Below are 57671 nucleotides of genomic sequence, written 5' to 3' on the forward strand. Positions count from 1 at the left end.
TGTCCGGCAACGCCCGGCCGCTCTATATCTATTCCGAGCAGAAGGAAAAGAAGGGCAACGTCAGCGCCTGACGTAAGCCGGCATTGGAATTTTCTTGAAAACGGCGCCCGTGAGGCGCCGTTTTGCTGTAGCGGTCGTTTTGTTGTGTGCTGCCTTATGACGGAGTGGATGAACGGACAGTGTTTGCCCTTGATCTTTGGCTCTCGTGCATCCAACTAACACGAGAAGGCCGTGGTGCCGAATTCTGTGCTGTAAAACTCCCGTCACAAACGGTGGTAGGCGGAACGATCCTCGGTCGTTAATATAAGATTCGCGGTTGGCCGAATGGCAGCTGCGACATGAAAGGTTGGACAATGGCCAAAGTATCAAAGGCTCCCAGCAACGGCGTCTTCGCAGTCCTCCCGTTGCGCGACATCGTGGTGTTCCCGCACATGATCGTTCCGCTCTTCGTCGGGCGTGAAAAATCGATCAAGGCGCTGGAAGAGGTGATGGGTCAGGAAAAGCAGATCCTGCTCGCGACCCAGATGAATGCCGCCGATGACGATCCCGAGCCCGATGCCATCTTCGACATCGGTACGCTCGCCAACGTGCTGCAATTGCTGAAGCTGCCGGACGGCACCGTCAAGGTGCTTGTCGAAGGTGCTTCGCGTGCGAAAATCGTCTCCTTCACCGACCGTCCCGACTTCCACGAGGCCCGCGCCTCGGCGCTGGTCGAGCCGGAGGAGGAAGAGGTCGAGGTCGAGGCGCTGGCCCGCTCGGTCGTCACCGACTTCGAGAATTATGTCAAGCTGAACAAGAAGATCTCGCCCGAAGTGGTGGGTGCCGCCAGCCAGATCGACGACTATTCCAAGCTCGCCGACACGGTTGCCTCGCATCTCGCCATCAAGATCCCCGAGAAGCAGGAGATGCTGGCCACGCTCTCGGTCAAGGAGCGGCTGGAAAAGGCGATGGGCTTCATGGAAGCCGAGATCTCCGTCCTGCAGGTGGAGAAGCGCATCCGTTCGCGCGTCAAGCGCCAGATGGAGAAGACGCAGCGCGAATACTACCTCAACGAGCAGATGAAGGCGATCCAGAAGGAGCTCGGCGAGGGCGAGGACGGCCGCGACGAGGCCGCCGAGATAGAGGCGCGCATCAAGAAGACCAAGCTCTCCAAGGAGGCTCGCGAAAAGGCGGAAGCCGAACTGAAGAAGCTGCGGACGATGTCGCCGATGTCGGCCGAATCGACCGTCGTGCGCAACTATCTCGACTGGATCCTGTCGATACCGTGGGGCAAGAACTCCAAGGTCAAGCAGGACCTGGCCTTCGCGCAGAACGTGCTCGACACCGACCATTTCGGCCTCGACAAGGTTAAGGACCGCATCGTCGAATACCTCGCCGTGCAGAGCCGCCAGAAGAAGCTGAAGGGGCCGATCCTGTGCCTCGTCGGCCCTCCCGGCGTCGGCAAGACCTCGCTCGGCAAGTCGATCGCCAAGGCGACCGGCCGCGAGTTCATCCGCATGGCGCTGGGCGGCGTGCGCGACGAGGCCGAGATTCGTGGTCACCGGCGCACCTATATCGGCTCGATGCCCGGCAAGGTCATCCAGTCGATGAAGAAGGCGAAGAAATCCAACCCGCTCTTCCTGCTCGACGAGATCGACAAGATGGGTCAGGATTTCCGTGGCGATCCGTCGTCGGCCTTGCTCGAGGTGCTCGATCCCGAGCAGAACTCGACGTTTATGGACCATTATCTCGAGGTCGAGTACGACCTGTCGAGCGTGATGTTCGTGACGACGGCGAACACGCTGAACATCCCTGCGCCCTTGATGGACCGCATGGAGATCATCCGTATCGCCGGCTATACCGAGGACGAGAAGATCGAGATCGCCAAGCGCCATTTGATGCCCAAGGTGATCCGCGATCACGCGCTGCAGCCGAAGGAGTTTTCCGTCGGCGAGGACGCGATCCGCGGCATCATCCAGACCTACACCCGTGAAGCGGGTGTGCGGAGCCTGGAGCGCGAGCTGATGAAGCTCGGCCGCAAGGCAGTGACCGAGATCCTGAAGACGAAGAAGAAGACGATCAACATCACGGCGGACAATCTCGCCGATTACCTCGGTGTTCCGCGCTTCCGCTTCGGTCAGGTCGAGGCCGACGATCAGGTCGGCGTCGTCACCGGACTTGCCTGGACGGAAGTCGGCGGCGAACTGCTGACGGTCGAAGGCGTCATGATGCCCGGCAAGGGCCGCATGACGGTGACCGGCAATTTGCGCGACGTGATGAAGGAATCGATCTCGGCGGCGGCCTCCTATGTCCGCTCCCGTGCCATCGATTTCGGCATCGAGCCGCCGCTGTTCGATAAGCGTGACATCCACGTCCACGTGCCGGAGGGTGCTACGCCCAAGGACGGACCGTCGGCGGGCGTGGCTATGGCCACCGCGATCGTCTCGGTGCTGACCGGCATTCCGGTCAAGGCCGACGTGGCGATGACCGGTGAGATCACGCTGCGCGGCAGGATACTGCCGATCGGCGGCCTGAAGGAGAAGCTGCTGGCTGCCTTGCGCGGCGGCATCAAGAAGGTGCTGATCCCGGAAGACAACGCCAAGGACCTGGCGGAGATTCCGGACAACGTGAAGAACGGAATGGAGATCATTCCGGTCTCGCGGGTCGGCGAGGTGCTGCGTCATGCGCTGGTGCGCATGCCGGAGCCGATTGAATGGGTCGAGCCGGTCAATCCGCCGGCCGCAGTGGACGCCGGCGACGACGCCAGCAAGTCGCTCGCCCATTAGAGCGCCCGCGTGTCCTATTGGACGCGCAAAGGAGGCTCTAACACCTTTGAGTCTGGATGCATGAACCTCGAAACCGAAATCGGTTTTCGGGGTTCATGCATTAGAATAAGCTAAAGTTGCATCGCACTTGCCAAAGTTGCAGTGCACAATGAGAGAGCCGGGCCTTGAGCCCGGCTTTTTCATGTGAAAAACCCCGGATTTCCGGGCTTTTTCCGCTTTATTTGACGCTTTTCGACTTGGTTGCAGGAACGCTTCTTTCTAAAGTCCGTTTCCTGCCGGATGAGTCGAGTGGTTCCGGTTTTCTCATGGAAGGGAATTTTTATGAACAAGAACGAACTGGTGTCCGCTGTCGCCGATGCCGCGAGTATTTCGAAGGGTGACGCGCAGTCGGCGGTCGATGCGGTGTTTTCCGTGATCACCGGCGAACTGAAGAAGGGCGGCGATGTCCGGCTTGTCGGCTTCGGAAATTTCACCGTGTCAAAACGCGCTGCGTCGACCGGCCGCAACCCGCAGACCGGCGCCGAAGTGAAGATTCCGGCGCGCACCGTGCCGAAGTTTTCGGCCGGCAAGGGTCTCAAGGACGCGGTCAATTAAGACCACTTTTTCTTTCTTCAGAGATCAGAAAAGCCGGGCTCGCCCGGCTTTTCTTTGCATTCTTTTGATGGGACCGGCTTTCAACTCGTCGGCGCGTCGGCGCGCATCAGCCCTCCCTGCTTGAGATCGGCCCAGAGTGCCTTGGGCAGCTTGGCGTCGAGCAGCGAGCGGTTGCTTTCGACTTCGCTCGGCCGCTGGCCGCCGGGGATCACCGACACGACCGAAGGGTGCAGCAGCGGAAATTGCAGTGCCGCCTCGATCAGCCGCACGCCATGGCGCTTGCAGACGGCCTCGATGCGCGTGACGCGCTCGAGTATGTCCTGCGGCGCTTCGGAATAGTTGTAGAAGGCGCCGGGCTTCGGCCCGCTCGCCAGGATGCCTGAATTGTACGGGCCGCCGAGAACGATGCCGATGCCGCGCTTCTGGCAGAGCGGCAGGAAGGATTGCAGCGCCTCCTGCTCCAGCAGCGTATAGCGCCCGGCGAGCAGGAACAGGTCGAAGTCGCCGCGCTCGGCCAGCGTCTGGGCGACCGGCCATTCGTTGATGCCGCCGCCGAACGCCTTGATCACGCCCTGGTCGCGCAGCGAAAGCAGCCCGTAATAGCCCGAGCGCATGAACTCCTCGATGCGCTGGTCGGAGGCCTCCTTGCTGCCATGGGTGAAGATGTCGACGTCATGCACGAACAGGATGTCGATGCGGTCGACGCCGAGACGTTCCAGCGAGGCTTCGAAGGAGCGCATGACTCCGTCATAGCTGTAGTCGTAGACCTCGCGGCGCGACGGCGTGTCGAAGAACTTGCCGATGCCGGTGCGTTGCTCGGGCGGGCAGGCGCGCATGATGCGCCCGACCTTGCTCGACAGCACATAGTCGTCGCGCTTTTTCCAGCGCAGGAATGGATTGAGCCGCGTTTCCGACAGGCCGAGCCCGTAGAGCGGCGCGGTGTCGTAGTAGCGGCAGCCGACCTTCCACGCGGCCTCCAGCGTGGCGTTGGCGTCCTCATCGGAAACGGCGCGGTAGAGATTGCCGAGCGGCGCCGTGCCGAAGCCGAGCTCCGTGAAGTCGATGCCGCCATTGCCGATGCGGTCGAAATGCCGTGTCTTCATGTTCCGCCGTTCCCTGGAATGATTTGTCTGACATGACACTATCACGCCCGTGGCACAGCAAAAGCGCGCAGCGCTGTTGGATACGGATTTTCGCGGTGATAGCATGAATGAAAACAAGCTGTTCGGGGAAGATGTGATCAGTCAATCCAGACCTTTTTCGGCCTTCGCCAGACTGCCGGAACCGTTATGACCGGTGCCGGCACTGATCTGTTCGCGATCGCGCTGGACGAGCTTGGCAATGTGCTGGCGCGAGTGGACGAAAGCAGCATCGACGCCGCCTGCGCCATGCTCGCTGACGCTAACAGGATCGCCGTCTATGGCTGCGGCCGCGAGGCTTTGCAGGTCAAGGGCTTCGCCATGCGGCTCTACCATCTCGGCCTGCCGGTTTCGGTGGTCGGTGACATGACAACGCCGCCATTGGGGCAGGGCGATGTCTTTCTGGCGAGCTCTGGTCCAGGAGAGACCTCGACTGTACTCACGCTGATGCGGGTGGCGCAGGATGCCGGCGCGACGGTCGTGTTGCTCACCGCTCAGGCAGATGCCAGCGCGGCAAAACTTGCCGACTTCACCCTGCTCATTCCGGCGCAGACCATGGCCGACGATCAGGGTCCGGAAAAGACATCCGTGCTGCCGATGGGCTCGGTCTTCGAAGGCGCGTTGTTCCTGCTGTTCGAGGTGATGGTGCTGAAGCTCAGGACCATCACCGGCATGGCGCCCGAAGCGATGCGCGCCCGTCACACCAATATGGAATAGATCATGCGCTACGAGCTGATGCTGCCGCACCAGATCCGCAAGGCGATCGCCGAGAACTGGCCGGTCGCCCTGCCGCTCGGCGTGCTCGAATACCACGGCGAGCACATGGCCGTCGGCATGGACACGCTTGCCGTCGTCAAGACGCTGGAGCTGTTCGAGAAGGAAGCCGACATCGTCATCCTGCCACCCTTTTATTACGGCGCCGCGAGCTATGCAGTGGCGCCGCCTGAAGGCAACGGCTCGGTGCAGGTCGGCGGCAACGCGCTGGCGCCGTTCGCGGAGGAATTGTTCTACAGCCTGTTGCGCATCGGCTTTCGCAACGTCCATGCCATCATCCACCACCAGACTGAGAATTTCGCCGCCGGCATGCCGACCGATCTCGCCTTCAAGAGTGCCGGCCGGCAAGCGATCTTCCGCTTCCTTGAAAAGGAGCGCGGCGAGGGCTGGTGGGGGGCGCAGGCGATGGCCGACTACTATGCCGGGCATGCCGCGGGTGAAAATTTCTTCAACTGGGTACAGGTGCATCCGCTGATGCCGGCCACGATGAACGGCCAGTATCCGTTCGACCATGCCGGCATCGGTGAGACGTCGCTGATGCTGGCGCTATGCCCGGAAGCGGTGAACGCCGGCCATTTCGCCGACAATACGGGCTGGTACACGGCGAGCGCGCCGGAAGCCTCGGCGGAACTTGGGCAAAAGGGCGTTGCGATGATCCTCGAGAATTTGCGCACAATACTGTCACGCTAACGGAGCGCTATGCTCCCTTCGCCTACTTCACCGCTCCCGCCGTCATGCCCATGATCAGATAGCGTTCCAGCGCGATGCCGATGACGGCGAGCGGCGTGATGGCGGCGGTGGCGAGCGCCGCCATCGACCACCAGTTGATGCCTTGCGAGCCGGTCTGGCTCGCCACCATGACGGGAATGGTCTTGGCGTCGGTCGAGGTCAGCAGCGCGGCGAAGAAATACTCGTTCCAGCACAGCACCATCGCCAGGATGAAGGCGGCAACCATGCCGGGCAGCGCGATCGGCATGACGATGCGGAAGAAGGCGCCCCAGATCGACAGGCCGTCGACAAGGGCTGCCTCCTCGAGCTCGACCGGGATCGAGTTGAACTGGTCGCGCATGATCCAGATGACGATCGGCAGCACCATCAGCGTGTAGAGCAGGATCAGCCCGATGCGCGTATCGAGCAGGCCGACTTCCCGGTAGAGCACGAGAAAGGGCAGCGCCAGAACCACCGGCGGCAGGATCAACTGCGACAGGAAGAAGAAGGAGATGTCCTCGTTCTTGAACCAGGCGAAGTGATAGCGATAGCGGGTCAGCCCGTAGGCGGCGAGGCTGCCGATGACGATGGCGAGGCTCGACGCGCCGACCGAAGTGATGACCGAATTCATGAAGCGCTTGAGGAATTCCTCGCGCACCGTCGAGGTCTGGAAGATCGAATCCGGCGACAGGCCGAGCGAGCGCCAGCCCTTCCAGTCCGGCTTGAAGTCGACAAAGGGAATGAGATGGCCCTGGGTGACGTCGACCGCGGTCTTGAACGAGGTGGTAATCGTCCAGTAGATCGGGAACAGGCAGATGAACGCCCAGAAGATAAGCGCGCCGTAGATGAAGACGCGGTTGGCCAAGAAGCTCGCCGGCGAGCGGATTTCGGAGGCGCTGTAGTCGGTTGTCTGAACGCTCATAACCTGGCTCTAATTGACGTTGCGCACGAAGCGGCTGGCGAATTTCAGCAGCCACGTCACGAACACGACGATGATGATGAGATAGGCCATCGCCAGCATGGTGCCGTAGCCGACATTCGAGCGGTCGCGGTACTCGCGATAGATGAAGCTCGATACCGAATCGGTCGCACCGCCCGGGCCGCCCGAGGTGACGGTGATGATGATGTCGGCAAGCTTCAGCTTGAAGATGATGCGCAGGATCACCGCCGTCACCGACACCGGCAGCATCAGCGGGAAGGTGACCTGCCAGAAGGTCTGCCATGGAGTGGCGCCGTCGACGCGCGCGGCCTCCAGCACCTCGCGCGACATCGCCTGCAGGCCGGCGAGCAGCATGATCATCATGAACGGAATGAAGGTCCAGGCGTCGAGCACCATGATCGAGATGCGAGCGGTGATCGGGTTGGAGAAGAAAGCCGGGTTTTCCCAGCCGAGATGGCGCGCCAGCGTCGCGGCCGGGCCGAAGCGGTATTCCATCAGCGACTTGCCGATCATCCACGACACCGCCACCGGTGACAGCATCAAGGGCATCAGGAAGACGACGCGGAAGAATTTTCGCGCCCGGATCTGCGCGTTGAGCAGCAGAGCGAGGCCGAAGGCGATGACATATTCTACAAACACGGCGAGCACATAGAGCACCATGTTGAACAGCGCGTTGCGATAGTAAGGGTCGCCGAGCATCTGCCAGAAATTGTCGAGCCCGTTGAACTTGCGGCCGGAGAAGGAAGATAGGTTCCAGTCGGTCAGCGCGATGTAGAAGCCGAACAGCGTCGGAAAGATCACCATGGCGATGGTGAACAGCAGCGCCGGCAACAGGAACAACGCGCGTTGGCCGTCCTCGCCGCGCGTCAGCACCTGGCCGACGCCGAGCGCCACGCCCCACAATATGTAAGCATAGACGACCGGTCGCCAGGTCTCGAAGCCGATCGTGCCGACCTCGCTCTTGTAAAGGATCTGAACCAGGATCGTTGCCAGGAGGCCAAGTGTCGCCGCGGCCATCAGGGCCCAACCGAGGCGCTTGCGGCCAGGCGGGATCAGATCGGTGGGAACGGAATTTGCCGGCCACGCATTCGTGGTCGAAGTCTGGTCAGCCACGCCTCTCGCCTCTTTTGCACAAATGACCAGCCGGAGACCGGTCACGATACGGCCCGGCGACAGGAGCCGCCGGGCCGCGATCTTATCATAGCTGCTGGCTACATGCCGAGCGAGGCCTTGTAGAGCTTGACCTGGTTGTCGCGGCCGATCTGGTCGGTCAGCTTCTCCCAGGCGGCGGCAATCGCATCGGCGCCTTCCTGCGCCTTCATCTTGCCGGCGAAGGTGTTGGCCAGGATGTCCTCGGCGGCGCTGTAATACTGGAAGATGCCGGGGATGCGCGGTTCGATCGCCGCGTTCGGATGGTTGTAGCTGTCGGCTTCCGACTTGAGATACGAGGTGATGAATGCCTCGTCGTAACCGGCCGCCACCCATTCGGGAATGTCGAAATGGGAGTTGCGGTAGGGCTGGAAGCCGGACGGATACATCGCGGTCCAGATCGAAAGGTCCTTGCCGCCGAGATGGGCGGCGGCGGACCATGCCGCCTTCTTCTTCTTTTCGTCGCTATCGACACGGGCCATGACATAGACACCCCAGCCGAGATAGGCGCAGTTCGGCGCATAGTTCGGGCCGCTGGCGAGCTTGTCCCACTGGCCGGTCTTGGAATTATAGACATCGTCCGAGCCCGGCAGGATCGAGAAGCCGGTGACGTCGCCGACGACCGAGGAGTCGTTGGTCTTGACGTTGGAGCCGACATCGCCCCACCAGGTGACCATCGAACCGGTGCCGGCCAGGAACTGCTGGAAGGCTGTGGTGTTCGGATCGGCGTTGATCTGGTCGGCCGGTTCCGACGGCAGCGCGTCGATGACGTCCTGGATCGCCCGTACCCAGGCCGGATTGTTGACGCGCGGCTTCATCGTGTCGGCGTCGAACAGCCAAGCCTTGTCGTCGGGATGCTTGGCATAGGCGCTGGCGCGGCTGCCGAGGAAGTAGAAGCCGAAACCGCCCCAGGCCTTGGGCGCGTCGAGATAGCCAAAGACGTCCTGGCCCTGGAACTGCTTGCCCTTGAGGAACTTGGTTACCGCCTGGACTTCCTGCCAGGTCTTCGGCACGCCCCATTCCCCTGCGCCGCCGCCGTCCTTCCAGGCCTTGGCGAGGTCGGCATCGGCGAAGACGTCGGTGCGGTAATTGAAGTTGTGCGCATCGCCGTCGACGGTAATGCGGTACTGCTTGCCGTCCCAGGTGCCGACCGGCGGCTGCAGATAGGCCACGACATCCTTCATGTCGATCTGGTCCTTGACCCAGTCCGGCATTTCGGAGGTCAGGCCCTTGCCGCAGACGTCGCCCTCGAATGGCGCGCCCATCTCGATGATGTCGAAATCGACGGTGCCGGTGGCGATCGACTGCTGCAAGCGGGCATTGTAGTCGGCCTGCGCCAGGTCGATCCAGCTGATCTTGGCGCCGGTATAGGCCTCCCACGGCTTCAGGAAGCCACGGAACAGCACATTGTGCAGGTTCTGGTTGTTAAGGCCCATGAAGGTGAGTTCGACGCCGGCGAATTCGCCTTCCTTGACGTTGGCCTTGGTCGCTTCCAGGCAGAGCTCGCCGACCTTCTGGAAGTCCGCATCGGTCGGCTGACCCTTGCCGACGCCGGGAATTTGCAGGATTTGCGCACGCAACTCGCTGGCTGCGGAAGCCGGGCGCGTCAGCGCGCCGAGCCCGGCGCCGGATGCCGCGGCGATCGCGGCCATGGAGGCCGCGCCCTTGAGGACGTCACGACGGGTAGCGCCCGCACGCACCAATTTTTCGTAAAGACCGACTCTCATCTACCATTCCTCCCAGAACAACAGTGGTGATTTGATATGCCAATCTGTCGGACGCCGGAACGCCGACGGTTCTCCTTGATCAAACGGGGACGTGGGACCCCACCCTGCGTCGCCTCGATTTCCGATTTTCGGACGGATGACCGGCAGTCGGATTGGCATTTGCCACTATTCTCGCAACCAGGTGCCGTGTCAACGAGCATGGGTTTTTTATCTATAAGAGACCGACTTGCCCTTGCCGTTCGCGTTGGTTAGCTTCACGGCAATTAAAGGGCCGGTGGGTCCAAAACCAAGGGGAGAGAATGGCTCAAGTCGCGATCAGCAATGTGGCCAAGGCGTTCGGAACCGTCAAGGTCCTGCACGATGTCAGCGTCGACATTCCCGACGGACAGTTCGTGGTGCTGGTTGGCCCTTCCGGATGCGGCAAGTCCACCTTGCTCAGGATGGTCGCGGGGCTGGAGACCATTTCCGGCGGCACGATCGCCATCGGCGAGCGTGTCGTCAACCATCTGCCGCCGGCCAAGCGCGACATCGCCATGGTGTTCCAGAACTACGCGCTTTATCCGCACAAGACGGTCGAGCAGAACATGGCCTTCGCGCTCAAGCTGCGCAAAACCGATCCGGCGGTGATCGCTGAACGGGTCAAGCGCGCCGCCGATATCCTCGACCTCAACCCTTATCTGAAACGTTATCCGCGCCAGCTTTCGGGCGGGCAGCGCCAGCGCGTCGCCATGGGCCGCGCCATCGTGCGCAACCCGCAAGTGTTCCTGTTCGACGAGCCGCTCTCCAATCTCGACGCCAAGCTGCGCGTCCAGATGCGCACCGAGATCAAGGAACTGCACCAGCGGCTGAAGACCACCACCATCTATGTCACGCACGACCAGATCGAGGCCATGACCATGGCCGACAAGATCGTGGTGATGCGCGACGGCCGCATCGAACAGGTCGGCGCGCCGCTGGAACTGTTCGACCGACCGGCCAATCTGTTCGTTGCCGGCTTCATAGGCTCGCCATCGATGAACCTGCTCAAGGGCGTGGTGCGCAAAGGCGACAAGCCCATCGTCGAAATATCCGGAACGCCGTTCCCGATATCAGCGAAAAACACCGTCGAGGACGGCCGTAATGTCGTCTACGGCGTGCGGCCCGAACATCTCGAGATCCACCCGGACGGTGTGCCCGCCAAGATTTCGGTGGTCGAGCCGACCGGTTCCGAAACGCTGGTCTTCCTGCGCTTCGGCGAAGGCGAGATGGTGGCGCTGTTTCGCGAGCGCCACGACTTCAAGCCGGGCGACACGCTGCACCTCAAACCCCGGCTTGACCAGGTCCATCTCTTCGATGCAGAGACCGGCCGCCGTATCTGACTTCACATGAAAAGCCCGTTCGGGAGGACTGCCATGCTCAAAGGGATCAACCCGCTGCTCAATGCCGACGTGCTCCAGGCGCTGAGGGCAATGGGGCATGGCGACGATTTGATCATCGTCGACACAAATTTCCCGTCCGATTCGACCGCGCGCCAGACAGTGCTCGGCAAGCTGCTGCGCATCGACGCGCCGGCGGCCGACGTCGTCAAGGCGGTGCTGTCGCTCTATCCGCTCGACACATTCGTCGACGATGCGGCCGCCCGCATGGAGATCGTCGGCAAGCCGGACGAGATTCCTCCCGTGCAGAAGGAAGTGCAAAGAGAGATCGATGCGGCGGAAGGCCAGGCCTGGCCGATGATCCCGGTCGAGCGCTATGCCTTCTACGAACGCGCCAAGCAGGCCTACTGCGTCATCCAGACCGGCGAGCGCCGCTTCTACGGTTGCTTCGCTTTCCGCAAGGGCGTCGTGCCGCCGGACGCGGAGTAGGCGCATGGCGTCCGGCAAGCCCGTCGTCATATTGGGCGTCTTCGTCGCCGACACCGCCTATCGCGCGGCCCGGCAACCGCGCATGGGCGAGACGATCCTTGGCACGTCCTTCACGCTCGGCCCTGGCGGCAAGGGCTCGAACCAGGCGGTCGCGGCCGGCCGGCTCGGCGCCGACATCACCTTCCTCACGCGCCTCGGCCTCGATCCGTTTGCCGATATGGCGAGGCAGACATGGAAGCAGGCCGGTGTCAAAAGCGCCGTCATCGACACACCGGAGAGCTACACCGGTGCAGCCTATATCTTCGTCGAGGAGGCGAGCGGCAACAATGCCATCATCGTCAGCCCGGGCGCCGCCATGCTGATTTCGCCTGCCGATATCGAGGCTCATGCCGGCCTGATCGGATCGGCTGGCGTCTTCGTCACCCAGCTCGAACAGCCGGTCGAGGCGGCGCTGCGGGCGCTGGAGATCGCGCGCGGGGCAGGGGTGACGACCATCCTCAACCCGGCGCCGGCCGCAAGCCTGCCCGAGCGCATCTACACACTTTGCGACTACATCACGCCGAACGAGACCGAAGCCGAGGAACTGACCGGCATCAAGGTTTCCACCATCGGCGATGCCCGGCGCGCCGCCGACAGCCTGCTCGGCAAGGGCGTCGGCGCGGTGATCATCACGCTTGGCGAAAAAGGCGCGCTGCTGCATGACGCCAGCCGCTCCGACCATGTTCCCGTGGTCAATGCCGGCCCGGTGGTCGAGACGACGGGGGCGGGCGATGCCTTCAATGGCGGCCTGGCGGCGGCACTCGCCAAAGGCGTGGAGCCGCTGCAGGCGGTCCGCTTCGCCTGCGCCGTCGCCGGCATTTCGGTGACGCGGCCCGGCACCGCGCCGTCGATGCCGTCACTGCAAGAGGTCGAGGCGCTGCTCGCCGATTAGCACTGTCGCACCGGATGAGGCGATCTAGCCGCGAGCGCTGGACAATTCCCGGACTTCTGCCCGCAGCGCCTGTATCTCCGCGAGGATGGTGGCCTGATCGCTGTGCAGCGTTGCCCTGTCGGCCGACTCCACCGCTTCATGCTCGGCCTCCATCGCAGAAACGATCACGCCGATGAACAGATTGAGCACGGTGAAAGAGGTCGCAATGATGAACGGGATGAAGAACAGCCAGGCGGTCGGATAGACCTCCATGACCGGGCGCACCACGCCGTCCGACCAGCCTTCGAGGGTCATGACCTGGAAAAGCGTGAACAGCGATTGCGGTATGCCGCCGAACAGTTCGGGAAAGGACGAGCCGTAGAGCTTCGTCGCCATCACCGCAAAGACATAGAACACCAGCCCGAGCAACAGCATGATCGAGCCCATGCCGGGCAGAGCGGTGATGAAGCCGGTGACGACACGGCGCAGCGACGGAACGATGCTGATCAGCCGCAGGACCCGCAGGATGCGCAACGCCCGCAGTACGGAGAGCGAACCGGTCGCGGGAATAAGCGCGAATCCGACGACGAAGAGGTCGAAGATGCGCCATGGATCGCGGAAGAAATGCGTCCTGTAAACGACCAACCGGACTGCGAGTTCGAGCACGAAGACGCCGAGGATCACGCGGTCGATGGCCGTCAGAAGCGGACCAAAGGCAGCAATCGCGTCGGACGAGGTTTCGAGGCCGAGCGTGACCGCGTTGATGAGAATCAGGACCATGATCGCAAGGTCGAAGCGGCGCGATTCGATGAGCGATTTCAAAGCGTCCAAGGCCTTTTCTCCGGCAGAGCATCGGACCCAAAAGTGGGAACCGGTTTTGGGAAAATCCGATGCTCGAACAAAAATAGGGCGGCGGCACGGTTCGACTTGAGAGCCCGCCGCTCCAATACGTTCGAGGCTGAAATACATATGACCGGCTTGCGACGCAACGAATACAAAAAGTCGAAACTCTCAGAAAACTGAAAGTCGAAACTTTTTGTATGAAGGAAACCTAGGCCATTCAAAAGAATGGCGCGAGTGACGGGGCTCGAACCCGCGACCTCCGGCGTGACAGGCCGGCACTCTAACCAACTGAGCTACACCCGCGCATTTAACGAGCACGTGTCAGCCGTGTTCGTCGTTGGGCCGCTGGATAAGGGGTAAGCCAGCGGGTGTCAAGCGGAGCGCGACAGCATAACAGCAAACAGGAGAAGGTTTTTTGACAGGGCGAACTTTGTCGCCGAAACCGGCTTGCGGTTGGGGCATTGCCCGCTCATTTGGCCTTGCGAAGCCGGTCATGACCGCTTAAAGGTCCGCGCCGGAGCGGGCGATTAGCTCAGTTGGTAGAGCGCTTCGTTTACACCGAAGATGTCGGCGGTTCGAGCCCGTCATCGCCCACCATTCAAGCCATTCATTGTGCAGCATTTTATAGTGCGCGTTTCAGCTGGCCGCTGTCTTAGAGTGGGGAAGCGTCCCGCACATTCTGGCGCGCCCGCCAGTGGGTGGCTGGCCACGCTTTGCGTGCCATCCTGTGGGCTTTGCGTGCCATTCCCATGGAGCGGCCTGACTCGTTCTTCCCGAAATCCTGAAGAGAAGCATCATGCCTTTGAGGGATTTCAGAGATTAAAATGCAAGATAGCTTTCGCGCGCGGGAGAACGGGTGCGATTGCGATCATGAAAACAAGCAACCAACAAACTCCCGCTCTGCAAGCGGTGATGAAAGAGGCCAAGCGCGCAATCAAACCGCTTATCTGGTTCAGCGCCGGCATCAACGTACTGATGCTCACCAGCTCGCTCTACATGCTCCAAGTCTACCACCGCGTGCTGTCCAGCCACAGCGTGGAAACGTTGGTAGCGTTGTCGTTAATGGCCGGCGCGGCCATCCTGACAATGGCCGGGCTCGAAGTGGTACGCGCCCGCCTGCTATCAACCGTCGGCGCGTGGATGAACTCGAGGCTGGCCCCAGTCCTGTTGGCCGCGTCGGTAGAGCAGGCGGCCGCCGCACCGGGTCAAGGTACCGCGCGATCTCTCCGCGATCTCGATCAAGTGCGGAGTTTCTTCACCAGCCCGAGCATCTACCCGATCCTCGACGCACCGTGGGCACCAATCTTCTTCATCGCCATCTTCTTGATGCACCCGTGGCTCGGTTGGTTGGCACTGGCCGGCGGGTCTGTGTTGTTTGCGCTGGCATTGCTCAACGAAGTCGCAACCCGCAAGCCTTTGATGGAGGCCGGTAACGCACAGGCACGGATTTTCACCCAAGCTGAGGCGGCAGTCCGCAACGCCGAAGTCGTCCAGGCCATGGGTATGCTGCGGCCATTGCTCGACCGTTGGCAAGAGCAGCAAGATGAAGCGAGCGCCGGACAAGCCACCGCCGGCAACCGCGCCAGCGCCATCGCTTCTGTCGCCCGTTTCTGGCGGATGGCCTTGCAAATGGCAGTTCTCGGCCTCGGCTCTTATCTGGTGTTGCAGAACGAGGCCTCTCCCGGCGTCATGATCGCATCCTCAATCTTGATGGGTCGCGCGTTGGCCCCGGTGGAGCAAGCAATCAGCACATGGAAAGCGACACTCGGGGCACGTAGCGCCTACAAGCGTCTCACAGCGTTCGTCGGCCAGCGACCCGAGGCCAAGGCGGTATTGTCGTTGCCACGCCCACAAGGAAAGTTTGAGGCAGAGAGTATCATCCTCGCCCGGCAGGGTGGCGGCGAACATGTTTTGAAAGGAGTGAGTTTCCAACTCAAGCCCGGTGAAGTGATGGCACTAATCGGCCCGAGCGCATCCGGTAAGACAAGTCTGGCACGTGTGCTCGTCGGCGCTTGGCGCCCATCAGCCGGTCGCGCTTTGCTCGACGGTATGGACGTCGCCGAGTGGGCCGCCGAAGACCGTGGTCGGCACGTCGGGTATTTGCCGCAGGATATCGAGTTGTTCGCCGGCACAATCGCCGAGAATATCGCTCGCTTCACGAAGCTCGGCCCCGCAGTCTTCAACAGCGTAGTCAGGGCCGCGCAACTGGCGGGCGTTCACGAATTGATCAAAGGCCTGCCGAAAGGTTACGAAACTCAAGTCGGTGAGTCAGGCGCATCGTTATCAGGCGGACAGCGCCAACGAATCGGGTTGGCGCGGGCACTCTACGGCGACCCGACACTCATCATCTTGGACGAACCGAACTCCAACCTCGACCGTGAGGGCGAAGACGCCCTGATAGCCGTCATTGGCGCAGTCAAGGCAACGGGCGCTACAATTGTCCTGATCGCACACCGCCCGGGTATTATGGAGAAAGTCGACAAGGTGCTGGTCCTCAACGGGGGTAGACAAGAATTATTCGGGGCGCGTGACACAGTCTTCAACGAACTCACCGCCCGCGCCAGGAGAGTGGCCCAACTGCCCAACACCAATCACGTCACGGCGGTCACGTCATGACCCGCAAAACTCGGGAGACAAAGATATGAACATCGTCTCTTTCCCCGTGCCACTTCCACCCACGCTGAAATTGCAACCGCTCCGTCTCAGAGCCGTCACGTACACCGGTTTCTCGATCATGTTCCTGTTCTTCGGCGTCGCCGGCGGGTGGGCGGCCTTGGCACCGCTCGACAGCGCCGCAGTGACGATCGGGGTGGTCAAGGTGGACGGTGACCGCAAACTCGTCCAGCACCTCGAAGGCGGCATTATCGTCGAACTGGACGCCGTCAACGGCGATATTGTCAAGAGGGGCAAAGTACTCATCCGCCTCGACAACACGCAAGCCAAGGCTCAACTCGACTCGATCCAAAACAAAATCGCCACACGCGAGGCACTTGTCGCCCGTCTACGGGCCGAACGCGACGGTAAGGACACAATCGAGTTCGATCAAGAATTGCTCGACAACCCGGACCCGGCCGTCAAGGACGCGGTAGCCACCCAACGTGACGTCTTCAACGCGAAGCACCGTAACCTGCAAGACGAAAAGGCGATCCTCGACGAACGCCGTCGACAGACGGCCGAGCAAATCATCGGACTGCAGCAGCTCATCGCCACTGAGGCCAAACAGATCGCGGCATTCGAGAATGAGAACAAAGACCTCGAGACGTTGCTCAGCAAGGGGCTCACCACCCGCGAACGAAGCTTGGCCCTCACCCAGCAACAACGAGAGACCGAGGGAGAACGCGCCACTAATGTTGCGTTGATCGCGCGCGCCCGCAGCTCTATCGCCGAAGTCGACATGCAAATCCTCAACTTAACAACTCAACAATTGAACGAGTCAGTTGACGAATTGAGCAAGGTCGAGGCGGAGCTGTTCGACTTCCGACAGCAAGCGCGCGCGGCTGGGGATATTCTCAAGCGCACCGACATCACCGCCCCCGTCGACGGAATCGTGATGGACGTGAAAGTTCACACGGCGGGCGGTGTGGTGAAACCCGGGGACACGCTGATGACCGTCGTGCCGCTCGGCCAGAAGCTGGTCATCGAAACCATGATCAAGCCCGAAGACGTCGAGACGATCGCCCCCGGCCAGACTGCGTATGTAAGCTTCCCGGCCTTCGCCAAATACAACCTGCCGCAGCTCGACGGAGTCGTGGAAACGGTGTCGGCCGACCGATTGGTGGACGAGCGCACCAACGCTCCTTACTTCTCCGCGACAGTGGTAATCAACAAGAGCGAACTAGCTAAACTCGACGGTCGCAAACTGCTGCCTGGTATGTCGAGCGAGGCCATGATCAAGACCGGTACCCGCACTGTCCTGGCTTATCTCGCCGAACCGCTCACGCAGAACATCCGTCGCTCCTTGCGCGAGAAATAGTGTAAACTAGTGTAAAAACATCTGTAATCGAGCGCGTATCCTTCTCGCAACAAGGGAGGACTTAAGATTAAGTATGCTTGTATATACCATAACTCACATGTCTATACCACGCCATAGAGCTATAACGTGCACAATTGTGTGCACAGTAGGGAGGTTAATACCATGACTAAAAAGCCAGTATTGGTTTCGGTCGGCCCGGATTTCTCGCTTTCGGCGGCAAGCGTCGACCTGAACCTGCGCGCCCGCACAGTCCAATTCGAAGAGAACGTCCCGCCGAGTGCGACAGTCACCGACGAGGCCGCTTATTTCGCCGGCGGGACCGCGGTGACGACAGATTTCACCTACACCGGTGTCTACACCGGTTCGGCTTTCTCGGACCGAATGATCGGTGACGATCTCGGCAACCGCTTTGACGGCGGCGCGGGGAACGATTTCCTGCGCGGCGGCGCCGGTGTCGATATTCTCTCCGGTGATGACGGCAACGACTTTATCACCGGCGGGGTTGGGGACGACCGTCTCTACGGCGGGCTCGGCAATGACATCATCAACGGCGGAGACGGCAACGACGGCCTCTCCGGCGATCTCGGCGATGACACCCTCAACGGTGGGGCCGGCAACGACAGTATCACCGGCGGCGACGGCAACGACATCATAAACGGTGGGGCCGGAGATGACTCTATCCGCGCCATGGGCATTGACAACGGAGCCCACGCTTCCCCCGGTTTTGACATTGTCAACGGCGGCGACGGTAACGACAGCATCGCCGCGGGTCGCGGCAGCGGCATCTTCAACGGCGACGCAGGCAATGACACCATCCGAGGCAGCGAGGGCAACGACATCATCAACGGCGGAGACGGCAACGACACCCTCTACGGCGATCGCGACGGCTTTAACAGCAACAGCATCGACACCATTCACGGTGGGGCCGGTGATGACATAATCTACGGTGACTCCATGGTGCTGCCATCCGGCAGGGATAATATCCTTTACGGCGACGCCGGTAGCGACACCATCACCGGTTACCTCGGGAACGACACCATCAACGGCGGGGCCGGTGACGACTTTGTCACCGGCGGTGGGGGCAACGACACCATCGACGGAGGTGCTGATAACGACACACTCCGAGGTGGGATCGACAGTGACGTGATTCACGGCGGCACCGGGAACGACCTCATCTACGGCGGTAGCGGTATCAGCCAGAGCAACGGTCACGACAACACTCCTGGCGACACGAACGACGCGCTCTACGGCGGTGCCGGCAACGACGAGATGTACGGTAACGCCGGCGACGATTATCTCGAGGGTGGCGCCGGCAACGATCGTCTCTTCGGCGACGACGCCGCTACCTCCATCATTGGCGGCAATGACACCATCCACGGCGGCGCCGGCGACGACCTGGTAGAGGGTAGCGGCGGCATCAACACCCTGTACGGCGACGCCGGGAATGACCTCATATTGGGTGGAGACCAGAACGACACCATCTACGGCGGTAGGGGTGCTGACATTATCCTCGCCAGCACAGGTGCGGACTGGATGTCGGCGAACAACGGTATCACTACCGGGGACGGCGCCCGAGATACCTTCGTCTTCTTCTCGGGTCACTCATCGGCGAGCGTGCAGGACACCATCCAGGGGTTCAAGCATGGCGAGGATATAATCGATCTACAGGAATCGCAGCACGTCGCATTGATCCTCAACGACGCTCCCGGCAGTAGCGGAACTTTCGTTTCGGCTGACGCAGCTCTCGACTATCTTAACGCCCACAGCATATCCGCTGAAGGAGCAGTGGTGAAGGTTGACACCGGTAGCAGCGGGCTCATTGTCGGCTTCAGCGACGCCGCCGGCACAATTGACCTCAACGTGTCAGTAGGTGAGACGGCGGCGGCTCAAATGACCCAATCAGACTTCCTCTTCTAACCAAGACGAGGGGCGGCGGACAAAGTCGCCCCTCACAATATAATGAGACACACGGAATGCGGACACGGTGCGCCGGTTCGAGGTGTTACCGGCCGCAATGGCGGCCGTTCATCGTTGTTGCCGAATGAGTCGGCCTGCCGCCGCGTCAATGACGAAGCGCACGATATGTCGTGATCAGTCGCCCTTTGTCAGCAGCCTCACAGACGCGGCGCAGATCGGCGCGGATGTTGTCGGAGTTCAACAATTCGGCCGCTTCCGGATAGCCCTCTGCCAGCAACATGGCGACGACCTCTGCTGGACAGCTATGGACGCCGCTCTCGGCCAGTACATGAGCCCGCCGATAAATGTGATCGGTTCTGATTTCGTCAGCCATTTTCCAACCCTCCGTCCGTTGGCGTGCCGACAACAACCTTTGAGGGGGTCTTTGGTTCCGCGCAACCTGGGAGTGCGGCGGTTTCGTCGCCGGTGCTGAGACCGATCAGGGCAAGGTCAGCATGATCGCCGGCTTGCTGGCGGAAGAGAAAGCCCTCGCCGAAAATCGAGGATCACGGCGGCAGCAGCCGAAAATCCTTGCCTTCAGGCAGCAACTGCCCGCCATCGACGACGATGGTCGTGCCGGTGATGTAGCTGGCATCGTCCGAGGCGAGGAACAGGAAGGCGTTGGCCACTTCACGGGGGCTGCCGAGCCGGCCGAGTGGAATGGAGTCTTCCATATTCTTGATATAGGCCGCGCCGCGATGCATCTGGATCGCTTCGGTCAGGATGTTGCCGGGTTCGACGCCGTTGACCGTGATGCCGTAGCCGGAGAATTCCAACGCCGCCGAGCGGATGAAGCCGTTGATGCCGGCCTTGGTCGCGGCGTAGTGGCCATGACCGGGGCTGGTGACGTGCGGGCCGGTGATGGACGAGGTGTAGAGCATGCGCCCGAAACGCTGCGCCTTCATCGGCACGAGCGATGCACGGGTGGCATTGAAGGTGCCGCGCAGATTGACGGCCATGACCCTGTCCCAGTCGTCCGGGCTGGTGTTCTCGATGAGCTGCCAGGGATAGATGCCGGCATTCTGGACCAGGATGTCGAGCCGGCCGTGACGGTCGAGCGCCAGCGCCACGGCGGCTTCCGCATCGGCCATCTGCGAGATGTCGGTGCGGATGAAGGCGGCGCCGATCTCGTCCGCGGCCGCTTGCCCCGCCTCGATCTCGGTGTCGGCCAGCACCAGCCTGGCGCCTTCCTCGGCAAAACGCAGGGCGGTTGCCTTGCCGATGCCGCGGGCCGCGCCGATAACCAGCGCCACCTTTCCGTCAAGTCGCCCTCTCATGCCAGTCCCCCCTCTCATGCCAGTCTTTGCCGGATGGTCTGCTTGAAAGCGTCGAGCAGCACGGCGGCAAGCACCAGCAGGCCGTGGATCACCTGGGTGAAATTGGCCGGCAGACCCATCAGGTTGATCGCCGTGTTGATGGCCGACAGCAAAAGCACGCCGGCATAGACGCCGGGCAGGGTGCCGACGCCACCCTTGAGGCTGACACCGCCGATGACGACGGCGGCAAAGGCGTTGAACAGCAGGCCGACGCCAAGGTTGGCGGTGGCGCCGGAGGTGCGGATCGCCAGCAGCCAGCCGGCAAGGCCGGCGATGGCGCCGGCGAGGATGAACGCAATAACCAGGTTGCGGTTGACGCGGATGCCTGCACGGAAGGTCGCGGTCTCATTGCCGCCGATCATGACGAGGTGCCTGCCGAACGGCGTCTTGGCCATGATCAGCGAGAAGACGACGAAACAGGCGATGGCGATCCAGGCGGTGAGCGGCAGGCCAAGCAGGCGCTGGATGCCGAACCAGCGGATCGCCGGCGCCAGATCCTGCGCCGAGCGGCCGCCGGAAATGACCAGCACGAGGCCGCGCACCCAGATATAGGACGCCAGCGTTATGATGAAGGCGCTCATCTTCACCTTCACGACGAGATAGCCATTGAAGGCGCCGATAGTCCCGCCGACGATCAGAGCTATGAGCAGCGATACCGGGACCATCAGCCATTCGGGATGCAGTTGAATGCCGAGGCCGATACCCGCCGAGCAGAACAGGATGCCGACCGCCATGGCGCTGAGCGCAGCGACCGATTCGACCGACAGGTCCATGTGCCCGGCGATGATGACCAGCGCCAGGCCGATCGACATCACGCCAAGCACGCTCGACGCCTCGATGATGTTGGCGAATATACCGAGCTGGAAATAGTTCGGAATGAAGATGGAGAAGACCACCAGCACGAAGACCAGCATGAACCAGACGAGATTGTCGAGGATGAACTCGAGGACTTGGCGTGTGCGGGGATTCATGGGGCCGATCCGGTTGGCGCTCGGGTTCAAGGTGATGCAATGTCCCACGCCCGTCCTAACGGACGCGCGGCGCTTTGGAGGGCGCTCCGGGCCGTGAGGCCCGGAGCGCTACGAAGTTGTTATTCGACCGGCTTCACCGTATCCGATGGCGGCTTCAGATTGCCCCAGAAGGCCGGATTGTCGACGTTTTCCTTGGTGATGGCGGCGCCCGGGATCTTGATGTTGGGTCCCCAGGCTTCCTTGGTCACGGTCGACTTCAGGCCGAGCACTTCGTACTCTCCCGGCTTGATCTCCTGCTTGTTGATGATCTTGTCCATGAACATGGCGACCGCCGCGGCCTGCGCGTAGAGCGGCTGCTCGACTTCGACGTTGAGCCAGCCCTTGCGGATCAGGTCGAGGCCGACCGGCGCGCCGTTCGAACTCATCATCATGACATCGCCCGGTTTCTTGCCGGCTGCCTCGAGCGAGGCGACGGCGGCGACCGAGAGATGCGCGGCGTGGCTGAAGATCAGGTCGATATCAGGGTTGGCGAGCAGTTGGTCGTTGACGATGGTCCCGGCTGCATCCGCCGCCCATTGCATGGCCGGCAGCGAAATGATCTTGACGTCCGGGAACGCCTTCATCTTCTCCTCGAAACCCTTCTGGATGTCGAGCGTGTAGGGGTCGCCGGGATCGCCGAGCACCTGCAGGATTTTGCCCTTCACCGAGCCGTTCTTGGCGGTCAGCAGTTTCTCGGCCTGGTCGGCGGCGACGTAGCCGATTTCGACGGTTCCGGCCACCGAGGTGAAGTCGGAAGGGGTGGAGGTGATCTGGCGGTCGAATTCGACCACCGGGATGCCGGCGGCGCGGGCGGCTTCGATGGACGGTTTCAACGCATTGAAATCGACGGCGGCGAGAATGATCGCCGACGGCTTCAGCGCGATGACGTCGTTCATCTGCGATTGCTGGGCGTCGGTCTTGTTGTCGGCGTTCAGCGTCTTCATCTCATAGCCGGTCTGCTTCAGGAAGAGTTCCAGCGCGCTCACCGAGCCGGTCTGGAACTCATCAAGCAGTGTCGGCACCATGTAGTAGACGGTACCCTTGGACTGGGCGAATGCCGGCATGAGCGTGGCAAAGGCCAGTGCCAGGATACCGAAGACGGAAAGAAGTACTTTCTTCATGTCGTTCGCTCCTCTTGCGCCGGACCCCTCATTTGTCCCTCAGCCAGCCGGTCCGGCACCGGCAAGCGTCTCACCGGTGATCATGTTGATCACCGCGTCGGGACTTGTTTTATTGCGTGCGACATCGCCCGCCACGACGCCTTGCCGGATCACCACGATCCGGTCGGCGACCTGGAAGGCCTGCTGCATGATATGGGTGATGATGACGACGCCGATGCCCTGGCTCGCCACCTGGCGGATCATGTCGAGGCCGCGCCGCGTCTGCTCGACGCCAAGTGCTGCGAATGGCTCGTCGAGAAGCACGAGCTTGCCGCCAAAATGCACGAAGCGGTTGAGTTCGATGGCTTGCCGCTGGCCGCCCGAAAGATGCTCGACATTGGTGCGCAGCGAAGGGATGCGGGTTCCGGCGCTGGCCAGCGCCTTTTGCACGACCTGCTCCATGGCGCGTTCGTCGAGCACGGGAACACCGAGGACCTTCCTGGTGATCTCGCGGCCCATGAAGAAATTGGCCACCACGTCGACATTGGTGCAGAGCGACAGGTCCTGGTAGACGGTTTCGATCCCCGCGGCCTTGGCCTCGGCGGGAGATTTGGCCAGGAATTCCCGTCCCTCGAACAGCATGCGGCCGGAAGTCGGCTCCAGGCCGCCGGCTATGATCTTGACCAGTGTCGACTTGCCGGCGCCGTTGTCGCCCAGAAGCGCCACGACCTCGCCCTTGCCGATCGAGAAACTGATGCCTTTCAGCGCTTCGATGGCGCCATAGTTCTTGGCGACATTGTCGAGCACCAGCAGAGGTTCGCTCATCAGGCCGCCATCCCCTTGCCTTGCAGGAGGTCCCGTCCGCGCTCGCGCTCGGCGGTGAACATCTGGCCGAAGCGCGGCGAGAGCACCCCGGAAACGGCAAGTGCGGCGGCGCCGCGCAACACCGCATGTTGCCCGCCGCGCCCGACGATGATGCGGGGGCTGGTGCGGTCCCTTCGGGCCGAGACCGAGTTGGGGAGCTGCGTTGCCGAGCCGGCCAGCCTTTCAAGCAAATCGGTGGACGCAAGTCCGCCCAGGATGACGGTTTCGGGATCGAACAGGTTCTCGACGACGGCGATGGCGTTGCGGAAGACCGGGCCGACATCGGTAACCCAGTCGGCGTCGCTGCCGGCCCAGCGTCCCCGCGCTTCGAGCGAAAGATAGCGTTCGAGGCAGCCTCGGTTGCCGCAGGGACAGGCCTCGCCGCCCGGGACGACAGGAATGTGGCCGATCTCGCCGGCATTTCCCCAGGCGCCGCGCAATGCGCTTCCGTCATGCACCATGACGCCGCCAAGACCGACGCCGAAATAGAGATAGTAGTATTCGGAATATCCCGTCCCGAGGCCATAGAGGCGCTCGCCCATTGCCGCGGCGACCATGTCTGTCTCGAAAAAGGCCGGCAATCCCGTCGACTCCGCCAGCCGTTCCCGGAGCGCCACGTCCTTCCAGCCGGCCATTGTCGTCGGCCCGACAAAGCTCATGGATTCCACCCCGAACGGGCCGGGCAACGCCATGCCGATGCCCAGAACACGGCCGCCGGGGCGCAAGCCGGTCAAATCGTTCACCATCGCCCCGATCAGGTCGAAGGCAAGATCGGGCGTGGCATTCGGCGCTTCACGGTGCGCGCTCTCGATCACGTCGCCGCTGAGATTGGTCAGGGCCGCGTCGATCCCGAGGGGGGTGATGTGGATGCCGACGGCGTAGCCGCCTTCCGGATTGATCCTGAGCGTTGCCGGAGGCAGGCCGCGTCCCCGCGGCTCCTCGCGCACGGACAGGACATAGCCGTGCTCCTCCAGTTCGCGAACGATGGTTGAAACCGTCTGGACGGTGAGCCCGACCCGCCTTGCAATGTCGCCGCGGGCGATGGGACCATGCAGGCGGATGGACTCGAGTACGATGCGCCTGTTGTAAGGCCGCCCGAATTCCTGATTGGTCCCCCGCAGTGCCATGCCTTGCGTTCCCTAGGAGAACGCAGGTTCGCACCAAAGATTTATTCAGTCAAATGGAATTCAAAAATAAGATGACTGTTGCTCGTGCCGGCGCTTCGAGCCGTCGGCAACCTGCCTCCGACACGGAATAGTCGCTCGCGGCCTTTACAAAAGGCGGGGCCTACGGGGAGCGGCGACTTCGCACGCTCGCCTGAGATCCGCGCGGATATTGTCGGTGTTCAACAAATCGACCGCTTCCGGATAGCCCTCGGTGACCAGCATGGCGACGATTTCCGCGGCGCGGTCATGGGCGCCGCTCTCGGCCAGTAGATATGCCCGCTGATAGATGTGATCGGCTCTGCGTGCTGCCGTCATTCCAGCCTCATCAGTCAGTTGGTGATGACCAACAACGTACGAGGGAGAGCTATGTTCCATGCAACCTATGGGCGATGATTTCCTGCTCGAACGTAAATCGCGTTGCAGCAATCGTTCAGAGGTACTGCGCGACCTTCTTGCCGACCTTCAGGAAGCGCAAGGGGTCGATCGCCTCGCCATTGTGGCGGACCTCGTAATGCAGATGCGGGCCGGTCGAGCGGCCACTGCTGCCGGTCTTGCCGATGACATCGCCGGCATCGAGCTTCTGGCCGACCTTCACGTCGATTTCGCTGAGATGGCCATAGCGCGTCGCAAAGCCCTGGCCGTGGTCGACCTCGACCATGCGGCCATAGCCGCCGTTCCAGCCGGCCTTGACGACAACGCCCGGTGCGGTGACCTTGGCGGGCATGCCGAGCGGCGCCCTGAAATCCATGCCTGAATGGAGCGCCGCGGTGCCGAGGATCGGATCGGTGCGCACGCCGAACGGGCTGGTAACGGAACGGCCGGGGGCGGGGTTGGCGAGCGGCAGGCGGCGCGCTTCCTTTTTGAGGTGGTCGAGCGCGTCGAGCGCTTCGTCGAGCTCCTTGACCTTGCTGTCGAACATCATCGAGCTGTCGACCGGGATTAACGGGCCGCCGACGTCGCGTTCGTCGCCGAAATCGCTGTCGACCGGCAGGCCAGCCGCTTCGAGCGCCTGCGAAATCGCATCGGCGTTCTTGTAGGCGTTGTCGGCAAGCGTGGCGATGCGGGTGAGTTGCTGGCTTTCGATGGCCTTGAGCGATTCGTTGATCGAAACGAAGAGCTTGTCGGCACGGTCGGCGGCCGTGTCGCTGGGCAGCGGATCGGAGCGGGTCGACCATAGGGAGAACGGCCTGCTATCGCCGGCGCCGGGGCTGGCAGCCAAACTGGCAACCGAATAGGCCTGTGGCTCGGCAACGGTGGCGTCGGCGCGTTGGTCCGGCTTTGCGGCTGCCGCGGTGCTTGCCGCGGGCGGCGTTCCAACTTCGCTCTCGGCGCGGTCGAGGATCGGTCCGAGGCGGCCATGGCGCTGGCTGAGCTGGCTCTGGCGTTGCAGCAGCTCGCTCACCTTGGTTTCCATGAGCTGCTGGTCGAGAAGCTGACGGCTGGTGATCCGGTCGACCTGGGCGCGCAGCGCCGAGATGCGATCCTCGTAGGCCTGCTGCATGCGCGCCTGCCGTGCGGTGGTGGCGCCGATCAGGTCGTCGCGCAGCACAAGGTAGGAGGTCGCCAGCAGGTAGCCTATGACGATTGCCGCCATCGCGGAGCCGCAAAATGCGGCTACCCATGGCCGTATGGTGAAGTGCCTTATCTCGTCGCCCCGGGCGATGATGACCGTGTGGGGTTCCTTGCGCCTGCCGAAGACCGCTGACTGACCGGTTACATTCACGGGACCAAGCTTTCGTTACGACACCAACGACGAGCCCTGATTACACATCATTAAGGTTAACGGTCGGTTGCTTCGGCGCTACCGTTTGCAATTCATGGATGCAGTCAAATTTGGAATAGGTTGTCAGGCGCAGGCTCGCGTCGCGGCAGGCTTAAATGCCAGGCCACCGCGTTACATCAAAGCGCGCGCACCGCTTCCAGCACCGCCTCGGCATGGCCCTTGACCCGGACTTGCCGCCAGATTTTGGCGATCCGTCCATCGCGGCCGATCAGGAAGGTGGCGCGCTCGACACCCATATATTTGCGGCCATACATCGTCTTCTCGACCCACAGATGGTAGGCTTCGATCACCTTGCGCTCCTCATCGGCGACCAGATCGACGGTCAGATCGTATTTTGACTTGAACTTGTCGTGCTTCTTGACGCTGTCCGGCGACAGGCCGATCACGACGGCGCCGGCCTTCTCGAACTCCGGCTTCAATTGCGAAAAGCTGATCGCCTCGGTCGTGCAGCCCGTGGTGTCGTCCTGCGGATAGAAGTAGAGTACGACCGGCTTGCCCAGCAACGCCGCGAGGCTGAGCGAGCCGCCGCCGTCGCGGGGAAGGTCGAACGGAGGCGCAAGATCGCCCACTTTGAGATCGGCCATATCGATGCCCTTGTTTGTGGTTACGCGCGCAGCCTCATCGATATAATGTCGAGCGGGGATTCGTCCACGATCGAGTTCGTAGAACGGAAAATTGCGTGGATCAGGAGCAACCGCAGCACGAGAAGATCAGATTCAGGCGTGATGAGATCACCGACCTGGGGGCGCTCCCGTCCGCGTGCCGGGTGCCGCCGCTCGGCCAGGCGTCGATAGGCCGCGGCGTTCGCGTTCTGGCGAGGCTGTTCGCCGGCTTTGTCGCCCTTGTGCTGTTGGCCGCCGCCGCGGTGTATGTGGTCGGCGTATCGGGCATCGGCTCCGAACGGTTGCGGGCGGAAGCCGAAACGGCCATCGAGAAACTGGCCGGGGTCGACGTCAATGTCGAAGCCGGGCCGGCTCGCCTCACGCTCGACGGGTCGAGCTTCATTGCGCTTCAGGTCAACGATGTCAGCCTCAAGACCGCCGACGGCAAACCGATGGCCGATGCCGGGCGAGTCCGCTTCGGCATCAGGCTGATACCGCTGCTTTCGGGCAAGGTGCGGCTCACCAGCGCCAGGATTTCCGATGCGCGTATCGTGATGGCGGCGATGCCGTCGGGCGGCGACTGGTCGGCGGCGCTGCGCAATCAGGATGGCCTCATCGATCCGGAAAAACTGTCCGAAGCGGTCTTCTCCAACATCAACCACGCGCTCGACGCGGTGCGGGAGGATTCGATGCGCCGGATCGACCTCAGCAATGTCGACCTCGTGCTGCCGGAGGCCGGATCGGTCAGACTGGTCAGGATCACTGATGCCTCGGTGTCGCAGGCGGGGCCGGGCGGCATGGAGCTTTCATCCGACGCCGAGGTCGACGGCAGAACGCTCGCCATCGCCGCCTCCGCCACCCGCGACATCACGACCCGCCGTGTGACCGCGCTGGACGCCAGCGTGAAGATGGCGGAGGCCGCCGTGGCGGCAGGCGCATCAGGCGGGAAGCTGGGCGCGGTCGCCCTGAAGCTGGCGGGATCGCAAGGTGGCGGCGAGAATGCATCGCGGTTGACGGCCTCATTGGCGCTCACCGGGTCCGTGCTCGACCTCGGCCCGCGCGGCTTGCTTCCGGCTGATGTCGACCTCGATGCGACGCTTGTCGCCGGTTCGAACAAGATCCAGGTCGACAAGCTGCTGTTGAAGACCGGCCGTTCGACATTCGATTTCGCCGGTTCGATCGGCCCGAAGCCTGCCACCGGAACAGCGGGCGAGGAACCATCCTACCGCTACGATCTGACCAGCGACGGTTCGACGCTGGCGCCCTCGGAATCGCCCGAGCCTGCGCTCAATTTCTTTGCCCGCGTCGCCGGCGTCTACCAGCCCGAGAGCCAAAAGCTCGTCGCCGAGCAGATCGGGATCAGGTCGGGATCCGCGAGTGAGGTGCTGGGCACGGCGGCGGTGATGTTCGTCGACGGCAAGGCCCCGGGTATATCCGTGGGCCTCAACATCCACGACATGCCGGTCTCGCATGTCAAGCAGCTGTGGCCTTGGTTTTCCGCGCGCAACGCCCGCCTCTGGGTGCTGAAGAACCTGTTCGGCGGCCGCGTCGTCGACGCCAATCTCCAGTTCCAGGTCGTGCCGGGGCGGCTCGGCAACGGCGTTCCGCTTTCATCGGATGAAGTGTTCGGCCGGTTCCAGGTAGAAGGATCGCGCTTCGACACGGCCGGTCGCATTCCACCGATCCGCGATGCCGTCGGCACGGTCGCGTTCCACGGCAATGATGTCGACATCACGCTATCCTCGGGCAGCGTCTACATGCCGAGCGGCCGCACGGTGGCGGCAAGCGGCGGCACGATGACGGTAAAAGCGGCAAACCGTCCACCGGTGATCGGCGCGCTCGACATCGACGTCGCTGGCGAAGCTGCCGCGATCGCCGAGCTTGCATCCTACGAACCGATCAACGCCATGCGCCATGTCGGCCTGCTGCCCGATGACCTGTCCGGCACGGTGACCGGTCACGTCAAGGCCGACATCCCGCTCCAATCCGGCGTCGATACCTCCAAACTCGATTGGCTGGTGGCGCTCGACTACAAGGACCTGTCGCTGGCCAAACCGTTCGAAGGCCAGACGGTGACGAACGCCGACGGCTCGATCACGGTCGAACCCGACAAGGCCGTCATCTCCGCCAAGGCGCTGCTGAACGGCCTTCCAGCTGAGCTCGACCTGGTCGAGCCGCTGAAAGATGGTGGGCCGCCACCCAGCCGCAAGGTGGCGATGGTGCTTGACGACAAGATGCGCGCCACCGCCATGCCTGGCCTGTCGACGCTGCTTTCGGGAACCATCAAGGTTGCGATCGACAAGAGTGGCGGCGGCAATCAGAACGTCTCGGCCGATCTGACCAACGCCAGGCTGGACATCCCCTGGGCCGGCTGGAGCAAGGGGCCAGGCATTCCCGCCAATGTCACCTTCGCCATGACCAAGTCCGGCGACACCATGACGCTGTCCGACTTTGACCTCGGCGGAAAGAGCTTCTCGATCGAGGGCAGCGTGGTGCTGGTCAAAGGCGGACTGTCCTCGGCCCGCTTCAGCAAGGTCACCTTGAACCGGGGCGACGACGTCGCCGTGTCGGTCAAGCGATCGGGCAAGGGATTTGCGATCGATATCAGCGGCAATGCGCTGGACGCCCGCTCGCTGATCAAGCAATTCACTTCCGATGTCGACACCGCCACCAAGACCACCGGATCCGATGCGGTTTCCGTCAGTGCCGACGTCAATTTCCTGACTGGCTTCCACGACGAGACACTGTCGAACCTGAAGCTCGACTACAGCGCTGCCGGTTCCAGGGTGAACGGGCTCAAGGTCAGCGCCACGGCGGACTCTGGCGCCGCCATAACCATCAACAACACCACCGCCGACGGCAGGCGCGCGCTCAACATGAAGTCGGGCGATGCCGGCGCGATCCTCCGCTTCCTCAACATCTACGAGCATATGGAGGGCGGGTCGATCACGCTGGCGCTGGCTGGGGCCAGCGACGGGTCGATGCGCGGCCAGGTCGATGCCCGCAACTTCTACGTGGTCAACGAACCGAAACTCGCCTCGATCGTGTCGACCACGCCGGCCGGCGACAACCGCAGCCTGAACGAAGCGGTCAAGGGCAATCTCGACACGTCGCGTGTGCAGTTCGAGCGCGGCGCTTCCGAGATCGAAAAAGGCGCCGGCTACCTGAAGCTGGCCAATGGCGTGCTGCGCGGCCCGCGCATCGGCACCACCTTCCAGGGCACGCTCTACGACCAGGACAACAATATGGACATGACCGGCACCTTCATGCCGGTCTACGGCCTCAACCGCATCTTCGGCGAGTTGCCGCTGTTCGGCACGCTGCTCGGCAATGGCCGGGATCGCGGCCTGATCGGCGTGACCTATAGGCTCAGGGGCAATGCCAATAAGCCGAAACTGGACGTCAATCCGCTATCGGTAATCGCACCCGGAATTTTCAGGTCGATCTTTGAGTATCGGTGAGGTCAAACCCAATCGAGTTCGACCGTAGAGGATGCTCGTTTGCCCGGCCGAATTCACGCCAATGGCCCATAGGCGACCTCCCTGAGGCGCTGACCCAACAGCAGCTTTGCGCCTCACGTCGGCCGTTGAACCAATCTTGCTATCGCCCGATAGCAGACGTAGCCAGCGCGAACCGCGGACATCGTAGTTGCCGCTCAGAAGCACCTTCTTTAGTGACCGAACCAAGCGCGCCCCGAAGCAGCGATCTAGGGCAGAAACGAGGTCCGTTGGAATTTTGCGATTGTTCGGGCTATGATTGGGCGGTTTCTTCCCTTGGAAGAACGCTAAGAAGGCAGGTTGCGACAGTGCTTTCCAATCATTTGAGGCGAGGCTTCCTGTTCGCGTTCATGGCCGCGTTCGGCCTGCTTTGGCTCGCTGAGGCCCACGCCGAGAGACGCGCGGCCGTTGTCGTCGGTAACGGTGACTACGCCTTCGCTCCCCTTACAAACCCCCGCAACGACGCCAAGCTTATTGCCAATACTTTGACCGAACTCGGCTTCAATGTGCTGCTTTTCTACGACGTCAAAAAGGCTGCCACCAAGGACTTGAAGGACGCAATTGCAGCGCATCTCGTGGGTGCTGACATGGCGATATTCTACTATGCCGGCCATGCGCTGCAGTTCGATCGTCAGAACCTGCTGCTGCCGGTCGACACCGCCACGTCCTCCGCAAAGAAAATCGTCGCCGATGCGATGCGGCTCAACGATCTCATCGATATCGTCAAGGACGACCCGGTTGGCGTGAAGCTCTTCATCCTCGATGCCTGCCGAAGTAACCCTGCCGCGAAGGACAAGGGACTGGGCGAGGGACTGGCCTACACAGAATCGGGAAGCGGCCAGGTGCTTATTGCCTTCGCGACAAGTGCTGGAGAAGTCGCCTATGATGGCACAGGCATAAACAGCCCATATTCCTCCGCCCTCGCCAACGCTTTGCAAACGCCGGACCTCGATGTCTACGACACGTTCAGGACGGTGCGAGGCGACGTCCGCCAGGCAACGGGTGGGTTTCAGATACCCTGGATCACCGGTTCGATTGAGACGAAATTTGTGTTCAAGCACGATGGCGCAGCGGTCAGCGGGGCGCCGGCACCGGTTGAGACAAGCGGCGGCCTGACCATCGACGCGGTATTGTGGGCCTTCATCAAGGATAGCCCCAACCCGGACGATTTTAGCCGTTTCGCAAACGTCTTTCCGCAGAGCCGCTTTGCCCCAGAGGCAACGGAGAAGAGCAAGGTACAACTGGCGTCGCTTTCCGAGCGCGGCGCCTTCGTCAGCGGCCCTCTGAGATCAGCTTCAATCGAGGACGAGATCTTGGTCGTCGGTGAGAGCCAGGCGGCTAGCGCCGAGTTTGTTTTCCAACAGGCAGGAGAACGCGCCGTCAGTGAAACGTTTCGCGTATGGCCATCGGTTTTGCCCGACACTCAAAAGGGCATGAAGGCGCTCGTGACGAGTTGTGACCTCTATGCGGCAGATCCCAACGATCCACAGCGTTCTGTCCCTGGCGTCACCAACGGGCTGGTCAACGTTCGCGATGCGCTCAGGGCATGCGGCTTCGACCTTGCAGCCGACATCAACAACCCGCGCCTGCAGTTTCAATTCGGGCGTGTTCTGGAAATTGCCAGGCGCTACGATTGGGCTGAGCACTACTATGAGCTTGCCGGCAAGCAGCAATACAGTGCTGCGCTCATAAACATGGGCTATATGGCACGTGTCGGAATGGGGCGCGAGATCGACTACGGCCGTGCGTTCGACTTTTACGTTCGGGCGGCTGCGCTTGGCAATCTCAGGGCCAGGACCGACATCGGCTCAGCCTATATTGCCGGCCAGGGCGTGCCAAAGCTGCCGGAGGAAGGCGTTCTTTGGTATCGCTTGGCCGCATCAAGCGGCTGGGCGAATGCGATCACCGCGCTCGGCGACGCATACCGCCTCGGCACCGGCGTCAAGCAAGACTTCGTCCAGGCAGCCTCGTTGTATGCAGCTGCAGCCGACACCGGCCAGATCGATGCGATGGCGAATCTGGGACAGTCTTATCTCGCGGGGGAAGGCGTGAAAAAGGACGTGCCACGAGGACTCGACCTGTTGCAGCGCGCAACCGAAATGGGCAACAGGTACGCGCCCTATTTTATGGCACAGCTATATCTGAAGGGCGACCGCAAGCTGGCTGCCGATCCTCGCCGCGCTCTGACCCTCCTTGAGCTTTCCGCAAACAGGGGAAATGAGTACGCCTATGTCCGTCTCGCGTGGGGGCATCGCGACGGTGTATTCACCGGGGGCAAGCCCAACCTGCAACGGGCTTATTTCAACGCCTCGCTCGCCGCGAGGCTGCGGGCCGATCAGGGGGAACAGGCAAAGGCAGAGATCGCTGAGAAAATAAACCGCGCAACTCGAGCAAAAATAGACACAGAAGTTGAACTATTTATCAAACAGAATGGACCGTAACATCTGACCAATACTACACGAAATTCGAAATGCTTGCGTCACTACCGATTGTCAGAAGCCATAACCGAACGTTTATAACGGCTCCCGGCAACGCCGCCGAAAAAGACGGCTAAATCAATATTGAGAACTGCGGCGCTTCGGCGCTGATTGGTCGGGTCGAGGCGCATTCGCCTTGGTGACCTTAGCGCACCGTCCGTCCGAGACGAAAACGCAGATAATGGGCCTCCCTGCAACCGTCCCGCAGCCGTTCAGCATGACTGAAGTGGAGACCAGAGCGGCAGCCGAAGCCATCCGTGACAGCAGCGATCTTGCCATTTGCGTCGCTCCTCAAGACTTGGCCGAAGTAGAACGGCCGCTGCCCAGCATCAGGAAGTTCCAACGGCACGCCAGAACAAGAAATACGCGAACTGCCCTACAGTCAAGGCCACGCGGCCGAATGCGCCGGCCTTGCAAATTGACGAAGCCGCCTACTAGACTGGTTCGAGACAGCGAACGCCAGACACGGCGCGCCTCGTAGCTTGAACGTTTGACACGCATAAATCGTCATTGGTAGGCTAAGCATCCCTAAAGTGAGCGCCAATCAATGAGAAAACTCACAGAACTTTTCCTTCGAAAGGGTAAGCAAAAGCAGGAAGTTGAAAACCCAGGGAATATTTATATATACAAATCGAAAGAAGAAATCTCGACCATTCTTATAACAACTTTTGATGTAAATCCAGATCATCTTGAAGAAATCATCGTCACCACCAAGCGCAGGCTTTCGGGGAAGAACGATAGGCTCATTTATCTGACCAACAATCCGGACTTCGCGATGTTCCGCCGTCACGGCGTAATTTTCGAGTATCTGCCCCCTTTAATAGAACAGCGGCTGCACGCAACCGACATGCCCTGGCAGGCTTATCTGCGGGAGCGCTGGGGACTCCTTCTTGCAAAATGGCGCCCCCGCCGTGTCCTGGCTTACGGCACGACAATCGACACTTTCCTGGAAGCGGCGCCAGCGACAACCGTCCGCAAGGCGCCGGATACTCTCAAGTCATGAAGCTGAACATTCTGTTCATCGCCGATGTCCGCTTCGAAGGCGGCACGTCCACGGCGCTCGCGGTGGAAATCCAAGCGGCCGCCCGCGCGGGTCTCAAGACCGGCTTGCTGGCAGTGAAGGGACCATTGCTGGATCATCCCTACCCGATGCATCCCGGCTTGCGGGCGCTGCTCGATGGCGGCGCTACAGAACGGATCGACCCGGAAACGAAGGTCGAGGCCGATCTTGTCCTACTCCACCACCCGACGATAATGTCCAACCGCGTCACCAGGCGGATCAGCATCCGGGCCCAACACCTGGTCATGGTTCTCCACCATCCTATGGTCGACCGGCTAGGCAAGGTGCAGTATGACCTAGCGCGCATCATCAACAATTGCCGTTGGGCGTTTGGCGTCAATGTTTTGCTCGCCCCCGTCAGCGCCATCGTTCGCGATGCTTTGCCCCGTCGTTTGCCTGCGGGCGCCGAACTCTTGCCAGAAGACTGGACCAATCTGATCGATCTCGGCGACTGGCCTCGCAGGGTAGATGGCCCACCGCATAATCCCGTGGTCATTGGCCGCCATGCCCGTCCGGACAAATTGAAATGGCCAGGCAGCGTCGCCGATGCGCTGCGCATCTACCCAGCAGATCGATCACGCTACACCATTAGGATCCTAGGCGGCGATTCCTTCCTCGAGGAACTTTATGGCCAGCTGCCGACCAACTGGGAAATACTACCCTTTGCATGGACCGGCATCCCCGAGTTTCTCCAAGGGCTCGATTTCTATGTCTATTATCATAGCGATTCCTGGTCGGAGGCTTTTGGCCGCACCATCCTCGAAGCGCTCGCGGTAGGGCTCGTCACGATTCTCCCCACACACTTCCAGCCGTTATTCGGTGACGCAGCAGTCTATGCGGCGCCGAGTGATGTTGAGCGGGTCATCGACAAATTCATCAACGACGTAGAGGCCTACGCTCGGCAATCGGCCTTGGCCAGGGATTTCGTTTCTCGGCACCATTCAGCCGACCTCTTCCAGCAACGCCTTGAGAGGTTGTTCGGCATTGCCAGACCACGAGATTCGGCAGTCGAGCGAGCGTCGATGATCCAGCCTTTGCCGATACGTCACGTGCTGTTTGCATCCACCAACGGCATCGGAATAGGGCATCTTGCACAGCAGATGGCTGTCGCACAGCGGTTGCCGGAGGGGCTGAAGCCCGTCTTTGCGACGATGTCCTACGCCATGAAAATTGCAGCCAATGAGGGTTATCACGCCCACTTCCTAACCCATCACCGCGGCATCGATGCCGCGCCCGAGGACTGGAACGACGTGCTTGCCGAGGAATTATTCGACCTGATCAGTCATCTGCGCCCCGCGGTATTTGCCTATGACGCGACAGCTGTGTTCGACGGTGTCGCCGCAGCGCTGGCCATGGATCCCAACCTGTTTTCGATCTGGGTGCGCAGGCCGATGTGGAGGGAATCGCACCGACGGTTCCTGCAGATGGCGAACGCTTTTGACGCCGTGATAGAGCCAGGAGAGTTGGCTGACGAGTTCGATCACGGCCCGACCAAGGAGATGCGCGACAAGGTCTTTTTGGTCCCGCCGGTCCTGCATCTGGAACCCAACGAGCGCCTGGAGCGCACAGCCGCGCGCCTATTCCTCGACCTGCCGGAAGGCATGACCGTCGTCGCCCTGCAACTCGGCTCAGGCAGCAATTTCGACATGCGCGGCGTCCGCAACGGCGTTCTTAAAGCTCTGCTCGACCGTCCGGATACGCTGGTGCTAGATATCCGCTCGCCGATCCGCGCCGATCTCGCACCCGACGAGCCGGTCGGTCCGAGGCATCGGATCGTCGAGCTGTTCCCGAGTTTCCGCTATAGCCGCGCATTCGACGCCGCGGTCGTCGCGCCGGGCTACAACACTTTCCATGAGAATATCCTTGGTGCAGTCCCGACTTTGTTTGTGCCCAACGAGGCCGACGAGATGGACCTGCAACTCAACCGCGCCCGCTGGGCCGAACTCGGCGGTTTTGGCCTACTGATGCGGCGCGACCATGGCCTCCCACATGTTGACAGCTTCGTTGAGCGGCTGCTCGACCCCGCTGAGCGCGACAGCATGGCAGCGCGCTGCAGTTCTGTTATCTGGACCAACGGCGCCGACCAGATCGCGGACTTCATCGAAGACCACGCCAGGATTCTACGAACCGACTGGGACATCACCAAAGGTGCCTGACGTCGCGGCTGAGCTGAGCAAATTTTCTGTTAGACTAGTCGTTTAGCCGGCCCGAACGATGACCCATCATAAACCTCGACGCATATCCGGCGGGCGAGCGTTTCCCGGGCAAATTCGCATCCAGCACCAATTGTTCGATAAAGCCCTGATTCATTTCAAATTCCACGCACTCGTCAAGCTTGTCGACAATCCATAGCCTGTATCGATCGATCTTTGGCGTTGTGCTATTTTTCTTATCATACCCGCAATCGTCCGGTGGTATATCTTGGGGCTCAGATGGAATAAGCATAATTTTCGGCTTCGGCAAATCATAACAATGACCTTCAAAAGAATAACTTACGATTATTCCGGACGTTATATTTTTTTGCTTCCGCTGCATTTCCGAAAATAACACGGCAGTAGAAATAACAAGTCGGCCAATTTTCATGTCTAATTCTAGTTGTGCGGAGTATCCCGCGGGAATTGGAAAGGGAAAGGGCAAATGATTGGCCAGCTCCAACGGGTCATCGTGATATTGTCTTTCAACTTTGGCAAACTCTGCCTTGACCTTTTGGTTTGCAGCCGTGTCCTGCGCAGCACTGCCAGCCGAAGCCGTGACAGAGACGTCAATGCCAGATCTGGATCCAACTGGATGAGGGTTGTTTGGGAAAAAGACGCCCGAATTGCCAGGGATACCGTAGAGCCTGACCTGCGTCGCGCTGTACGCCTCGTTTGGATAGGTTAGTGTTGGCCTGTGGAAATCGCTCATGTCGTTCTCCTCTTAAGTTTCACGGAGTCATAAGATTTCTCGCCAAACGAAATTGCCTTCGAAGGATTTGGCCAGAGCCGGGCTGACACGATCGGCCGTGTCGAGGATGGTTTCGGCAGCGTTTGCGAATGTCAGGTCGTTGGAGTCGAGCAAAACCCAGGCCCTCGCCAGAGCAAGGCAAACCTCGTCACGCGCCCTGACCAATTCGCTTTTGAACAGGAACGGGCGCGCTCGGTATGCCCTGGCCGTATAGGCTGAGATGCGGTCTATCGCCGATGCATCAATATCCTTGAGGTCCACTCCGAGCAGTCTCGCGTCGGCAAGGTCCTGCTGCACCAGGCCGGCATGATAGACTTCGACCAGCGTGTCGAACACGGCGCCGGTGAAGGGCCGCGACCGGTCGTGGACCTCCGCGCTGACCTCCGACATCTTGCGGGCATTGCTCGCCAGCCGGAGCTGGCGGTCGCCGGTCAGCTCCGCGATGCGATTCAATTCGTTGAGGACAAGAAGGTTGGCTTGGCTATGCCGCAGGAGCCGATCCATGCCGCTGTCGAAATGAAGGAAGGACATCAGCGAGATCAAGTCAGAGCTGGCTTCATGAAATGCCGCGAAATCTCCAGCAGCGAGGCCGTTCCATGGCATGCCATAAAGGGAGAACTGTATCGCGTGACCGACCTCGTGGGCGATCACATCGAAGTTCAATGCGTACGGATGCCCGCGCGCGGAGTCTTCGAATTCACGGCCCAGTTCGAGAAAGCCATAGCCGGACTGCGCGTTTTCCCAATCGACAAGGGGAATGATCTCGAGGCGCTCATAGGTGTCCGCGAAGTGCCACGCGACAGGCTTGCCGACATAGCTTTCCCAAATGTCCAGCACACGGCTGACCGAAGCAAAGGCATGCGCCGCCAGGAATTGCCGCGACCCAACAGGGATCTGGTCGAAGTGCCCCTCATAGTCAGGTTCCGCCGGGGCAACAACGTCGCCGACAAATGGCGGAAGATAAGGAAACTCGTAGGGCTGCTTTTCAAGGATGGGATCGCGCACATACATCCGAGAATCTTCCGGACCGGCACGAATTTGTCCGGGCGGTGTGGAGAGCCAGACCGTTTCAGGTCTTTCGTATCCGGAAACATGGGGCGCTTGAGGGAACAGCAGAAAACGAGTCCCGCCTGACATACTGTCTTGGCTGGCGTTTCGAGCATCCCCAAGCTCGGCCTCCCTCATGTTAACCATGCTAGCATGACGCGAGCTTGCCGTAAATTGCAGCCCCCGCGAACTGCCCGGCAAGGCCCTCAGATCTCGAGGCCAGCGTCGTCCAAATCCTGCTTGAAGGCGACCGTCATTCTGAAATCACGCAGCAGTCCTGGCCTCGGTAGGCCAGCACGCAGGAGCTGCATCGCAGCGAGCGCGTCATCTTTCTTTTGCGACACGAAAGCGCTGGAAAGTTTCTTGCTGAACGCAGCGATCTCGTCGTCGTTCGAAGTCGGCAGAGCATGGCGGATCATGCTGATCACGCTGCGGTCGCGGAAATTCAAGGTGACAGCGGCCTTTTCGAATTTTTCGGCTTCGCTCTTGGCGACCTGGCCTCGTCTGAGCGCGTTGCGAAGCGTTCTGCGCAGGTCGATCAGGGCGTGCGTGAGCTGGCAGAAATTGGCTTCTTCCGGACCATGTAGAACGGCAACGGCGTCGTCCCGTGCAAAGGGGAAACGCCGATACCATCGATAGATGAGGCCGACACCGCGCATATAGGGATGGAGTTCCGCCGCCCGCAGGGCACCCATGCTAGCCGCGCCGACAACAGGGATGCCTTGTCCGACCGCCCAGAGGATTTCCTTGTGACGAACCGCCGGCTCCAACTGGAACCCGCCGTCGACAATCAAAATGGCAGCGGGATCGAAATGCTGTACGGCAGCAACAATGGAACCTTGCACCGCCGGCGGAAGGCACACAACGTCCGCCAACCTACGTGCTTCGGCGTGCGACAGCGTTGGGCCGGTAAACACAAGAGTCGGCCGCATCTGGCTAACCACCCAGCAGCGGAAACAGCTGCGGCATCACGATCTTTACCGCGGAAAAATGCTCGAAAGGGCTGGTATCCAGGCGCACAAGATTGACAGCATCGATGCCGCAGCGCTCCAGGTCGGCAAGGAGGCCGGGCAAAGTTGCGGTGGCCAAGACTGGCAGATCTGGCCAATGGATTCTTCCTGGCCCTTCATGAATCAGCCGCCGGTGCGCATCGATCATCTGCCAATCAGGATATTTGTGATAGGTCGCGCGCGTAAGGTCGTCGCGAGCGCCCGATATTGCAGCGAGCCTAGCCTGCACAGCTTCCTGGACGGCATGGACTATTGCTGCGGCGGGATCAAATGCCGCCGCGGAACCTTCGGTGGGCAAATGAAGCAAGGCCGTTTCGCGCGGATTTGTCTCCATGAGGTGGCAGAGGATGACCGGTACACCGGTTGGCGATGGAGCGAGCCACAGACCGACCATCAGATTTTTCTGCGCCATGCGATCCAACAAATCGATGACCCTCAAATCCTTGATGGAAGCCGGGTCGATGCGTTGCAGTTGAAGGAAGCCGTGGGCGCGTTGAAAGCGGGCGATTGCATCACGTTCGATGCATTCCAATATCCCGTGGACAATGGCGTCGACCTCATGGAGGGCCGCTGCGAGTCCCATTGTCGTGCCCCAGAAAACGCCGTCGTTCCTGTCAGGCGGCCAGATATAGGCTGTATGGACCAGTTCAAGCGGCACCCAGGCTGAGCTGCCATCGATGAGATTTTCGGCGGCGATCCACGCCAGTTTGGTGTCGGGCCAATCGACCGGAGCGGTCGCCCGAACGTGCTTCGCAAATCGTTCCGCGGCGATATCAAGCGCGCGCGCTTTGGCCGAGATGAGCTCGAAACGATCAATGCGTTCGGCAAAGAAACTTTCCGCGGCTTCAAGCAGCGCCGAAATAGCCGCGCCAGTCATGTCGGCGCCCTTTCCTTGGGAAACCGCGTTTGACAAGGAGAAAGGCCGCGTCACCTGCGCCACCGAAATGCCGATGCGATCGAGGCCGGTTATGTCGGCCACTCGAGTGATTCCCAGGTCGTCGCGGGCTGCCATGAGGATCGCCAGCGCTTCGTTCGCAGATGGACCAAGGCGCTGATACTGATCCAATGCGGCACCTCAAGGGGCGGGTTCGGGGTTTACGAATAGCGGCTCCCCGGGTTCGAGCGAAGCCTTCTCGGCCGTCACGCGGCTGGCAAACTGGCGGAGCAGAGGCTGCGAGACATTAGACCTCTCTAGATCTTCATATGCGGCGATCATGATGGGAACGGCTTTCTGGTCAGCCGCAGTTACCAGACATCGCTCGAACGCAGCGGCAGCCTGGTCGGCGCCAGCCTTGCTCTGGACAAGAATTCTCGCCGTCCGGCGATGCAGTTCGGCAAGCCAATAGCGGCTGCCGCCCGCTTCCGCCTGAACGATCGCCGAATGCAACAGGGCCAGCGCCTCGTCGACGTCACCCGAGCGAGACAAAAGTTCGGCAAACATCCCGCAATAGACCGGCTCGTCCTCGGGAGTCTGGATCTCGCCATGCAGACCGAGCCCCTGGCGCATTTTATCTTTTCCGCGTTTGATCTCCCCGGCATTGCCGTCGCACCATCCCTCGAAAATCTGGGCGGAGACTCTGAGGGAAGGCAGATGATGGATCTCCGTCAGTCTGCGCAAGTCGGCAATAACGACACGCAGGCTCCCAAAATCACGGCGATAGGAATGCAACATAGCCTCGTTTATCGAGGCGTGAGCGATGCTGCTGGCATGGCCTGTGTGCTTCGCCCACTGCCTGGCCTGCGCCATGAAAGCAAGCGCACTGGTTGCGCGGCCGCTGAACCATAGCGACAGAGCGCGATGCGCCAGCCCACAAACCTTGGCGTCATGTCCGCCAAAACGCGTGGCATTCGCGTGCCCCTGTTCGACGTCATAGAGCGGCAAACCGGCATCCACCGCGTCAATGCAGCCATCGTGGCTGCCCCTGTTAAAGTCGACTGCCCAGAGACAATGTCTCGCTTGCAACTGCACTTCAGAATCCTGGACCTCCTGAAGATCGTTCACAATGGCCTGCGCACGCTCGCCGTCGACGACCGAACCCGTGAACCACCATCCCCAGTAGATCGGAAACCATTTGGCGCGCTCTGCGGCAGGGCGTCGCCGTGCGATGGTCACGCCTTCGTCATAAAGCTTGCGAGCATATTCCGAATTCGGGCCTTCGACGGCGGTGAGGACGGGGCCGAGGGCCACCACTGCCGAGAGCTGCAACTCATCTTGCCTGCTGGTATCAGCAAGTTGCTTGCAGAGCGCTAGGGCGCGCTCAAGCAGTTGCCTGGCTTCCGTCATCGCCGATCGCGACGAGCTTTCCACACCGGCGCTGACAAGTCCCGCTATTGCTTCTTCCAGGAGACCTGCGCGTTCGGCGTGTATTGCGAGTGCTGCCGTGGTCATCCAGCCGGCGAGGCCGCGATTGCCGCTCACGGCCGCATGCAGCCGGTGATGCAAGATCTGACGGCGCTTTCTGAGCGTGCCGTTGTAAATGGTTTCCTGAATCAAAGCGTGCCGGAAGCGGTATGCGGCGCCACCCACATTCCAGGCTCGAACGGCGAAGTCAGCATCCACAAGCGTGTCGAGCGCATCGGAAATTGCAACGCGAGCGAAATCGGGCAGAAGGGCTGCAAGGAGATCCAGACTGAACAAATTGCCGGCAATCGAAGCGGCACGGGCAACCTCATGGGCCGCACCAAGCGGTTCGAGCCGCGCGCTGAGGACACGTTCGAAGACCGAAGTTCGACCCGACAAGGAACTTTGAGGCAGCTGTTCGATGCCGGTCGTCTCAGCCATCCATTGGCAGACCTCTTCGATGAACAGGGGTACGCCGCCTGCAACGCGCTCTGCCAGCTCGACCAGTTCCGGGTCGGCGGCCCTTTTTCCCTGGGGCCACATCGTCTCGATCGCGCGCAATCTGTCAGCGTGCTCGAGCGGTTTCAGCAGGACGTGTTTGCCATAGCGCTGAAGCCAGCCGCCAGCGCCTGGCCTGGTCGTTGCGATGAGCATCGCCCGCCAGCCCGAGAGGTGTTTGGCAAGTTCGGTGATCAGTTGCTTCGAGGACATGTCGATCCAATGAATGTCTTCGACAATCAACATGACCGGGCCGCCGGCGCACATGGCCTCCATGGCCTGGCCTATCGCCCAGTTGGCTTTCTCCCGCAGGGGCTCAGGATGCATGTTATTGAAGTCCGGGTCGGCTCCTTCCGCCCCGAGGAGGAAAGAAAATAGACCAGCAACCTCCAGGTCCCGGATGTCGTGCACGGAAAAAACCCTGGCCACGCGTTTCGAAGTCAACGAACTGTCGTGATCTCCCGACTTTGCTTGCATCGTCTGGCGCAAGGGGTGCAGCGTCGAATGCGAGTCGCCCGGGGTGCACTGAAAAAAGAGCAGCTTGTTGCGCTGCAAATGTGTCTGCCTGCGAAGTTCGTGCACGATGCGGGATTTGCCGATGCCGGCTTCTCCCTCGATCAGGAGTACTTGACCGCGCCCGGCAACAGCGTCTTGCCAATAGCTGCGGATCAAGGCGAACTCGTCGATACGATCGACCAATGGGCTGATCATCCGGCCAAAGGCGAAAAAGCGGTCGACCTCGCGCTTGTGATTCAGGGCTTGCCAGATCTGCTTCGGTCCTGCGAACCCTTTGATGGCGTGGGAACCGCGCGGACGAAAAGCATGGGAACGTCGGGCCAGCTCACGCGTCTCATCGGACACATAGACGGTATCGGGCATAGCGAGCGCCTGCAGCCTGGCCGCCATCGCGAAGGCCGGACCGGTGATGCTCTCCTGGCCTGCGGTGATGTCACCCTTCTGGATGAGCGTCATCGACGTTGCGACGCCGACCCTGACGTGTAGGTCGCTTCGCCCCCTTTGCAGCGCCAGGAGCCGACAAGCGTGGATGATTTTCAACCCGGCTCGGATGGCCAGCGAGGCTGCGTCGTGATCACCGATATCGATAGGAAATACGGCAACCCCGCCGTCGCCGACTTCGACGCGGAGCGTGCCTGAGCAAGAAATGATCGCCTGCTTCACCGAGGACTGGAAGTCAGATACAAGATCCTCGAAGTCCTCGATATCGAGAAGGCCAAGCAGTTCGGTCGACCCAACCAAGTCGTAACAAAGCGCTGTAAGCAAACGTCGCTCATGACGCATATGATCGCCGGACGCTGCGTTTGGATGCGACCCGGTTCGGTCACTATCTACCATGCGCTGATGCCCTCACTGAGCGTCCCGCCATAGTATCAAAAACGACGCCGCGCGACAAAGGAACCTGTGACGCAATCTGCGACACGCGGCTCAGGGCTCATTTTCGCAGAGGTTCGGTATCAGACGCTATAGTTCAATGTCCACCGCAGGTTGGCCGCTCGGCGCTACCTGCTCGTTCCGATGAGACGAATGGCAATATTCCAGCCATCTCGGCCACTGGCCGCAGCTAGCTGATTAAGTTTCTATCGAGACGGATCTGGCTCTCGTCAGACCGGCCGCACCAGCACATGCTTCTTCTTGCCGAGCGACAGCTTTGCAACCTGTTCGGGACTAATATCCTGATGCGTCACCAGCTTGCGGTCGTCTGACACCGGCTGATCGTTCAACCGCACCGCGCCGCCCTGGATATGCCGCCGCGCCTCGCCGTTGGACGCGGCAAGGCCGGCGGTGACGAGCAGCGACAAGATGCCGATCCCGCTTTCGAGATCGGCCCGGCCAACCTCGACGGTCGGCAGCGTTTCGGCGAGCGCGCCTTCCTCGAACGTCTTGCGCGCGGTTTCCTCGGCTTGTTGCGCGGCCTCGCGGCCGTGCACGATGGCCGTCGTTTCCGTGGCCAGAACCTTCTTGGCTTCGTTGATCTCGGAACCGCCAAGCGCGGCGAGCCGCGCGATCTCGGCCAGCGGCAAGCGGGTGAATATCTTCAGGAAGCGCTCGACGTCGGCGTCCTCGGTGTTGCGCCAGTACTGCCAAAAATCATAGGGCGAGAAGAGATCGCCGTTCAGCCACACCGCGCCCTTGGCCGATTTGCCCATCTTCGCGCCCGACGATGTCGTCAGCAGCGGCGTGGTCAGGGCGTAAAGCTGCGGCGTGCCCATGCGGTGGCCGAGATCGACGCCGTTGATAATGTTGCCCCACTGGTCCGAGCCGCCCATCTGCAGCCGGCAGCCGTAGCGCTTGCTGAGCTCGACGAAATCATAGCCCTGCAGGATCATGTAGTTGAATTCGAGGAACGACAGCGATTGCTCGCGCTCGAGTCTCAGCTTGACGCTGTCGAAGGTTAGCATGCGGTTGACCGAGAAATGCCGGCCGACGTCACGCAGGAACTCGACATAGTTGAGCTTCATCAGCCAGTTCGCATTGTTGACCATGATCGCCTCGCTGGGACCATCGCCGAAACGCAGGATGCGGCCGAAGATGCGTTTGATGCCCTCGATGTTGGCGGTGATCGCCTCGGGCGTCAAAAGCTGGCGCTGGTCGTCGCGGAAGGAAGGATCGCCGATCATCGAGGTGCCGCCGCCCATCAGGACGATCGGCCGGTGGCCCGTCTCCTGCAGCCAGTAGAGCATCGTCGCCGAAATCAGATTGCCGATATGCAGGCTGGTCGCCGTCGCGTCGTAGCCGACATAGGCGGTCACCGTCTCCCTGGCGAAAAGCTGGTCGAGGCCGGCCTCATCCGAAATCTGGTGGATGAAACCGCGCTCGCTCATGATGCGCAGGAAATCGGATTTGAAGGCGGACATTTTTTCTTTCCCGAAAGCGCCCGGCCGTGTGTGGCCCGGGTATTGAAGGCGGGCGTTTAGCACTCAAGCGCGATGAGCAAAAGTGAAAACCGGCTTTGCGGCTCGCACGCATGTCGTCTGCGATGACGGACGCGAATGCTTGCGTCATCGTTTCGGCTGGCGTAATGAGGCGCCGCGCCAACGGGTCCTTGCAGCCTTCGCCCGCTGGAACGGCACCGCACGGCATCCACCAAATGCCATATCCTGTGACAGAGCCCCGACGCGACATGCCGGAGATATCCATCGTCATTCCTTGCAGGAACGAGGCGGCGAACCTGCCGCTCCTGCTCGACGAGATCGGCGCCGCGATGGCTGGGCGCGACTTCGAGGTGATCGTCGTCAACGACGGTTCGACCGACGAGACAGAAGCGGTGCTCGCCGCCGAGGCAGCGCTTCGCCCATTTCCGCTGCGTCATCTCAAGCACCAGAAATCCGCCGGCCAGTCGCTTTCGGTGCGCTCGGGCGCCTGGGCGGCGCGTGGCGGGATCGTCGCCACGATCGATGGCGACGGCCAGAACGACCCGCAATACATACCGATGCTGGTCGACGCGTTGCGGCAGGCCGGCCCCGAGTTCGGTGCGGCGCAGGGACAGCGCCTGAAACGCCGCGACAGCAAGATCAAGCAACTGGCTTCGCGTTTCGCCAACTGGCTGAGAAGCGCGATCCTGCATGACGAGACCCGCGACACCGGCTGCGGCCTGAAGGCGGTCCATACGGATATCCTCAGGAAGTTGCCGTTCTTCGACGGCACCCACCGCTTCGTTCCGGCGCTGGTCATCCAGGAAGGATATCGCGTCGTTCATTGCGACGTCGTCGACCGCTCGCGCCGCCACGGCAAGTCGAACTACGGCATTTTCGACCGCGGCCTGCAGGGCGCGCTCGATCTCGTCGGCGTCTGGTGGCTGCGCCGGCGCCGCCGCGGAATGCCCAAGGCAGAGGAAATCAGGCATGGCTAACGTGTTTCAGGAATTGGCGACCTGGTTCCATCAGGTTTTCGTCAAGCAGTTCGACGCCTGGGTTCTGCTCGGCTTCGTCGCGCAGTTCTTCTTCTCCATGCGCTTCGTGGTGCAGTGGATCGCGTCGGAAAAAGCCAAGCGCAGCGTCGTGCCGATCGCCTTCTGGTTCTTTTCGCTGGGTGGCGGCGGTCTGCTGCTGGTCTATGCAATCCAGCGCCAGGATCCGGTGTTCATCGCCGGTCAGGCCCTAGGCTTGTTCATCTACATCCGCAATCTTTGGCTGATCGCCAATGAGCGCAAGGCGGCGATGAGCAAGGTCGACTGAGAAATCCGTCTCGTCAGGGCAAGCAAATCGGTGGCCGAATGAGCAGGAACATCCTCTTTCTCTTCCTGTTCAGCCTGCTGATGACGGTTTGTGGGCTGGCGACCATGCCGCCGCTCGACCGCGACGAGCCGCGTTTCGTCCAGGCCACCAAGCAGATGGTCGAGACCGGCGACTATGTCGACATCCGCTTTCAGCAGGCCTCGCGCTACCAGAAGCCGATCGGCATCTACTGGCTGCAATCGGCGGCCGTCGCGCTGAGCGGCAAGGGCGCCGAAGCGCCGATCTGGGTGTACCGCCTGGTCTCCGCCTTGGGCATCGCCATCGCTGTCGCGGCGATCGCCTGGACGGGCGCCAATCTTTTCGGAACCAGCGCCGGCCTGGCCGCCGGCCTGGTGATGGCCGCGATCTTCGCGACCGCTTTCGAGGGGCGTGACGCCAAGACCGACGCGATGCTGCTGGCCTGCTGCGTGCTGGCGCAGGGCGCACTGGCGCAGATCTATGTGGCCTCACGCCGCAAAGAGGCCGTTGCCAGCCATCTGCCATGGATTTTCTGGGCGGCCCAGGGCGCGGCGATCCTCATCAAGGGACCGATCGCGCCGCTGCTGTCGGCGCTGACCGTCGTCGTGCTGTTCGCCTTCGAGCGGGACTGGCGCTGGCTGTCGAAGTTGAAGGCCGCGCGGGGGCTCGCCCTGGTGCTGCTGATCGTGCTGCCCTGGCTCATCCTCATCACCTGGAAAAGCAGCGGCGCTTTCCTGCAGCAGGCCGTCGGCAAGGATATGCTCGGCAAGGTCGCGCAGGGCGAGGAATCGCATGGGCTTCCGCCCGGCTTCTACATGCTGACCTATTCGCTGTTCATGTGGCCCTTCGGCCTGATTGCCGTCGGCGCCGGGCTTCAGGCCCTCAATCGTCTGCGCGATGATCCCCGGCTCCGTTTCTGCCTCGCCTGGTATATCCCGTTCTGGCTTTTGTTCGAACTGATCCCCACCAAACTGCCGCATTATGTCCTGCCGGCCTATCCCGGCATGGCGCTGCTGGTCGGTTGGCTTTTGACGTTGCAGCCGCAAGAGGCGAATGCGCCGCTCAGGCGCTGGCAGAATTGGCTATGGTGGGCGACCGCCTTTGGCTTCGTGCTGGTCACGGCGGGCCTTGCCGTTCTCTGCGTGGCCGCGCCCATCCACTTTGCCGGCACCTTCTCGTGGTGGAGCATTCCGGCTGCCGCCGCGGCACTCGCGGCCGGCTATCTCGGCTTCTCCAGGCAACTGCAAGTGCCGCTCGGTCGCATCGCGGCAGTCACGATTTGTGCGGGCATTGCCTATGCTTTGCTGTTCGGTGTCATCGCGCCGTCATTGAAACCGATTTGGATGAGTCCTCAGATTGAGGCTGCGGTTCGTGCGAATCGTCCCTGTGAGACGACGGTGCTCGCCTCCGCGGACTATCACGAACCAAGCCTGGTATTTTTGGTAGGCACGAACACGATCCTGACCGATGTCGATGGGGCTGCACAACATCTGCTTGCCGATCCTGCCTGCGCGCTGGCGCTGGCGCCGATCGGAGAAGAAAAAAAGCTGGACGGCCTTCTGGCAGGGCAGTCGGCGAGCCGCGTCGCCCGGATCGACGGCATCAACTATTCGTCAGGAGACAGACTGTCGCTCGGTCTCTATCGTATCGCGAAATAACCGCCTTTCGATGATCGCTTCGAGCTTGGCATGCTGGTGAGGTCTCCGGTGCCTGCGACTGCTGTGCTCCGTCTGTCTGTCGACAATTTCCGTGACACCGCCCAGCTCGTGGCAAAGCGCCTTGTCACCCGTCCCGCGCACTATCCACAGATCCTGTGGTCGGTCTGGACCGTGGCCTGGCTTTTGCTGACCATAGCGGTGCTGATCCGTTTCGACGCTGAGGCAGGGATGTCCTGGGGGCGGTGGCCCACAGGCTTCATCGATCTCACCGACTTTTTTACTGTCTTTGGCCTGGGCGGCTGGTACCTCATTCCGTCGGCGCTGCTGCTTGTGGCCGCAAATCTGACGGACTGGCGCAGCCTTTCCAGGCGATCGCTGATGCTCCTCTACAACTGGACTTGCCTTGCTTTTCTGATGCTGAGTGCCGTTGGCCTTGCCGGGTTGGCCGTCAATTTATTGAAATATGGCATTGGCCGGGCGAGGCCGGTCTATTTCAATAACCTCGGCGACTTGTCGCTGCATCCTTTCGCCATGGATGCGCGCTTCGCCAGCTTCCCTTCCGGCCATGCCACGAATATGGGCGCTGTGTTCGCGATCGTGCTGCTCTTGTTCCCGCAACGCAAATACATCGCATTGGCATTTGCCTTGTGGGTAGCATCGACCCGCATCTTTGTCGGCGCGCACTATCCGAGCGACACCGTCGCCGGCTTCGGTCTTGGTTGCGCCATCGCCGTCGCTTGCGCGCTGGTCTTCGCCCGGCTTGGATTCATCTTCCGCCGGACCACGGTCGGATTGCCGGTTCGCAAGACGACGTTTCGGCTGCTGTGGTCAAGCCGGAAGCCGGATCGTTCCGGCGCCGCGCAACAAGCAGATTTCGGGCTTGAAGCCACCCAATAGCGCCGCCATCCGATACGTTTTCGAGGATGGCTTCGAGCCCCAAACGCTCGTAAGATCGCACTTTTCTGGCTGTGGCCCTGCTTCTCATGCTTCGTCGGTCTCTCGGCAATTTTCGTGATACTTTCAGGATCGTGCGAAGGCGCTTTGCCGCACGTCCGGCCAATTATCCGCAATTGCCCTGGCCCATCTGGGTGGGCGTCTATCTGCTTCTGACCGCTGCCAGCATGGTTTTCCTGGACGGTATTGCCGTCACTTGGCGGGACCGCTGGCCAAACGGCTTTGTCGCGGTCGCCAACGGTTTTACCAGTTTCGGTTTGGGCGGCTGGTATCTCATCCCGCCACTGGTGCTGTTCGTGCCGGCCAATCTGCTCGACTGGCGCGCTCTTTCCAGGCGTTGGCGCATGGTCGCATACAACTGGACCTGCTTTGCCTTCTTCGTGCTGAGCGCAGCCGGTTTGTCGGGGCTGACGGTGACGGTCTTGAAGCACGTATTCGGCCGCAGCCGTCCAGTCATGGACATGGGGTTGCTCTCGTTCCGCCCGTTCGAGTTCGACCCGTATTTCGCCAGTTTCCCGTCCGGCCACGCAACGAATGTGGGCATGCTTGCGGCCGTGGTGTTTCTTCTTTCACCGGCATGGGGGAAATACGTCGTTTTGCCCCTCACCATGTGGATTGCGGCGACGCGGATTGTGGTCGGCGCACACTATCCAAGCGATACGATCGCCGGCTTCGGCCTCGGCATCGCCTGCACGGTCGGCACTGCGCTGGTCTTTGCCCGGCTAGGCTTTATCTTCCGGCAGACGGCGGCGGGGTTGCCGGTCCGCAAAAAGACATTCAGGCTGCTCGCGACCGGGCGGAAGCCGGCAAGCAGCCCGCCACGGATGCTTTACACCGAGGCAGCCAGTCCCTGAGAGGCGCTACTTGCTATCCAGTCCGCCCCAGGATCGCACCATGCGGGCCATATCGCTTGCGGTCGAACCTTCGCCGGCGGTCGTACCTTCGCTCTCCAGCCCCTCGGCGACACCGATGCGGTCGGCGGCTGGCCGGTTCTGGCTGACCTTCCACTTGCCGCTGATATCGGAGATCTCGATCTCCAGCCCTATAATGCCCTTGATCTGCGACTGGATGAAGGCCGGCGGCGCATCGGTCACGGCCCAGGGCGCTTCACGTCCGCCTTCCTGCGACACTGTCAGATCGGAAATCTGCTGCGCCAGCCAATCCCCGTCCTCGATCACCCTGACCATGCCGCGCACCTGGACGATGGCGTAATTCCAGGTCGGCACGACCTTGCCCGTCTCGCGCTTGGTCTCATACCAGGACGGCGTCACATAGGCATCGGCGCCCTGGAAGACGACCAGCACGGGCGAGAGAGGATTGTCGGCCAGCAGGCGCCACTGCGGGTTGGCCTTGGCCAGATGCGCGCGCAGCCTGCCCTTCGGCGGCACATCTGCGTTGGGCAGAGAGGGGGCATCGAGCAGGAAGGGGATCGCATTGGCGATCGGCCCTTCGGCGCCCCCCTGGGCGCCATTGGAGATCAGCAGCCCAAGCGGATGCGCCCGTACCAGCCCGTGCAGGATCTCCTGCCGCGTCTCCTGGAAATGAGGAGGCTGGTACATCGGGTTCCGCTTCTATCTCAACCGCTTCGGCCGTGGGTCGGACAACTCACCGGCAAGCCGACGATCGAGATAGTCCGCGCATTCCTCGAGCAGGAGCTCCGCGTCATTGGAGAAGAAATGGTTGGCGCCGGGCAAGGTTTTCTGGGTGATGGTGATGCCCTTTTGCGTGTGCAGCTTGTCGACCAGTCCCTGCACGTCCTTGGGCGGCGCCACCTTGTCGGCATCGCCATGGATGATGAGGCCTGACGACGGGCAGGGCGCCAGGAATGAGAAATCGTAGGTGTTGGGCTGCGGCGCGATCGAGATGAAGCCTTCGATCTCGGGACGGCGCATCAGAAGCTGCATGCCGATCCATGAGCCGAACGAATAACCGGCGACCCAGCAGCTCTTGGAATCCGGATGCAGCGACTGCACCCAGTCGAGCGCCGCCGCCGCGTCCGACAATTCGCCGGTGCCGTGGTCGAATTCGCCCTGGCTGCGGCCAATGCCGCGGAAATTGAAGCGAAGCGTGGTGAAATCCCGCTTCTGGAACATGTAGAAGAGGTCGTAGACGATCTTGTTGTTCATCGTGCCGCCGAACTGCGGATGCGGATGCAGCACGATGGCAATCGGCGCGCTCTTTTCCTTGGAGGGCTGGTAGCGGCCCTCCAGGCGGCCGGCCGGACCGGTGAAAATGACCTCAGGCATAAAATACTCCAATTGGCATAAAATGCGCGGCGCCCGGAACACTCTTCCTGTGGCCTTGACGCAGGGCGAGCGTCTTCTTAGAAGCTAGTTTAGAATTGTTCAAAACTGGGTGGCCAAAACCTGCTGGCTCGGCCGCCCGCGCCGCAAGCCGGGTAAATAGGACGGCTTGCCTTGCAATTTCAAGGAAATAACGCGCTATCGTTGGCGAATGGCTTTTGACAGGACCAATTGACGGAAAATGGCCGCAACTCGCGCCTATCTCGACTACAATGCCAGCGCGCCGCTGCTGTCCGCTGCGCGCGACGCAATGATTGCCGCGCTCGATGTCGCCGCCAACCCGTCGTCGGTCCATGCCGAAGGCCGTGCTGCACTGCGGCTGATCGAGAATGCAAGGCGCGACGTCGCCGCTCTCGTTAATGCCAGACCCGAGCATGTCGTGTTCACCTCCGGTGCGACGGAAGCCGCTTCGACACTGCTGACGGCGGACTGGCGGATGGGCCGCGGCACCGTGCGCATGAGCCGGCTCTATGTCTCGGCAGCCGACCATCCCTGCATCCTGAATGGCGGGCACTTCCCGGCTGCCCAGGTGACGCGCATCGGCGTTGACGCCAACGGCATCGTCGATCTCGCAGCCTTGCTGGCAGCGCTCAGGGGCCATGATAAGGCCGACGGCTTGCCGCTGGTGGCGATCCACGCCGCCAACAACGAGACCGGCGTCATCCAGCCCATCGGCCGCATCGCCGAAATCGTCAAGGCGGCGGGTGGCATCCTGATCGTCGACGCCGTACAGGCAGCGGGCCGCATTCCGATCGACATGTCAGCGGGTTATGCGGATTACTTGATTCTGTCCTCGCACAAGATCGGCGGCCCCAAGGGCGTCGGCGCCATCGTTGCCGCGGCGGACTTGATGATGCCCCGGCCCTTGATCAATGGCGGCGGCCAGGAAAAGGGCCATCGCGGCGGCACCGAAAACCTCGCCGGCATCGTCGGCTTTGGCGCGGCGGCGCGGGAAGCCTTGAACGGATTGCAAAGCATCGATGCGGTCGCTCGCCGTCGCGATGAGGTCGAGGCCATCCTGAAAATGTTGGTGCCGGACGTGGAAATCTTTGGAACCGGTGCGCCGAGGCTTGCCAATACGACATTCTTCGCTATTCCCGGCATCAAGGCCGAGACGGCGCAGATCGCCTTTGATCTCGCCGGCGTGGCGCTGTCGGCTGGTTCGGCCTGTTCGTCGGGCAAGGTTGGCCCAAGCCATGTGCTGAAGGCCATGGGTTTTGGCGACAGCCTTGGCGCGCTGCGCGTGTCCATTGGCCACGCAACCGGCGCCGAGGACATCAAACTGTTCCGGACGGCGTTGGCAGGGATCGCATCGCGCAGGGCGGACAGGGAAAGAGCTGCTTGAGGGCGGTTGGAGCATCGAACCGAAAAGTGCGAAGCGGTTTTCGGAGAATTCGACGCTCAAGGAAAAAAGGAATGCGGGCCTTTCGGTCTGGTAGAGCCGTGCGTTTCATGGTGGCCGGGTGAATTTCCGGCGGAAGCGCACTATATGGAACTTACGCCGTCTCGGAGCGCCAATGGCTGCTCCTCAGCGGTGCCATAGTTTGAAAACTGCCGGGCCTTGACCCCGGCGTGGATGGAGAACGCATATGCCTGCTGTGCAGGACACGATCGATCGGGTCCGAAAGATCGACGTCGACCAATATAAATATGGATTCCAGACCGAAATCGCTGTCGACAAGGCCCCCAAGGGCCTGAGCGAAGACATCATCCGTTTCATTTCGGCGAAGAAGGACGAGCCGTCCTGGATGCTGGAATGGCGTCTGGAAGCCTATCGGCGCTGGCTGACGCTGGACGAGCCGACCTGGGCGCGCGTCCATTACCCGAAGATCGATTTCCAGGACATCTACTATTACGCGGCGCCCAAGAGCACGCCGGGCCCGACTTCGCTCAGCGACGTCGATCCCGAACTGCTGAAGGTCTATGAAAAGCTCGGCATTCCGCTGAAGGAGCAGGAGATACTCGCCGGCGTGCAGAAGACCGACGTGTCGGAATTCGAGGAAGCCAGCGACAATGTCTACAAATCGGGCCGCGTCGCCGTCGACGCCGTGTTCGATTCCGTCTCCGTCGTCACCACCTTCAAGAAGGAACTGGCGCAGGCTGGCGTCATCTTCTGCTCGATCTCGGAGGCGATCCGCGAGCATCCGGAACTGGTGCGGAAATATCTCGGTTCGGTCGTGCCGACCTCCGACAATTTCTACGCCACGCTGAATTCGGCCGTGTTCACCGACGGCTCCTTCGTCTTCGTGCCCAAGGGCGTGCGTTGCCCGATGGAACTGTCGACCTATTTCCGCATGAACGAAAAGAACACCGGCCAGTTCGAGCGCACGCTGATCATCGCCGAGGAGGGGGCCTACGTCTCCTACCTCGAAGGCTGCACAGCGCCGCAGCGCGACGAGAACCAGCTTCATGCCGCGGTGGTCGAACTGGTTGCGCTCGACGATGCCGAGATCAAATATTCGACGGTGCAAAACTGGTACCCCGGCGACGCCGAGGGCAAGGGCGGCATCTACAATTTCGTCACCAAGCGCGGCGACTGCCGTGGCGACCGTTCGAAGATCTCGTGGACGCAGGTCGAGACCGGTTCGGCGATCACCTGGAAATATCCGAGCTGCATCCTGCGCGGCGACGATTCCTCCGGCGAGTTCTATTCGATCGCCGTGTCGAACGGCTACCAGCAGGTCGATAGCGGCACCAAGATGATCCATTTGGGCAAGAACACGTCGAGCCGCATCATCTCCAAGGGCATCGCCGCCGGCTTCTCGCAGAACACCTATCGCGGCCAGGTCTCGGCGCATCGCAAGGCAACCAATGCCCGCAACTTCACCAACTGTGACTCGCTTTTGATCGGCGACCAATGCGGCGCGCACACGGTGCCCTACATGGAAGCCAAGAACTCGACGGCGCAGTTCGAGCACGAAGCGACGACGTCGAAGATTTCCGAGGACCAGAAATTCTACGTCATGCAGCGCGGCATCCCGGAAGAGGAAGCGATCGCGCTGATCGTCAACGGCTTCGTCAAGGACGTCATCCAGCAGCTACCGATGGAATTCGCGGTCGAGGCGCAGAAGCTGATTGGGATTAGCCTCGAGGGGAGCGTGGGGTGAGTGGATCTCAACTCAAAGTGTCATTTGACGCCGCCTTCGCTGAAGGAAAGGAACTCGCACTCAAGCAGACTTCTGTCTACTCGGCGGTCCGAAACCGGTTGATCGAAAGCAATGATCGATTCCGGTCGGCGCTTTCGGCTGCGCTATCGAACAATGCGGTTTTCGCGGTCGTCCCTGCTGAAGTGTCGATTGGCACGTCCGTGTCTTTTAACAACAAGGTTGTGCTCACGGTGTTCCCAGCCAAGCACGGGGATACGGAGTACGTTGTAGGTGTAAACGATCGCCTGCTCGCCGAGAATGCCGGCATGGCGACAGATGCCATCCTCCAGAAAGACCTGCCTGGTGCGGTGAAGCTTGTTGGCTGGTACTTGGGCATCATTTCTACCGGAGCACAGATCAGTCCAGATTGGCCCGATGAAGCGGTAGAGAGAAAGTAAAAAACTGGTGGATTCTTGATATTGGAACGAAAAATGCTTGAGATCAGAAACCTGCATGCCCGCATCGTCGATGACGGCACCGAGATCATCCGCGGCTTGAATCTGACGGTGAAAGCCGGCGAGGTCGCTGCCATCATGGGCCCCAACGGCTCAGGCAAATCGACGTTGTCCTACATCCTCGCCGGCCGCGAGGACTATGAGGTCACTGAAGGCGACATCCTCTACAACGGCCAGTCGATCCTCGAAATGGATCCGGCCGAGCGCGCGACCGCGGGCATCTTCCTCGCCTTCCAGTACCCGATGGAGATACCGGGCGTGGCGACGATGGAATTCCTGAAAGTGGCGATGAACGAGCAGCGCAAGGCGCGCGGCGAGGAACCGCTGAAGATCCCGGAATTCCTGAAGCGGGTGAAGGATGCCGCCGGCTCGCTCAACATGGACATGGCGATGCTGAAGCGGCCGCTCAATGTCGGCTTTTCCGGTGGTGAGAAGAAGCGCGCCGAAATCCTGCAGATGAAACTGCTGGAGCCGAAGCTCTGCGTGCTCGACGAGACCGATTCCGGCCTCGATATCGATGCGCTGAAGATCGTCTCGGACGGCGTCAACGCCCTGCGCTCGCCAGAACGTGCCATCGTCGTCATCACCCACTACCAGCGCCTGCTCGAACACATCGTGCCGGACTCTGTGCACGTGCTCTACAAGGGCCAGGTCATCAAGTCCGGCGACAAGTCGCTGGCGCTCGACCTCGAAGCCAATGGCTATGCCGGCGTGATCGGGCAAGCCGCGTGAGATGCCAGAAGGCAAGGCGATACTGATGAATATGCACACTCAACCCCAGCGGACCCCGGCCGAAACGGCGCTGATCGACGCCTTCGGCGAGCGGCTGTCGCTGCTGCCTGGCGACGGCGCGGTGATGCTGAAGCGCGACGACGCTATCGAGGCGATCAAGCACGGCCTGCCGACGCGGCGCATCGAATCCTGGCACTACACCGATTTGCGCCGACTGCTGAACGTGGTGCCGGACTTCGATCCGGCGGCCGCCGCGAAAGCCATTGCGCCGATCGTTGAAGGCTCCGCCATTCTGCCGGTGCTGAACGGCGTGTCGAGCGCCAAGCTTCCCGCTATCGAGGGCGTGACTGTCCAGCGCCTGTCGGAGAAACTGACCGATGGCAGCGTCGCACCCAGGCTCGATCCCTATGGCGCCGATGACGCCATCGGTGCGCTGAATACCGCTTTCGTCGCCGACGGTTATTTCGTCGATATCGCCGACGGCGCCGAGCTGGAAAAGCCGGTCGAACTGCAGAACCTGCAGGCCGGCGGCCAGACGCATGTGCGGCTGCTGACGCGCGCCGGCGCCGGCGCCAAGGCTGTCATTGTCGAGCGTCAGACGGGCGAGGGCGCGGCACTGGTCAGTTCGGTCAGTCAGCTTGTGCTTGGTGATGGCGCCGAAGTGACATGGCTGATCGTGCAGGAGCAGCCGGATACGGCGACCCATCTTGCCCAGTTCAAGGCGCATCTCGGCAAGGATGCGAAACTGACGCTGTTCGTGATGAACGCCGGCGGCAAGCTCGTGCGCCAGGAGATCGTGGTCAGGACGACAGGCGAGGGCGCCGATTTCACGCTGCGCGGCATCAATCTGCTCGCCGGCGATACCCATACGGATGTGACCATGGTGCTCGATCATGCTGTGCCGCATACGACTTCGACCGAGGTGATCCGCAATGTGGTGACGGGCAAGGCGCGCGGCGTGTTCCAGGGGCGCATCAACGTCCACCAATATGCGCAGAAGACCAACGCCAAGATGGCCTGCAACACGCTGCTTCTGTCAGATGATGGCGAGTTCTCGACCAAGCCGGAACTCGAGATCTTCGCCGACGACGTCGTCTGCGGCCATGGCGCGACGGTCACCGAGATCGACCACAACCATCTGTTCTACCTGATGGCGCGCGGCATCGACGTGAAATCGGCGCGTGGCCTGCTGGTGAAGGCCTTCGTTGCCGAGGTGATCGAGGAACTGGACGACGAGGCGATCGTCGAAGCCCTGGAGACAAGGCTCGACGGATGGTTCGCCACGCACGGGTAGGCGCACCTGACCTTCTCCCCTTGTGGGGCCCGAAGGGCGGGCGAGGCGAGTGACTCGCCCCGGGTGGTGGATCGGCGCGCAGTGCCGAGACGGACGAGGGGTGTTGGAAGGAATGAGGCGGTGCCTCGGAAGAGCTTGTGATGGACCAGAAAGTCGAAAACATTCCCTACGACGTCGAGGCGATCCGCCGCGACTTTCCGATTCTGTCGCGCGAAGTCTATGGAAAACCGCTGGTCTATCTCGACAATGGCGCCTCGGCGCAGAAGCCTCAGGCGGTGCTCGACGCCATCCAGCATGCCTATTCTCAGGAATACGCCAACGTCCATCGCGGCCTGCATTTCCTGTCCAATGCCGCGACCGATGCCTATGAAAAGGCGCGCGAGACGGTGCGCCGTTTCCTCAACGCGCCCAGCACCGACAACATCGTCTTCACCTCCAACACCACTTCGGCGATCAACACGGTCGCCTATGGCTATGGCATGCCCAATATCGGCGAGGGCGACGAGATCGTGCTGTCGATCATGGAGCATCATTCCAACATCGTGCCCTGGCATTTCATCCGCGAGCGGCAGGGCGCCAAACTCGTCTGGGTGCCGGTCGACGACCTCGGCGTTTTCCACATCGAGGAATTCGAAAAGCGGCTGACCGATCGCACCAGGCTGGTCGCCATCACCCAGATGTCGAATGCGCTGGGCACGGTGACGCCGATCAAGGAGATCGTGCGCATCGCGCACGCGCGCGGCATCCCGGTGCTGGTCGACGGCAGCCAGAGCGCCGTGCATATGCCGATCGACGTGCAGGATCTCGACTGCGATTTCTTCGTCTTCACCGGCCACAAGGTCTACGGCCCGTCGGGCATTGGCGTGCTCTACGGCAAGAAGG

Annotated in this window: 48 protein-coding genes and 2 tRNA genes (2 of these 50 cut by a window edge); 27 read left to right on the forward strand and 23 right to left on the reverse strand. The window is 61.4% G+C overall.

Translation table 11 applies throughout. The features are described from left to right. The 3 genes from clpX to C9427_RS01240 form a co-directional block, all read left to right on the forward strand. Nucleotides 1-71, forward strand: partial view of an ATP-dependent Clp protease ATP-binding subunit ClpX gene (clpX, locus tag C9427_RS01230; protein WP_006332719.1) — the final stretch only. 1204 nt of this gene lie to the left of the window's left edge; only the last 71 of its 1275 coding nucleotides appear in the window; the start codon falls outside the window, past its left edge; the stop codon is at nucleotides 69-71. 282 nt (nucleotides 72-353) lie between these two features. Then, nucleotides 354-2765, forward strand: coding sequence for an endopeptidase La (lon, locus tag C9427_RS01235; RefSeq protein WP_107647413.1), 2412 nt, complete (start codon nucleotides 354-356; stop codon nucleotides 2763-2765). A 321-nt stretch (nucleotides 2766-3086) separates the two neighbouring features. After that, nucleotides 3087-3359 (forward strand): HU family DNA-binding protein, encoded by a 273-nt coding sequence (locus tag C9427_RS01240; RefSeq protein WP_006201846.1) that lies wholly within the window; start codon nucleotides 3087-3089, stop codon nucleotides 3357-3359. A gap of 80 nt (nucleotides 3360-3439) precedes the next feature. Here the strand turns inward: C9427_RS01240 and C9427_RS01245 are convergent, their stop codons facing one another. Beyond that, the gene (locus tag C9427_RS01245; RefSeq protein ID WP_107647414.1) at nucleotides 3440-4462 is read right to left on the reverse strand and encodes an aldo/keto reductase; all 1023 of its coding nucleotides are present in this window, start codon (nucleotides 4460-4462) and stop codon (nucleotides 3440-3442) included. Nucleotides 4463-4648: 186 nt separating this feature from the next. Here C9427_RS01245 and hxlB point away from each other — a divergent pair, with 186 nt between their 5' ends. Together hxlB and C9427_RS01255 are read left to right on the forward strand one after the other, a co-directional pair. Then, nucleotides 4649-5215: a 6-phospho-3-hexuloisomerase gene (gene hxlB, locus C9427_RS01250; protein ID WP_107647415.1), complete on the forward strand. Its 567-nt coding sequence runs from the start codon at nucleotides 4649-4651 to the stop codon at nucleotides 5213-5215. Between the two features lie 3 nt (nucleotides 5216-5218). Then, entirely contained in the window at nucleotides 5219-5962 is a 744-nt protein-coding gene (locus C9427_RS01255; protein ID WP_107647416.1) for a creatininase family protein, read from the forward strand. Nucleotides 5963-5984: 22 nt separating this feature from the next. On the opposite strand, the gene C9427_RS01260 is transcribed toward C9427_RS01255, so the two are convergent. From C9427_RS01260 to C9427_RS01270, 3 genes are all read right to left on the reverse strand, one after another. Beyond that, nucleotides 5985-6902 carry a carbohydrate ABC transporter permease gene (locus C9427_RS01260; RefSeq protein WP_107647417.1) on the reverse strand — a complete coding sequence of 306 codons (918 nt, stop codon included), beginning with the start codon at nucleotides 6900-6902 and terminating at the stop codon, nucleotides 5985-5987. 9 nt (nucleotides 6903-6911) lie between these two features. Then, entirely contained in the window at nucleotides 6912-8033 is a 1122-nt protein-coding gene (locus C9427_RS01265) for a carbohydrate ABC transporter permease (protein WP_107647418.1), read from the reverse strand. 98 nt (nucleotides 8034-8131) lie between these two features. Then, nucleotides 8132-9796 (reverse strand): ABC transporter substrate-binding protein, encoded by a 1665-nt coding sequence (locus C9427_RS01270; RefSeq protein ID WP_107647419.1) that lies wholly within the window; start codon nucleotides 9794-9796, stop codon nucleotides 8132-8134. Between the two features lie 299 nt (nucleotides 9797-10095). Here C9427_RS01270 and C9427_RS01275 point away from each other — a divergent pair, with 299 nt between their 5' ends. Genes C9427_RS01275 through rbsK form a run of 3 tightly spaced genes read left to right on the forward strand, consistent with a single transcriptional unit; the run spans nucleotide 10096 to nucleotide 12571 of the window. Next, a complete protein-coding gene (locus C9427_RS01275; protein ID WP_107647420.1) occupies nucleotides 10096-11154 on the forward strand; it encodes an ABC transporter ATP-binding protein in 1059 nt (352 codons plus the stop codon). A 33-nt stretch (nucleotides 11155-11187) separates the two neighbouring features. Then, nucleotides 11188-11640 (forward strand): RbsD/FucU family protein, encoded by a 453-nt coding sequence (locus C9427_RS01280; protein ID WP_107647421.1) that lies wholly within the window; start codon nucleotides 11188-11190, stop codon nucleotides 11638-11640. Between the two features lie 4 nt (nucleotides 11641-11644). Beyond that, complete coding sequence (gene rbsK / locus C9427_RS01285; RefSeq protein WP_107647422.1) at nucleotides 11645-12571, forward strand: ribokinase; 927 nt, start codon at nucleotides 11645-11647, stop codon at nucleotides 12569-12571. A 24-nt stretch (nucleotides 12572-12595) separates the two neighbouring features. On the opposite strand, the gene C9427_RS01290 is transcribed toward rbsK, so the two are convergent. Together C9427_RS01290 and C9427_RS01295 are read right to left on the reverse strand one after the other, a co-directional pair. Then, complete coding sequence (locus C9427_RS01290; protein ID WP_107647423.1) at nucleotides 12596-13381, reverse strand: ion transporter; 786 nt, start codon at nucleotides 13379-13381, stop codon at nucleotides 12596-12598. A 238-nt stretch (nucleotides 13382-13619) separates the two neighbouring features. Continuing rightward, a tRNA-Asp gene (locus tag C9427_RS01295) sits at nucleotides 13620-13696 on the reverse strand. Nucleotides 13697-13914: 218 nt separating this feature from the next. Between C9427_RS01295 and C9427_RS01300 the strand changes: the two genes are divergently transcribed. The 4 genes from C9427_RS01300 (at nucleotide 13915) to C9427_RS01315 (ending at nucleotide 19283) form a co-directional block, all read left to right on the forward strand. After that, nucleotides 13915-13990: transfer RNA gene (locus C9427_RS01300), tRNA-Val, on the forward strand. Nucleotides 13991-14263: 273 nt separating this feature from the next. Next, a complete protein-coding gene (locus C9427_RS01305; RefSeq protein ID WP_107647424.1) occupies nucleotides 14264-16009 on the forward strand; it encodes a type I secretion system permease/ATPase in 1746 nt (581 codons plus the stop codon). 25 nt (nucleotides 16010-16034) lie between these two features. Further along, complete coding sequence (locus C9427_RS01310; protein ID WP_107647425.1) at nucleotides 16035-17366, forward strand: HlyD family type I secretion periplasmic adaptor subunit; 1332 nt, start codon at nucleotides 16035-16037, stop codon at nucleotides 17364-17366. A 162-nt stretch (nucleotides 17367-17528) separates the two neighbouring features. After that, on the forward strand, nucleotides 17529-19283 hold the full coding sequence (locus tag C9427_RS01315; RefSeq protein WP_107647426.1) for a calcium-binding protein: 1755 nt from the start codon (nucleotides 17529-17531) through the stop codon (nucleotides 19281-19283). Between the two features lie 145 nt (nucleotides 19284-19428). Here C9427_RS01315 and C9427_RS01320 read toward each other — a convergent pair whose 3' ends face one another. The 9 genes from C9427_RS01320 to C9427_RS01360 form a co-directional block, all read right to left on the reverse strand. After that, nucleotides 19429-19656 carry a hypothetical protein gene (locus C9427_RS01320; RefSeq protein WP_107647427.1) on the reverse strand — a complete coding sequence of 76 codons (228 nt, stop codon included), beginning with the start codon at nucleotides 19654-19656 and terminating at the stop codon, nucleotides 19429-19431. Between the two features lie 172 nt (nucleotides 19657-19828). Then, on the reverse strand, nucleotides 19829-20599 hold the full coding sequence (locus C9427_RS01325) for an SDR family oxidoreductase (RefSeq protein ID WP_107647428.1): 771 nt from the start codon (nucleotides 20597-20599) through the stop codon (nucleotides 19829-19831). Nucleotides 20600-20613: 14 nt separating this feature from the next. After that, a complete protein-coding gene (locus tag C9427_RS01330; RefSeq protein ID WP_107647554.1) occupies nucleotides 20614-21609 on the reverse strand; it encodes an ABC transporter permease in 996 nt (331 codons plus the stop codon). A 119-nt stretch (nucleotides 21610-21728) separates the two neighbouring features. Then, nucleotides 21729-22769 carry a sugar ABC transporter substrate-binding protein gene (locus C9427_RS01335; protein ID WP_107647429.1) on the reverse strand — a complete coding sequence of 347 codons (1041 nt, stop codon included), beginning with the start codon at nucleotides 22767-22769 and terminating at the stop codon, nucleotides 21729-21731. A 39-nt stretch (nucleotides 22770-22808) separates the two neighbouring features. Beyond that, complete coding sequence (locus tag C9427_RS01340) at nucleotides 22809-23573, reverse strand: ATP-binding cassette domain-containing protein (protein ID WP_107647430.1); 765 nt, start codon at nucleotides 23571-23573, stop codon at nucleotides 22809-22811. Beyond that, on the reverse strand, nucleotides 23573-24739 hold the full coding sequence (locus tag C9427_RS01345) for an ROK family transcriptional regulator (RefSeq protein ID WP_107647431.1): 1167 nt from the start codon (nucleotides 24737-24739) through the stop codon (nucleotides 23573-23575). The genes C9427_RS01340 and C9427_RS01345 overlap by 1 nt, the downstream gene beginning before the upstream one ends. 144 nt (nucleotides 24740-24883) lie before the next feature. Then, nucleotides 24884-25093 carry a hypothetical protein gene (locus C9427_RS01350; RefSeq protein ID WP_107647432.1) on the reverse strand — a complete coding sequence of 70 codons (210 nt, stop codon included), beginning with the start codon at nucleotides 25091-25093 and terminating at the stop codon, nucleotides 24884-24886. Between the two features lie 115 nt (nucleotides 25094-25208). After that, on the reverse strand, nucleotides 25209-26501 hold the full coding sequence (locus C9427_RS01355) for a M23 family metallopeptidase (RefSeq protein ID WP_107647433.1): 1293 nt from the start codon (nucleotides 26499-26501) through the stop codon (nucleotides 25209-25211). 176 nt (nucleotides 26502-26677) lie between these two features. Further along, a complete protein-coding gene (locus tag C9427_RS01360) occupies nucleotides 26678-27145 on the reverse strand; it encodes a peroxiredoxin (protein WP_107647434.1) in 468 nt (155 codons plus the stop codon). Between the two features lie 95 nt (nucleotides 27146-27240). On the opposite strand from C9427_RS01360, the gene C9427_RS01365 reads away from it, so the two are divergent. From C9427_RS01365 to C9427_RS01380, 4 genes are all read left to right on the forward strand, one after another. Further along, a complete protein-coding gene (locus C9427_RS01365) occupies nucleotides 27241-30624 on the forward strand; it encodes a YhdP family protein (protein ID WP_107647435.1) in 3384 nt (1127 codons plus the stop codon). A 344-nt stretch (nucleotides 30625-30968) separates the two neighbouring features. After that, complete coding sequence (locus C9427_RS01370) at nucleotides 30969-33101, forward strand: caspase family protein (protein WP_245436943.1); 2133 nt, start codon at nucleotides 30969-30971, stop codon at nucleotides 33099-33101. Between the two features lie 583 nt (nucleotides 33102-33684). Next, nucleotides 33685-34140, forward strand: coding sequence for a hypothetical protein (locus C9427_RS01375; RefSeq protein ID WP_107647437.1), 456 nt, complete (start codon nucleotides 33685-33687; stop codon nucleotides 34138-34140). Continuing rightward, entirely contained in the window at nucleotides 34137-36353 is a 2217-nt protein-coding gene (locus tag C9427_RS01380) for a glycosyltransferase family protein (RefSeq protein WP_107647438.1), read from the forward strand. The genes C9427_RS01375 and C9427_RS01380 overlap by 4 nt, the downstream gene beginning before the upstream one ends. A gap of 34 nt (nucleotides 36354-36387) precedes the next feature. Here C9427_RS01380 and C9427_RS33705 read toward each other — a convergent pair whose 3' ends face one another. The 6 genes from C9427_RS33705 to tyrS form a co-directional block, all read right to left on the reverse strand. Continuing rightward, nucleotides 36388-37101, reverse strand: a complete 714-nt coding sequence (locus C9427_RS33705; protein ID WP_146172483.1) for a hypothetical protein — start codon at nucleotides 37099-37101, stop codon at nucleotides 36388-36390. Between the two features lie 27 nt (nucleotides 37102-37128). Then, complete coding sequence (locus C9427_RS01390; protein WP_245436944.1) at nucleotides 37129-38325, reverse strand: gluzincin family metallopeptidase; 1197 nt, start codon at nucleotides 38323-38325, stop codon at nucleotides 37129-37131. A gap of 68 nt (nucleotides 38326-38393) precedes the next feature. After that, nucleotides 38394-39062 carry a TfuA-like protein gene (locus tag C9427_RS01395; RefSeq protein WP_245436945.1) on the reverse strand — a complete coding sequence of 223 codons (669 nt, stop codon included), beginning with the start codon at nucleotides 39060-39062 and terminating at the stop codon, nucleotides 38394-38396. A 61-nt stretch (nucleotides 39063-39123) separates the two neighbouring features. Next, nucleotides 39124-40263: a YcaO-like family protein gene (locus C9427_RS01400; RefSeq protein WP_107647442.1), complete on the reverse strand. Its 1140-nt coding sequence runs from the start codon at nucleotides 40261-40263 to the stop codon at nucleotides 39124-39126. A gap of 9 nt (nucleotides 40264-40272) precedes the next feature. Further along, nucleotides 40273-43335 carry an ATP-binding protein gene (locus C9427_RS01405; protein WP_167434207.1) on the reverse strand — a complete coding sequence of 1021 codons (3063 nt, stop codon included), beginning with the start codon at nucleotides 43333-43335 and terminating at the stop codon, nucleotides 40273-40275. A 320-nt stretch (nucleotides 43336-43655) separates the two neighbouring features. Beyond that, entirely contained in the window at nucleotides 43656-44909 is a 1254-nt protein-coding gene (tyrS, locus tag C9427_RS01410) for a tyrosine--tRNA ligase (protein ID WP_107647444.1), read from the reverse strand. Nucleotides 44910-45175: 266 nt separating this feature from the next. Between tyrS and C9427_RS01415 the strand changes: the two genes are divergently transcribed. The 5 genes from C9427_RS01415 to C9427_RS01435 all read left to right on the forward strand — a co-directional run bounded on the left by C9427_RS01415 (nucleotide 45176) and on the right by C9427_RS01435 (nucleotide 49713). Continuing rightward, nucleotides 45176-45904, forward strand: a complete 729-nt coding sequence (locus tag C9427_RS01415) for a glycosyltransferase family 2 protein (RefSeq protein ID WP_107647445.1) — start codon at nucleotides 45176-45178, stop codon at nucleotides 45902-45904. Further along, a complete protein-coding gene (locus C9427_RS01420) occupies nucleotides 45897-46229 on the forward strand; it encodes a lipid-A-disaccharide synthase N-terminal domain-containing protein (protein ID WP_107647446.1) in 333 nt (110 codons plus the stop codon). Before C9427_RS01415 ends, C9427_RS01420 begins: the two co-directional genes overlap by 8 nt. A 38-nt stretch (nucleotides 46230-46267) precedes the next feature. Beyond that, entirely contained in the window at nucleotides 46268-47905 is a 1638-nt protein-coding gene (locus C9427_RS01425; RefSeq protein WP_107647447.1) for an ArnT family glycosyltransferase, read from the forward strand. Between the two features lie 198 nt (nucleotides 47906-48103). Further along, entirely contained in the window at nucleotides 48104-48802 is a 699-nt protein-coding gene (locus C9427_RS01430; protein ID WP_245436946.1) for a phosphatase PAP2 family protein, read from the forward strand. A 191-nt stretch (nucleotides 48803-48993) separates the two neighbouring features. Next, entirely contained in the window at nucleotides 48994-49713 is a 720-nt protein-coding gene (locus C9427_RS01435) for a phosphatase PAP2 family protein (protein ID WP_245436947.1), read from the forward strand. A 6-nt stretch (nucleotides 49714-49719) separates the two neighbouring features. On the opposite strand, the gene C9427_RS01440 is transcribed toward C9427_RS01435, so the two are convergent. Together C9427_RS01440 and C9427_RS01445 are read right to left on the reverse strand one after the other, a co-directional pair. Beyond that, entirely contained in the window at nucleotides 49720-50418 is a 699-nt protein-coding gene (locus C9427_RS01440) for an FMN-binding negative transcriptional regulator (protein WP_107647450.1), read from the reverse strand. A 12-nt stretch (nucleotides 50419-50430) separates the two neighbouring features. Beyond that, entirely contained in the window at nucleotides 50431-51105 is a 675-nt protein-coding gene (locus C9427_RS01445; protein WP_006332791.1) for an alpha/beta hydrolase, read from the reverse strand. 238 nt (nucleotides 51106-51343) lie between these two features. Between C9427_RS01445 and C9427_RS01450 the strand changes: the two genes are divergently transcribed. From C9427_RS01450 to C9427_RS01475, 6 genes are all read left to right on the forward strand, one after another. After that, nucleotides 51344-52507 (forward strand): cysteine desulfurase family protein, encoded by a 1164-nt coding sequence (locus tag C9427_RS01450; protein WP_107647451.1) that lies wholly within the window; start codon nucleotides 51344-51346, stop codon nucleotides 52505-52507. A gap of 244 nt (nucleotides 52508-52751) precedes the next feature. Beyond that, nucleotides 52752-54269, forward strand: a complete 1518-nt coding sequence (gene sufB / locus C9427_RS01455) for a Fe-S cluster assembly protein SufB (RefSeq protein ID WP_107647452.1) — start codon at nucleotides 52752-52754, stop codon at nucleotides 54267-54269. Then, complete coding sequence (locus C9427_RS01460) at nucleotides 54266-54706, forward strand: hypothetical protein (RefSeq protein WP_107647453.1); 441 nt, start codon at nucleotides 54266-54268, stop codon at nucleotides 54704-54706. The genes sufB and C9427_RS01460 overlap by 4 nt, the downstream gene beginning before the upstream one ends. Nucleotides 54707-54739: 33 nt before the next feature. Beyond that, nucleotides 54740-55495 (forward strand): Fe-S cluster assembly ATPase SufC, encoded by a 756-nt coding sequence (sufC, locus tag C9427_RS01465; RefSeq protein ID WP_107647454.1) that lies wholly within the window; start codon nucleotides 54740-54742, stop codon nucleotides 55493-55495. A gap of 25 nt (nucleotides 55496-55520) precedes the next feature. Next, the gene (gene sufD, locus C9427_RS01470; protein ID WP_107647555.1) at nucleotides 55521-56789 is read left to right on the forward strand and encodes a Fe-S cluster assembly protein SufD; all 1269 of its coding nucleotides are present in this window, start codon (nucleotides 55521-55523) and stop codon (nucleotides 56787-56789) included. A 140-nt stretch (nucleotides 56790-56929) separates the two neighbouring features. Beyond that, nucleotides 56930-57671, forward strand: partial view of a cysteine desulfurase gene (locus tag C9427_RS01475; RefSeq protein WP_107647455.1) — the 5' portion only. It continues 500 nt past the right edge of the window; the window shows 742 of its 1242 coding nt (coding positions 1-742); it begins with the start codon at nucleotides 56930-56932; the stop codon falls past the right edge of the window.

The sequence above is a fragment of the Mesorhizobium helmanticense genome (assembly GCF_003034915.1).
Lineage (GTDB): Bacteria > Pseudomonadota > Alphaproteobacteria > Rhizobiales > Rhizobiaceae > Mesorhizobium > Mesorhizobium helmanticense.

Bases quoted from the DNA above. Each gene is read 5' to 3' on its own strand.
- lon (WP_107647413.1), top strand. From the start codon at position 354: ATGGCCAAAGTATCAAAGGCTCCCAGCAACGGCGTCTTCGCAGTCCTC.
- C9427_RS01240 (WP_006201846.1), top strand. From the start codon at position 3,087: ATGAACAAGAACGAACTGGTGTCCGCTGTCGCCGATGCCGCGAGTATT.
- C9427_RS01245 (WP_107647414.1), bottom strand. From the start codon at position 4,462: ATGAAGACACGGCATTTCGACCGCATCGGCAATGGCGGCATCGACTTC.
- hxlB (WP_107647415.1), top strand. From the start codon at position 4,649: ATGACCGGTGCCGGCACTGATCTGTTCGCGATCGCGCTGGACGAGCTT.
- C9427_RS01255 (WP_107647416.1), top strand. From the start codon at position 5,219: ATGCGCTACGAGCTGATGCTGCCGCACCAGATCCGCAAGGCGATCGCC.
- C9427_RS01260 (WP_107647417.1), bottom strand. From the start codon at position 6,902: ATGAGCGTTCAGACAACCGACTACAGCGCCTCCGAAATCCGCTCGCCG.
- C9427_RS01270 (WP_107647419.1), bottom strand. From the start codon at position 9,796: ATGAGAGTCGGTCTTTACGAAAAATTGGTGCGTGCGGGCGCTACCCGT.
- C9427_RS01275 (WP_107647420.1), top strand. From the start codon at position 10,096: ATGGCTCAAGTCGCGATCAGCAATGTGGCCAAGGCGTTCGGAACCGTC.
- C9427_RS01280 (WP_107647421.1), top strand. From the start codon at position 11,188: ATGCTCAAAGGGATCAACCCGCTGCTCAATGCCGACGTGCTCCAGGCG.
- rbsK (WP_107647422.1), top strand. From the start codon at position 11,645: ATGGCGTCCGGCAAGCCCGTCGTCATATTGGGCGTCTTCGTCGCCGAC.
- C9427_RS01305 (WP_107647424.1), top strand. From the start codon at position 14,264: ATGAAAACAAGCAACCAACAAACTCCCGCTCTGCAAGCGGTGATGAAA.
- C9427_RS01310 (WP_107647425.1), top strand. From the start codon at position 16,035: ATGAACATCGTCTCTTTCCCCGTGCCACTTCCACCCACGCTGAAATTG.
- C9427_RS01315 (WP_107647426.1), top strand. From the start codon at position 17,529: ATGACTAAAAAGCCAGTATTGGTTTCGGTCGGCCCGGATTTCTCGCTT.
- C9427_RS01320 (WP_107647427.1), bottom strand. From the start codon at position 19,656: ATGGCTGACGAAATCAGAACCGATCACATTTATCGGCGGGCTCATGTA.
- C9427_RS01325 (WP_107647428.1), bottom strand. From the start codon at position 20,599: ATGAGAGGGCGACTTGACGGAAAGGTGGCGCTGGTTATCGGCGCGGCC.
- C9427_RS01330 (WP_107647554.1), bottom strand. From the start codon at position 21,609: ATGAATCCCCGCACACGCCAAGTCCTCGAGTTCATCCTCGACAATCTC.
- C9427_RS01335 (WP_107647429.1), bottom strand. From the start codon at position 22,769: ATGAAGAAAGTACTTCTTTCCGTCTTCGGTATCCTGGCACTGGCCTTT.
- C9427_RS01340 (WP_107647430.1), bottom strand. From the start codon at position 23,573: ATGAGCGAACCTCTGCTGGTGCTCGACAATGTCGCCAAGAACTATGGC.
- C9427_RS01345 (WP_107647431.1), bottom strand. From the start codon at position 24,739: ATGGCACTGCGGGGGACCAATCAGGAATTCGGGCGGCCTTACAACAGG.
- C9427_RS01350 (WP_107647432.1), bottom strand. From the start codon at position 25,093: ATGACGGCAGCACGCAGAGCCGATCACATCTATCAGCGGGCATATCTA.
- C9427_RS01360 (WP_107647434.1), bottom strand. From the start codon at position 27,145: ATGGCCGATCTCAAAGTGGGCGATCTTGCGCCTCCGTTCGACCTTCCC.
- C9427_RS01375 (WP_107647437.1), top strand. From the start codon at position 33,685: ATGAGAAAACTCACAGAACTTTTCCTTCGAAAGGGTAAGCAAAAGCAG.
- C9427_RS01380 (WP_107647438.1), top strand. From the start codon at position 34,137: ATGAAGCTGAACATTCTGTTCATCGCCGATGTCCGCTTCGAAGGCGGC.
- C9427_RS33705 (WP_146172483.1), bottom strand. From the start codon at position 37,101: ATGAGCGATTTCCACAGGCCAACACTAACCTATCCAAACGAGGCGTAC.
- C9427_RS01390 (WP_245436944.1), bottom strand. From the start codon at position 38,325: ATGAGGGAGGCCGAGCTTGGGGATGCTCGAAACGCCAGCCAAGACAGT.
- C9427_RS01405 (WP_167434207.1), bottom strand. From the start codon at position 43,335: ATGCGTCATGAGCGACGTTTGCTTACAGCGCTTTGTTACGACTTGGTT.
- tyrS (WP_107647444.1), bottom strand. From the start codon at position 44,909: ATGTCCGCCTTCAAATCCGATTTCCTGCGCATCATGAGCGAGCGCGGT.
- C9427_RS01415 (WP_107647445.1), top strand. From the start codon at position 45,176: ATGCCGGAGATATCCATCGTCATTCCTTGCAGGAACGAGGCGGCGAAC.
- C9427_RS01420 (WP_107647446.1), top strand. From the start codon at position 45,897: ATGGCTAACGTGTTTCAGGAATTGGCGACCTGGTTCCATCAGGTTTTC.
- C9427_RS01425 (WP_107647447.1), top strand. From the start codon at position 46,268: ATGAGCAGGAACATCCTCTTTCTCTTCCTGTTCAGCCTGCTGATGACG.
- C9427_RS01440 (WP_107647450.1), bottom strand. From the start codon at position 50,418: ATGTACCAGCCTCCTCATTTCCAGGAGACGCGGCAGGAGATCCTGCAC.
- C9427_RS01445 (WP_006332791.1), bottom strand. From the start codon at position 51,105: ATGCCTGAGGTCATTTTCACCGGTCCGGCCGGCCGCCTGGAGGGCCGC.
- C9427_RS01450 (WP_107647451.1), top strand. From the start codon at position 51,344: ATGGCCGCAACTCGCGCCTATCTCGACTACAATGCCAGCGCGCCGCTG.
- sufB (WP_107647452.1), top strand. From the start codon at position 52,752: ATGCCTGCTGTGCAGGACACGATCGATCGGGTCCGAAAGATCGACGTC.
- sufC (WP_107647454.1), top strand. From the start codon at position 54,740: ATGCTTGAGATCAGAAACCTGCATGCCCGCATCGTCGATGACGGCACC.
- sufD (WP_107647555.1), top strand. From the start codon at position 55,521: ATGAATATGCACACTCAACCCCAGCGGACCCCGGCCGAAACGGCGCTG.